The following is a 56,863-nucleotide window of genomic DNA, read 5'->3' as shown; positions in this document are numbered from 1 at the left end:
GAGGTGATGAAGGCGAACAGACCACCCGAAATCACACCCGGCAGGATCAGCGGCATCTGGATCTTGAAGAAGGTCCGCACCGGCCCTGCCCCCATGTTGGCAGCCGCACGCGTCAGTGAACGATCAAAGCTCACAAGCGTGGCGGTCACAGTGATGATCACGAACGGGATACCCAGAACGGCGTGCGCCAGGATGACTTTCAGATAACCCACAAAGTTCTTGTTCATGCCCAGCGTGCCTTCAAGGAACCGACCGATATCGCTGTAGAAAAAGAACATGCCAGTGGCCGAGATGATCAGCGGAACGATCATCGGCGAAATCAGGATACCCATGATAGCACGGCGGCCGGGGACGTGGCTCTGGCTGAGACCAATGGCCGCCAAGGTGCCAAGCGAGACCGAGATGATTGTGGCAATCGGGGCAATGATCAGCGAGTTCTTGAAGCTGCGTTGCCATTCATTGTTGGTAAAGAAATCGCGGTAGTGCTTCAGCGAATACCCTTCAGGGTCAAGCCGCAACATCTCGGGCGTGAAGGTAAAAAAGTCCTGTGCGTTGAACGACAGCGGCAAGACCACAAGGATCGGTGTGATCAGGAAGACGAAGATCGCACCGCAGATCACCCGGAACAGGTAGTGGTAAAACACCTGCTGCGCGGTCAGGTACGGCAACAGCTTGCGCCGGTATCGCCCTTCGTACAACCAATAAGTAAACCAGGCGAAGAACCAGCCGCCCAGCAGGCCAAGTACTCCGCCCATTGGGCCCGACATCAATAAGCCCGCGATGCCAAAACCAATGATGTTGATCCAGCGGGCCATCTTCTCGTTCTTCAAAACGGTGATGTAGACCCAAGCGAGCGCAGAAATCAGGACAGCGCCGCCAATGATGCCCAAAAGAACCGAGCCGTTACCCGCGCCGACAAAGACACCGGCGAAGGCGCCTGCCAGCGCGACACTTGGCAGAACCATGGACAAAGGTTTGCGGGATATCGGAGTAAGTGCGGCCATGTCGATTATCCCAGCTTCACGTTATCAATGCCCACGATCTTGTCGTAGACCCAGTAGAGCAGCAGAACGACCGCCAGAAGTATCGTTCCCAGCGCCGCCGCCAGTCCCCAGTTCAGTGAGGACGAGATGTGATAGGCGATCCGGTTCGAGATGAAGACACCTTTGGTACCGCCCACGATTTCAGGCGTGATGTAGTAGCCAATCGCCAAAATGAACACGAGGATTGAACCCGCGCCGATACCCGGAATAGATTGAGGGAAGTAGATGCGCCAGAACGTCGTCCAGTTGGTCGCACCCATGGATTTCGCGGCACGCGTGTAGGATTCCGGAATGGTCTGCATCACCGAATACATGGGCAGAATCATGAACGGCAGCAGGATATGCGTCATTGCGGTGATCGTACCGATCTGGTTATTGATGATCACCAGTCGCGCATCGTCAGCCACCAACCCCAGCCAGACCAGCGTTTCGTTGATCACGCCCTGTTGTTGCAGCATCACCTTCCACGCCGACGTCCGCACCAACAGTGACGTCCAGAACGGCAGAAGCACAAGGATCATCAGCAGATTTGAGACACGCATCGGCAACGTCGCCAGCAAATAGCTGACCGGATAAGCCAGCAGGATACAGGCACCCGTTATTACCAGAGACATAAACAGCGTTCGACCGAACAGCTTAACAAGGATTTGCTTGTCTTCGGGTTGTGCCTGCGCGCCGTCGGGGGTTCTGCGCATATCTACCGCATTCAGAAAATACCCGTTGGTGATCTTCGGCGAATGGGTTTTGATCACGCGCCACGTTTGTGTATCGCCCCATCCGTCGTGAATATCTATTAGTTGCTCTTTAAACGGACCATCCGTTTCAGGATCCAGTTTCTTGATCTGACGACCTGACTTGCGGAACATCGAAGACATACCGGTTTCTTCGTAGTTCAAACGCGAACCAAGCCGTGTGTGCTCTTTATTGTCAATCGCAACAATCATGTCCCGCACAAAGGCATCATACACGCCCTCGCCCGGCAATTCTCCAGACTGTTCATCCCAGTTTTGAAGCGCCTCGACGGTAAGAGGCAGAGTGTCAGAGACGATGTTGTTTTCTACTGAACGAAATAGCATCGCAGCTATTGGAACAATAAAGGAAAACAGAACGAACAGAAGTAAAGGAGCGATCAACAGCAAGGCACGCAGCTTTTGCCGCCGCAACGAGCGTGCCAGCGATAGCTTGAGCGGTGTTCCATCCGCTGCCAGCATGGGTCCGGCATTTTGGCTTGCGTCAGTCATTGGAGCCCCTTGGATCTGTCTTGGTTCAGGGGCGGCGCACCGCCCCCGACTGTGTCATGAAATCAGACGCTCATTGCGCCAGCCACGCCTGGAATTTGGCGTCGATGTCATCACGGTAATCCGCCCAGAACTCGTAGTTATACAAGAACGTGTTCTTGGCGTTTTCCGGATCGGTCGGCATATGCGGGGCCATGTCGATCCCCAGATCGGCGTGCTGACCAACCAGCGGAGCCGACGAGGCGCGGGCCGGACCGTACGAGATGTACTTGGCCTGATCCGCCAGACGCTGAGTGTCGGTTGCGAACATGATATAGTCCAGCGCGCGCTGCTTGCGCTCATCACTCAGACCGGCAGGAATGATCCAGCCATCCAGATCGAACACCTGCGCGTCCCACAGCATTGCAACCGGCTGTTTCTGCTCTTCAATCACGCTGAACAGACGGCCGTTATAGGTCGAACCCATGATGACTTCGCCGTCAGCCAGCAGTTGTGGCGTGTCCGCACCAGCAGACCACCAGACAACGCTGTCTTTGATGGTGCCCAGCTTGGCCAAGGCCTGATCCTGACCTTCCGAAGTCGCCAGAACGTCATAGACATCATCCTTGGCGACACCATCACATAGCAGCGCCCATTCCATGTTGTTGATCGGACGCTTCTCCAGCGAACGTTTGCCCGGATAGGTTTCCAGATCGAACACTGCACAGATGTCGGTCGGCGGGGTGTCACCGACCAGATCAGTGCGGTAGCCGAATGTGGTCGAATAGACGATCTGCGGGATAAAGCAGTCGCTGACCAGCAGGTCGCCGAAATCCTCAGAGGCGGGCGTGCCATCCGGAGCTGCGGCCAACTGGCTGTCGAAATCGATCTCGAGGGCCAGACCTTCGTCGCACAGGCGGATCGCGTCAGCTGCCACAACATCTACCACGTCCCATGTGATGTTGCCCGCTTCGTTCATTGCGCGCAGTTTGGCAACGGCTTCGGCCGAGCTGTCATCGTTCAGAATGGTGATACCGGTCTTTTCCGAATAGGGCTCGTGATACGCCTTCAACTGCGACTTTGAATAGGCACCGCCCCAGGAAACGATGGTCATCTCCTCGGCTGAAACAGTGCCCGCAGCCGTCGCAATTGCAGCCGCAGTGAGCATGATCTTGGTTGGTTTCATGTGTTACTCCCAGTTCATCCCGTTTTATGTGGTGGTCAGCCGATGCACGGGTTTTCACCGGCCGGTCCCTCAGCTTAACCGCACTTGTCCCGCGCGGTTTGGTCTATGCGTCGAGCGCACGACAATCCTGTGCCAGCCAGCCAATATCGATCTCTTGACCGGGGGTCAGGCGTACGGCATCAGGCGCATTTCGAGTTTTGGCGATGAATTCGTTGTTTCCGGCTACGGACATGCGGAACCGGAATACGTCGCCCATGTAAATGAACTCTTCGACCCTTGCTTTCAAAGTATGCGCGTCAGCGCGCAGGCGGTCTTTGTTGAACTCCACACGTTCGGGGCGGATCGAGACTTTGGTCCGGTCGCCTGCCTTGTGGACGTTGATCGGAACCGCGTCGATTTCCGAGCCATCATCCAGGCGTACGACGCAAGTGTTGCCATCGATTGATTTAACAACACCTTCCAACGTATTGTTTTCACCGATGAATTGCGCGACGAAACTGTTTTCTGGCTCTTCGTAAAGCTGATCAGGCGGCGCCAGCTGTTGAATGCGGCCGTCATCAAATACAGCCACCCGATCTGACATGGTCAGCGCTTCGGTCTGGTCGTGGGTCACGTAGACTGTCGTGATCCCAAGCTCATGGGCCAGACGCGTGATTTCGAACTGCATATGTTCACGCAGCTGCTTGTCCAATGCCCCCAATGGCTCGTCCATCAAGACCAGTTCGGGTTCGAATACCAAGGCACGAGCCAGAGCTATCCGCTGTTGTTGCCCGCCCGACAGCTGAGCAGGACGTCGGCCACCAAAGGCGCCCATCTGAACCATATCCAGCGCGCGCTTGACCTTTTCATCCCGCTCCGACTTGCCCAGTTTACGGACTTCCAGTGGAAACGACAGGTTTTCGGCCACCGTCATATGCGGGAACAACGCGTAGTTCTGAAAAACCATGCCAATACCGCGCTTGTGCGGCGGGATATTGTTGATGGGCTTGCCGCCCAAGAGGATTTCACCGTGCGTAGCGGTTTCAAATCCGGCGAGCATCATAAGGCAAGTCGTCTTGCCCGAGCCTGACGGCCCAAGCATTGTCAGAAACTCACCTTTGGGCATTGCAAGGTTTAAGTCTTTTACGACGAGGTTCTCGCCGTCATAAGACTTCTGTACGCGTTGGAATTCGACAAACGCGGCGTCGTTCATTGTATCGGCCACAAGACCCCCTGTTACGTCAAATGATTATCCGTCTTCTGCGGATTTCATTGATCTGTAGCCGTTAGTTAAGACCAAGCGATGTTCACATTGCAACAGTGAATCCTGATTTTGTTACACAATATCGGGATTTAACAGCTCACCCGGCTTCGTTCAGAGCACGCATATGCCACGCAAGACTTTGATTACTGGACAGAACCGGCTTGCCGATACGCGCGCAAATCTCGGGAATAGCCTGTTGCGTGCGAAGGTTTGTGCAACTTAGAAAAACCGCATCAACCGACGGGTCCGAGCCCAGTTTTGTGGCAGCGTCAATGACGGATTGCACCGAAATCCGAACAACTTTGGCCTCTTCTGATTCCCCGAATGTCCCAAAAACATCCATCTCCACTCCGCCTTGGGCAAAGGCCCGGCGCAGGGGAAGGTTTACCTCTTCAATATAGGGCGACAGCAGCGCGAATTTCGAAACGCCCAAGTGTCGCGCACAGGCCGTTGCCGCACGCAAAGGGTTTGTAACCTCGGCGGTCTGGCATGTCTGTTTGACAAGTTCTGCCACGCGGTCGGACCCGATAACCGAGCTTGCAGACGTGCACCCGTACCCGACAACGCGATAAGGTCGCGCACTGGGTAGCAATGCGGCGGCGGCTGGCAGCGCCTTCTCCATTTCCGCAAGGCTTTCCGTCGTCACCTCGATCCCGCTGGGAATTCGCGTCACGTAGATTGGATACTTGTGGTCCGAAAAATACGAACTGAACTCAGGCTCCAACGTTTCATCTGTCTGCAACACGATCAGACCAAGCGGGGTGGACTTGGGATCGTCTTCATCAAGGGCGTAATGGATCCGGGTCATATCTCGATCACCTCTGGCCCGATGCGTGGGCTTAGAAAACGTGGGGTGCCTTCGGTGATGACAATGTTTTCTTCATGGACAAGTATTTTTGTACCAACGGCGATGCCCGGCTCCAACGTCAAAACCATGCCGGGTTCCAGCACGGTCTGGTCTGCCGGGATAAGGGACGGCCACTCTGTCAGTGACATCCCCAACCCATGACCCAACCGCCCCGCATCTGTGCCTTCGGCCTCTTTGGTCAGAACCGTGTTCATGGCATGAAACAAATCCGAGGCAGTAGCACCGGGCCGTGCGATCTCGAGCGCGGCATCCGAGGCTTCTACCAGTCTGGCGTGCGCTGATTTCACCTCGGGCCGGGCTGGGCCGACGGACCAATTGCGATCAAAATCACAGAAGTAGCCATCCCAAACCAGACCTGTATCCAGCATAAGCACGTCGCCAGGTTCCAACGGCGCCGAAGTTGCAGGTGATATTACATCACTGTAACCGCCCTGCTCTGCCCCGCCTGCAAGATACGGCACCCAATCGGCCCCTTCCTCAAGGCAGAGCATCTGGAACCGGCGAAAAACCATGTCCAAAGGCACTCCTGCGCGGGCAACCTCGGGAACGCGGGCGAACGCGCGTCCAGCGATATCGCAGGCTGTTTGGATCTTCGCAATTTCAGCCTCGGATTTGATCATGCGCAACCGGCGCAGGATACTCTGATCACCGGTAATGCGACGCGAACCGAGAGCGCCGCGCAAGCGTTCAATGTCCGCCATGGGCATCCGCACATGTGTCTCATGACCATCCGGCACCCCGATATTGCCCGAAACGGGCGTCAGTTCGGCCAAGACGTCGGCCAGAAGCGAGATACCGTCGTCCTGCAAGTCGGGCGCACTCCAGGTTCGGATGTCATCGATCCAGGTCTGCCCCATGAGCGCGGCCCCGATCGAAGGGATCACGGCCACCGGTTTGCCCGCGGCAGGCACGACCAGAAACCATGGCCGGGTTGGGCTTTCCCAAAATCGGGTGAGATAGCCGGTAAAGTAGCGCACATCAGTTTCTGTCGTCAGCAGCAGCGCCGATAAATCCGCGACTCGCATCAACTCCTGCGCGCGTTTGGTACGCGCCTCGAATTCTGCCTGATCGAACCCCCTCATTCCGCGATCTCCGACAGAAAGCACAAAACGCGTGAGTATTCGTCGATCCCTATGGCTTTCCGCGCGGTTTCGTTCATCACTGCCGCAAGGCCTGCCCCGCCGGACGCCGTGGTGGCCAGCCCGGCCTTTGCCATTGCGTCAAGCTTTGCCGCCACATCGTCGTCTGACAGGGTCAGGAACAGGTCTGCGTCGCGAGCCAATCCGTTTAACGCGATCAACGATGGTTCCTTGCAGTCCAGACGCCCCATAATGCTGTCAGGGCCATCCGCGAAAACACATTTTCCGGCGGCTATGCTGGCCTGCAACGCGGGTGCCGCTTCGGGTTCAACCACAACGATCTTCGGTGCGTCGCCCCAGATGTTTCGTGCATAGGCAGCAACGGCACCGGCCAGCCCGCCCACGCCTGCCTGCAACAGAATATGCGTCGGAACCTCGGGACACTGCCTGACAGCCTCTGCCGCCATTTGCAGATAGCCTTCCATAAGCGTCCATGGCAGGTCATAATATCCTTCCCACGAACTGTCCGACAGCAATATCCAACCGTTTTCGTCGGCAGCCATTCTCGCGGCCTCCATGCTGGCGGCATAGTCAGCACCACTTCGAACAACTTCGGCTTTTTGGCCTTTGAGACGTTCCGCAAAGGTTTCGGGCACAGTTTCAGCAATGTAAACAACAGCTTTCGCACCGAAAATTCTGGCACCCGCCGCAACACTCATGCCGTGGTTCCCGGCGCTGGCGGTCACATAGGTTGCGCCTGCCAGAGTTTGTTCACCCGGCTCACCTGTCCTCTCGGCCGCATGACGCGCAATTACATAGGCCGCCCCTAAAGCTTTGAACGAACCAAGGTTCATCCGCGCCCGCTCATCCTTCACCCAAAGCTGGGCTACAGGGGCCAGTTTCCCAACATCCACCAATGGCGTTTCTTTCGCGACAGGGCACTGAGAAAGCAAATCTTCAACACGGGCAGCATTTGTAGAAGGATACGGCGCAGACGGTGCAAGCTTTTGGCCCGCCCGATGTGGATTGGTGATGACCTGCATACTTCTCCCCTGAGTTTAGGCCCGTTGACGTGATCCCATCGGTGGAACACTGTCAACCAACGTCTGACGTCAATCAGGGACGTTGACGGTATTCGAGGCCTGTTCTGCAACCAACGCCAACAGCCAGTCGTGAAACAGCCGGGCAGCCGGATTGGCAGCGTTGGACGAAAGGTAGTACCCTTCGTTGCTGTCCACCGAACATTCATGCACGCGTACGACCAGACCCGCGGCAATCGCATGGGTCGTCAGTAATTCGCTGACCAAGGCGACACCGCTACCATGAACGGCCAGTTGCAGGGCCATCCCAAATGTATCGACAAAAACACCGGGTTGGCGGCGCAAGCCCTGTTTTTCAAACCATGTGCCCCACCCACTTGATGTCCCGACAGCCTCGATCAGCGGCAGGTCAAACACGTCTCCTGCGACTGCCGGGGATTTCACAGCAACCAGCCGGTCAGGTATCAGTCGGACAGCGCCATGCCCTACCTGTTTCTTTGACCCGAACCGAACCTGAACATCAGCGTGAGACGCGTGGAAATCATCGGGCCAGATCGCACTGAGAAGCCGAACGCGTACTTCAGGATGGCGTCTGGTAAAATCTGACAGGTATGGGGCAATAACCCAATGGGCGATGCTAACAGACGTGGCGACAGTCAGGATGTCTCCGGAGGCACTGGCGTCCACGCGCCCGGCAGCCGCGGCAAGCGCTTCAAGCGCGCTGCCAACCTCGGGCAATAGTTTACGCCCCGCATCCGTCAGCGCCAAGCTTCTGGGGTGCCTCACAAAAAGAGCTGTCCCCAAACGCATTTCGAGCGATTTCACCTGCTGACTGACCGCCGATTGCGTCAACCCAATCTCTTCGGCAGCCGCCGTAAAGCTAAGCGTTCGTGCAGCCGCCTCGAAGGATCGGAACCAGGTCAGTGGTGGAAGAGATTTACCCATTTGGTCAAGCTGTCCATTAGTCTTTTTAATGGCAAAGCACATAATTCAATCATTTGTCAAAAACCCTGTCCGTTTTTAACGTTTGCGAGCGCGACAGGAGAGCTTTGATGCAACCGGAAATACGTAAGATTGTCACCTACGATGAGGAGGTCCTTGTCGAGGGCTTCCAAGCCGCCAAAACCCCATGGCGCATGTTTGCCGTGGCCGCAGTGGTTCACAACCCCTGGGCAGGACGGTTTGTGGAAGACCTTAAACCCGAGATACAAGCCTATGGCCCTGTTCTGGGTGAGATGATGACGAAACGCATGATCAAACTGGCCGGGAGTGGAGAGGCAATCGAAGCCTATGGCAAAGCCGCTGTGGTCGGGCTGAATGGTGAGGTCGAGCACGCTTCGGGCCTTATTCACACCTTGCGATTTGGTAATCACTACCGAGAGGCCGTCGGCGCGAAATCCTATCTGGCGTTCACCAACACACGTGGCCCGGCAAACGCACCGATCATGGTGCCGTTGATGGATAAAAACGATGCCGGGCGGAGGTCGCACTACCTGACAATTCAGTTCTCGATTTCTGACGCACCGCGCGATGACGAAGTTGTGGTCGTATTAGGCGCAGCAACCTCGGGCAGACCGCACCACCGTATCGGTGACCGCTATCAGGATCTTAAGGATTTGGGCCATGACCTGGACAACCCGGCCGCGGTCTGAGATCGGCGGGCTGGCGGCCATCCAGACCGGTTCGGGTCAGAATATCCTTCTGTTGCATGGTGTTGGCTTGCGGGCTGAAGCCTGGGGCGCGCAATTGGACGGGCTGGCTTCTGAAGGTTGCATGACCGCTCCGGACATGCCCGGACATGGAAACAGCCCTTTGGCTGACATGAGGTTGGGGTTGTCGGCGTACACCGAAGCGGCACGGGGTGTTCTGGACTGCCTGAGTGGTCCGGTCGTTTTGGTGGGCCACTCGATGGGGACCATGATCGCGCTGGATCTTGCCGCCAAAGCGTCAGACCGGGTATGTGGGATCGTCGCATTGAACGCGGTTTTTGAGAGAGACGCGAATGCGGCACAGACCGTGCGCGACCGTGCGGCGCAGCTGGATGGCAAGACGATCGCTGATCCCACCAGCACATTGCATCGATGGTTCGGAGACGTCGCCTCGGCCGAGCGCGATGCCTGCCGTAGTTGGCTGACGGCGATGGACCCGGCTGCGTATAAAACGGCCTATTCCGTCTTCGCCCACAGTCAGAGCCCTCAGCGCGACGCGTTGGAGAAACTAAGCTGCCCGGCGCTTTTTCTAACCGGCAGTCTTGAACCCAATTCGACCCCGGAGATGTCACGCGCCATGGCGGACACCGCAATGAACGGACGCGCGCAAATCATTGAAGGCGCTGCACATATGATGCCAATGACGCATGCACCTCAGGTCAACGCCGCCATTTCCAGCTTTCTGAGTGAGCTGCGCCAATGACCGCGCTTGATCCTCGTGACCTTCGTCGTGCTTTTGGACGGTTCATGACCGGTGTGACGGTTGTGACGACGCGCGATGACACAGGCAATCCACTCGGCTTCACGGCCAATTCCTTCACTTCGGTTTCTCTCGACCCGCCGCTGCTTTTGGTTTGTCCGGGAAAAAACCTGTCTTCTTATCACGAATTCGCAACCTGCGCCCGTTTCGCGGTGAACATTCTGGCCGAGGGGCAGGAAGATGTATCCAATACGTTTGCCGGGTTCAAAGGTGATCGATTTGCCAAAGTCGATCACTGCTTTGATACGCACGACGTCCCTTTGATCAGAGGGGCAGTCGCAACGTTTTCCTGCCGTACTCATCAGGTTGTCGAAGCCGGGGACCATTGCGTTTTGATCGGTCAGGTCGAAACGTATTCTCAGGACGATGCCCCCGGGCTTGGCTATGCGAACGGGCAGTATTTCAGCCTCGGGCTGGAACGTGGCGCGCTGGAACCATCCGGGCGAAACGTGGTCTGCGGCGCAATCATCGAACAGGACGGGCACGTCTTGCTGGAGAGAACAGAAGCCGGTTTCCGTCCGCCGCAAGTCACGCTGTCAGATCGGCAAGATTTGCGAAACAGCCTTGTGCAAGACCTGACGGCTAAAGGTGTCGATGCACGCCTTGGGGTTGCGTATTCCGTCTATGACGATGCCAACACGCATCATGTTTACATTCTTGCGTCTGCGCCGTCCCTGCCCCGGCATGGCACGCTTCAGGAGATCGCAATCAAAGAACTGGCGACCCTGCCATACGCGTCAGCACCCATCGCCACAATGATGGCTCGTTTTGCGCTGGAAAGCCGAACCCGCAATTTCTCGCTTTATCTGGGTGACGCCCAGCGGGGCGATGTGCACAGCCTGTCGGAAAGGACCTGAAGAATGGAGTTTTCCCTTTTTGCCCATATGGAACGGCTGGGCCCCGAAGAGTCGCATGAGAAGTTGTATGAAGAGTTCATCGAGCTGTGCAAGATGGCTGATCAGGCAGGGATGCGTGCGGTCTGGACCGGTGAACACCACGGGATGGATTTCACCATCGCACCCAACCCGCTGATGTCGCTGGTGGACATCGCGCATCATACCAAAAACGTGCGCCTTGGCACCGGCACTGTGATCGCACCGTTCTGGCATCCGATCAAACTGGCGGGAGAGGCAGCCGCGGCGGATATCATGACCGGTGGCCGGATCGAACTGGGCATAGCGCGCGGTGCCTACTCTTATGAATATGAGCGGCTTATGCCCGGTCTGGACGCATGGGCCGCCGGTCAGCGAATGCGAGAGATCGCTCCTCTGCTGCCCAAATTATGGGAAGGCGACTGCGCGCATGACGGAGAGTTCTTTCAGTTTCCCGCCACCAGTTCGGCCCCAAAGCCGGTGCAACCCGGCGGCCCGCCCATCTGGATTGCCGCGCGGGATCCGAACAGCCACGAATTCGGCGTTCAGAACGGGTTCAACATTCAGGTCACCCCGCTGTGGCAAGGTATCGAAGAAATTGAGACACTGATGACTCGCTTTGAGACCGCCTGCGCCAATCACGGCGGAGCGCGCCCGAAGATCATGCTGCTTCACCACACCTATGTCGGGCGCGATGACACTGAACTGGATCAGGCTGCGCGGGATTTGTCCCGGTTTTACAACTATTTCGGCGCGTGGTTCCAAAACAAGCGACCAGTCCAACAGGGATTGATTCAGGCGCTAACCGAAGAAGAAATGGCAGCCAACGCAATGATGGCACCCGAAAATCTGGCGCGCGATCTGACAATCGGCACGGCGGACGGGGTAACAGAACGTCTGAAACGCTATGAAGACCTTGGATATGATGAATACTCGTTTTGGATTGACAGCGGCATGAGCTTCGAACGCAAACGCGCATCGCTTGCCCGTTTCATCGACGATGTAATGCCAAAGTTTCAGTGAGGGGCCGCAATGCACCAGAAGCCACATTACCAGCTATTTATCGACGGCACTTGGACCGAAGGCGCACGTGGGCAAGTGATGGCCTCGTTGAATCCGGCAACGGGCGAGGAATGGGCCAGTTTCGCCTGTGCCGCAGCCGAAGACGTAGAGCGCGCCGTTTCCGCGGCGCGCCGGTCACTTGATGATCCGGCGTGGCGGGACATGACGCAAACTGCACGCGGCAAACTGTTGTTCCGGCTTGCAGAACTGATCGAACAGAACGCAGGACACCTTGGCGAGATCGAGACGAAGGACAGTGGTAAGCTACTGGCGGAAACCGCGACCCAAACGGCATATGTCGGCGATTACTACCGCTACTATGCGGGGTTGGCGGACAAAATCGAAGGCGCGGTCCTGCCGATCGACAAACCGGACATGCATGTCTTTACGCGGCGCGAGCCCATTGGCGTGGTGGTCGCAATTGTCCCCTGGAACGCGCAGATGTTTCTCACGGCTACCAAGCTTGGGCCAGCTCTGGCCGCGGGGTGCTCTGTTGTGCTGAAGGCGTCAGAGGTTGCGCCCGCCCCAATGCTGGAATTTGCCCGCTTGATCGACAAAGCGGGATTCCCACCCGGCGTCGTTTCCGTCATTACCGGGGACGCAGAAAACTGTGCGATCCCTCTCACCCGACATCCTGACGTAGACCGGATCGCATTCACTGGCGGCCCGGAAACGGCGCGTCATGTGGTGCGCAACTCGGCTGAGAACTTTGCCGTAACCACGTTGGAATTGGGTGGAAAATCCCCGATCATAGTATTCGATGATGCCAATCTGGATGGTGCGGCCAACGGACTGATCGCGGGCAATTTCGGCGCCTCAGGTCAAAGCTGCGTCGCAGGATCGCGCGGGCTGATCCATCGTCCTCTTATGGAATCTCTTATCGCCAAAATCGAAGAAAAGATGACGGGTATAGTCATCGGCGATCCATTGGAACCTGAAACCCATATTGGCCCGCTGTGCACCAATGCCCAGATTGTCAGAATTCAGGCGACACTGGCCAAGGCCAGCGAACAGGGTGCCCGTATTCGTTTCGGGGGCGCGCCACTGGATCGGTCAGGTCATTTCATGGCCCCAACGCTGGTGGAATGCGCCAGTGCCGAGACAGAGACTCTGAAAGTGGAAATGTTCGGCCCCGTCATGTCATTGCTGCCCTTCGACACCGAGGAAGAGGCAATCACACTGGCCAATGACACACCGTTCGGGCTTGGCTCGGGTATCTTCACCGAAAATGTCGCCCGTGCTCACCGTGTTTCATCCCGCCTGAAATCGGGCATCTGCTGGATCAACACCTACCGCGCGGTCTCGCCCATCGCGCCCTTTGGCGGCTTCAATCAATCCGGTTATGGCAGGGAAGCGGGAATAGAGGCCATTCACGATTACACGCGGACCAAGACCGTTTGGCTGAATACATCGGACAAACCGATGTCGAACCCCTTTGTTATGCGCTGAGGTGATCTGCACCACGATCAGCATAACCCAAGGGGCGCTTATCTGAATGCGGCGGCTCCTGTTACTCTGCCGCCGTTCTCACCCTCTCCGGCGCGATCAACCGCTGCCAAGCGTCGTACTGGGCCAGAAAGATCTGCCCGTTGAGGTCGTCGAGGAAATGCGATTGTTTCAAGCGGTCCATGACGGGGCCTTTGACTTCGGACAGGTGCAGACCAACGCCCATGTCACGCAGGCGATGGTTAATGGCCTCAAGGCTTTCGAGGGCTGAAAAGTCGACCTCGTTCACCGCCGAGAACATCAAAACCACGTTGCGGATTTCGCAGCCTTCGGTCACTCGCGCCTGGATCAGGTCTTCGAGGAAACGGGCGTTCACGAAATACAGGCTTTCATCCACCCGCAGCGTCACCAGTGACGGCTCGGTGGCGACCTTGTGGCGATTGATGTTGCGGAAGTGTTGCGTACCCGGCACAAGCCCGACCTCGGCCACATGTGGGCGCGAGGTTTTGTAGAGATGCAGAAGGATCGAAATTGCCACGCCGCTGGCCACGCCGGTTTCGACCCCGGCCAACAAAGTCAGGACGATGGTGGCGGCCACCGCTGTAAAATCGGCGCGCGAATATCCCCAGGTCTTTTTCAGGATTGACAGGTCCACAAGGCTCAGCACCGCAACAATGATCGTCGCGGCCAGCGTGGCCTTGGGCAAAAAGTACACCAGCGGTGTCAGGAACAGTGCGGCGATCGCCAGACCACCAGCGGTATAGATGCCTGCCGCTGGAGTTTCCGCCCCCGCATCGAAGTTCACCACCGAGCGTGAGAACCCGCCGGTGACCGGAAAGCCGCCGGTAAACGCCGCGCCCAGGTTTGCTGCACCCAGACCGATCAACTCCTGATCGGGGTCCACGCGCTGGCGTTTCTTGGCAGCCAGCGTCTGCGCAACCGAGATGCTTTCGACAAAACCGATGATCGAGATCAGGATCGCTGGCACCAGCAATGCACCGATGAGGTCCGAGGACAGCCCCGGCAAAGTCAGCGGCGGAAGGTTCTGGGGCACGTCGCCAACAATCTTGACGCCTCGCACATCCAGCCCGAACCCCCAGACGACCACTGTGGTCACCACCACGGCAGCCACTGGTCCGGCCTTGGTCAGCACGTCAGCCAGCAGGGGCGGCACCCCCATGCGCCGCAACGCGGGCTTGAGGTTCTTGCGCACCCAGAACAGAAACGCAGTGGCCAGCACGCCGATGATTACCGTCAGCCAACTGATTTGCCCGAGGTTTTCGAAGATTGAACCCAACATCCCCGGCAGGGTATGCCCATGGGCGTCGACACCCAGAATATGCTTCAACTGGCTGGTCGCGATCAGGAGACCCGATGCGGTAATAAAGCCTGCGATGACAGGATGGCTGAGGAAATTGGCCAGAAAGCCCAGTCGAAAAACGCCCAACAGCACCAGAAACCCACCCGACAGGAAAGCCAGCGTCAGTGCCGCCACCATGTATCCGGCCGTGCCCTGCTCGGCCACCTGCCCCACGGCGCTGGCTGTCAGCAGCGACACAACCGCGACAGGCCCCACCGCCAACGCCCGACTGGTGCCAAAAACCGCATAAAGGATTATCGGCAATATCGAAGCATAGATCCCGGCCTCGGGCGGCAGCCCTGCCAGCAAGGCATAGGCCAAGGACTGTGGGATCAGCATTATCGTGACGATCACAGCGGCGATCAGATCATTCGACAGCGACGCACGGCTATACCGGCGACCCCAGTCAAGAATAGGAAGGAAACGTAAAAGGCTCTGCATGGGTTCACGTCCTGAGAAAGCGGCGGCCAGAGCGTGGGAGGCTCTGACCGCCATACCTTGGCCGGTCGCACTTTTGGTGAAGGCGGGACAGGCCAGAACTTACGCCGGTTCTTCCGGTGTCAGTTTCGAAAGGAGTTAATCGGTCGCCACCTTCAATGGTTCGGGCTTGGCCAACCACTCTTTGCCCTTCAGCATCGCAGACCAGTAGATCGGCGGCAGCAACTTCTCCTTCAACAGCCACGCCAACCGGCTGGGTTTGGTTCCATCGATCAGGAATTTCGGGAAACTGGGCGTCATCACCCCACCATAGGCGAACTCGGCCAGAACGATCTTGCCGCGCTCGACCGTCAACGGGCACGAACCGTAGCCGTCATAGGCGGCAACCGGGCCACGGCCCTGAATGTCTGCTACGATATTATCGGCCACGGTCGGTGCCTGTTTACGCGCCGCCGCCGCGGTTTTGGCGTTGGGCGCGTTCATCACGTCGCCCAGCGACCAGATATTGTCAAAGCTCTTGTGGCGCAGCGTCGCCTGATCAACATCGACCCAGCCACCCGCATCCGCCAGCGGCGACACGCGAATAAAGTCCGGCGCGACCTGTGGTGGGCAGACATGCATCATGTCAAACTCGACTGTGACCAACTCGGGCTCGGCATCCGGCATTGCAACCTTAAAGGTCGCTTTTTTCGCCGCCCCATCTACCGACACCAGATTGTGAAAGAAATTCAGTGAGGCGTCGTATTTTGTGACGTATTCCATCAGCGCCGGGACATAGTCCTTGACCCCGAACAGCACGCCGCCCGCGTTCATGAACTGGATGTCGATATCCTTCAGAACGCCGCGCCGGAACCATGCATCACCCGACAGGTACAGCGCTTTTTGTGGCGCGCCCGCGCATTTGATTGGCATCGGCGGCTGCGTGAACAGCGCCCGGCCTTCCTTAAGCCCTTCGACAAGCTGCCATGTGTAGGGCGCCAGATCATAGCGGTAGTTCGAGGTCACCCCGTTACGGCCCAAGGTTTCTTCCAGCCCTTCGACCGCGCCCCAATCCAGCTTGAGCCCCGGAGACACGACAAGACGGTCGTATTTCACCACGCGACAGCCGTCCAGAATAACTGCATTGTTTTGCGGCTCGAAGGCCGCAACTGCCGCCTTGATCCACTTAACACCACGCGGGATCAGGGATCCCATCGTCTTGGCGGTCTGTTCTGCCGAGAAGACACCCCCGCCCACCAACGTCCAGCCGGGCTGATAATAATGCACGTCAGACGGATCAATGATGGCGATCGACAGGTCGGATTTGCGCGCGTGCAGGCTGGCCGCAGTGGCAATACCGCCAGCCCCACCGCCCACGATAACCACGTCGAAGGATGCGTCGCCCGTGTCGGTCGGCGTTTTCCCACCATTGGCAATGCGGCGGGCAACGCCGCTCATGTCATAACCGGCGACCTTGGTGGCTGACAGGATCTCGGACACCGGACGCTTGTGCGCCGCCTCGTTCAGCGACCACAGAGTGGCCGAACGCGTGCCGGTCCGGCAATAGGCCAGAACCGGCCCCGGCAACTCGGTCAGCGCGCGGCCAAAGGCATCGGCGTCTTCGTCCCTGACGATCCCGGTTTGCACTGGAACATAGCGTACCTCGAGACCCAGTTTCTCCGCTGCTACCTCGATTTCCTCGAATGTCGGCTGATCGGCACCTTCGCCATCGGGGCGGTTGCAAATGATGGCACGAAAGCCCGCGCCTTTTATCGCCTCGATGTCATTTGGCGTAACCTGCGGCGACACCGAAACTGAGCCTGATATCTTTCTGATGTCCATGGGTGCCTCTTGCGTTCAGAGCTTGTTGACTGGAACTTTGAGCATCTGGTTCCCATCCTGGTCCGTTGGAATGCCGCCCGCCCGGATGTTGACCTGAATCGAAGGTACGATCAGCGTCGGCATCGCCAGCGTCGCGTCGCGCTCGGACCGCATCTTGATGAACTCGTCCCTAGTCTTGCCACCGCCCACGTGAATGTTGTGGGCCTTCTCCTCGGCCACCGTGGTTTCCCACTGGATGTCACGCCCGTTGGGACCATAATCGTGACACATGAACAGCCGGGTTTCGTCCGGCAGGCTGAGCACCTTGTGGATCGAGTCAAATAATGTCCCCGCGTCGCCACCGGGGAAATCGGCCCGCGCCGAGCCACCATCAGGCATGAACAACGTGTCGCCCACAAAGGCTGCATCCCCGACAACATGAACCATGCAGGCGGGTGTGTGGCCCGGTGTATGCATGGTAAAGGCGGTCATGTTGCCGATCTTATAGGTCATGCCATCGACGAACAGGGCATCAAACTGGCTGCCATCCCGCTGAAATTCGGTGCCTTCATTGAAGATTTTGCCAAACACGTCTTGCACGATCTTGATGTTTTCACCGATGCCGATCTTACCGCCCAGCTTTTGCTGGATGTAAGGCGCGGCTGACAGGTGGTCGGCATGGGCGTGGGTCTCAATGATCCATTCCAGCTTGAGCCCCCTCTTTTCAACCTCGGCAATCAGCATGTCGGCATGGCCAAACGTAATGCGGCCAGCGGCATAATCGATGTCCATGACACTGTCGATAATCGCACAGGAATTCGAGGTCGGGTCCGCAACGATATAACTGATTGTCGCCGTTGCCTCGTCGTAAAAACCCTGAACATCGGGTTTCACGCTCAGATCCACTGGGTAGCTTCCAATCGGCGTCGCTATCGCGTCGGCCATCTTTTGGTTGTGTATCTCGATAGACTTCTGATCATTCATGATCTTGCCTCCTAACTGGCGCGGATCCGTTACCCGTTTCCGCCGCGTGTCATCATCATTTCGTGGACGGCGTCCATGCCGCGATCCGCCATCGCGCTCACTTCGGCCGCATGGATATGCATGGCTTTGGCTATTTCCGGATCGTCGGATGTTTGCACCACTACGATCCCTTCAGAGGTCACTTCGATATCCGAGGTGATCTTGTCGCCATGTTCAAAAATATGTCGAGGGTCGGGCTCTGAATGATGATCATCGGATCATCCTTGCGGCCCACCCGATCGATCATCCCGGCAACATGGGAGACCAGAGCATCCATGACATCCGGGTCGGAAGATCTCGTGACAGTGCGAATACCATTGGGAAGGTTTTCAACCTCGCGCGTGATCGTATCGAAATTGCGGAACATCACAGCCAGCTCGGCGCTTTCCTCGGGCGTTGCGTTCTCGCCCCGCAGCCCCGGCATGTTGACCTCGTCGTGGCCTTGCCCGTCTGCACCATGACGATGCTCTGCCCGATCACCGGCCATGCCCTGGCGATGCCCGTGCCCGAACGTCAGAAAGATGTAACTGCCAGCCGCGCCGACCAAAGCAGCAACAAGCAACGCAATGGCGATGCCGCCGAACGTCCGGGCGGGATTGCGGTCCTTCATCTTCGTCTCCTCCGTTTCTGCCAACCCACATCCGGCCTTCGCGTGAGACCTGCAATCACCGTGGCGGCATGAAAAGTTGAGGAGTAAATATAACTTTGAAACCCCGACTTCAGTGACAAAGTCACGAAACCGGAAAATTTCCCGAATTGGTCAGGTGCTTTGCGCCAACTGTTCCAAAGCCGCCTTGTCGGTTATCGCAATGCGCCCCCGCGATTGGGTAATCATCTCGCGCTTTTGAAAGTCCTGCAATATCCGCGAGACAACTTCACGCGCGGTGCCCAGTTCGCTGGCGAGTTGCTGATGCGTTGCCTGAATGTCTTCCCGCCCCCCGGCCAGAACCAGAAGACGTTCAGCAAGGCGAATATCCAAGTGCCCGAATGCCACGTCATCCACCACCCGCAACAGATCAATCAGCCGGCGTGAGTAGGCCTCAAACACAAACTCGCGAAATGCGTCTTCTTCCGAGACCAGACGATCGAAAGCATGTTTCGGCAAGGTCACCGCCGTTACGTCGGTTTCGGCAATACCTTCAGCGTTATATGCTTCTTCTGCCAGCATGCAGGCCGTCGTCAGCACACAGCTTTCCCCCGCCTCGACCCGATAGAGCACGATCTCGCGGCCCGAATCCGAACTTTGAGAAACGCGTATCCGTCCGTCATACAAGAATAACAGGCTGTCGGGGACGTTGTCTGGTCCGAAAACCTGGCCACCTTTAGGACACCGCACGATACGGGCCGCCGTACGCAACCTATCCCGCACAGCTTTCGGAAGGCGACTTGTCCCGTGAAATCGCTCAGTCCAGTCCAAAATTGTCATCTTGCGTTGCGCATGGGTGCCACGATGCCCTCCTCAATCGGCGCGATACGGTTCAACAACTCGTTTCTGTTTGAGGCGATGTCAGCCAGCGTCAGATCATCAAGCACAGCCATGAATGCCCGTGTTGCCTTTTGGATCGCTTGAGACAGTTTACATATCCCGATCAAAGGGCAGGTGTTTTTTTCAGGGTTAAAGCATTCGACCACATCCAGGGGCCCTTCAGTCAGGCGAATTACATCGCCGATTTTGATCTGTTCCGCTGGTTTGGCCAACCGGAAACCACCGCCTCTGCCGCGTGCTGTTTCCAGATACCCGGCCCGACCCAACTCGTGCACGATTTTTACAATATGCGGCCGGGCAAGGCCATGCACCCGCACGACATCGTCAACGCGAATGCGATCCGGGGACTTGAGCGCAGCCAGTTGCAAAGACCGCAGCGCATAGTTGGAATAGGATGTCAGTTTCATACGTGCCTCCGGCAAAAGCTGTAGGCGCAATATAACTTATTTGCAATTTCTGTGTGTTTTCACGGACCATGTGGTTCGCTGAAGGTGAAGTCAGGCCAACTTACCTAACCTGCGCAGCGACTGGGTGGCTGACTGGGGCGCAACGAACAACACGGCATCTTTGATCGGGAAGCTGTTGGCGTCCGGCCGACGCGGCAGTTCAACTCTCTGCAAAAAAGCTGAACAAAGACGGTATGAGTGGCGGTGCTGTCAGACGAATTCGAACCAGTCTCAGTTTGCCGCGGAAACCGCGAACCTATCCGGAACAAAGTTGACGCCACTCGGCGAGAGCGGCGGTGCGGGTCAGCTTGAAGGTGTCTCGACTGGCTAGCGATCTTTCCTGGTTGAAGTGATTGTAGACAGAGGAATGGACGGAGGCGAATTTCTGCAAACTTCGCATTCGCCTGAAACGCTGCATCGCGCGTTCGCGTCGTCGAAACGGCAGGTGCGAATTCTCGACGCGGTTGTTGAGCCACCTTCCCGTCTGTTGTTTTTCGAGCGCGCCCATTTCTCTGAGCGCAGCCATGTAGGAAGCGAATCGATCTGTGACGATCTCTTCAGCGCGACCGTGCCGCTTCACCAATTTCCTGAGGAATTTCAGTGCTGCAGCCTTGTTTCGACGTTTGGTGACAACGGCTTCCAGCACCTCGCCTTCATGATCCACAGCCCGCCAAAGATAGTGCCGCTTGCCATTCACCTTCACGAAAACCTCGTCCACGTGCCACTTCGATTTTGATAAGGCTCTGAGTTGCTGAACACGCTTTCTTCGGATCTCAGCGGCAAACACCGGCCCAAACCTATTCCACCAATACCGGACAGTTTCGTGACTCACGTCGATGCCTCGCTCGTGCAGCAGATCTTCGACATTTCGAAGCGAGAGTGGAAACCGAATATACAGCATCACCGCAAGGCGGATGATCTCGGGGCTGGTTTTGAAGTATTTGAATGAGGCAGGTCTGGTCATGGGAAAAAGCTACGCAACCGCCCTGCTCCGCTCAAGCAAAGTTCTTCTGACAAGACCGCTGCAGGCATTGGTTTTGCTTTCATGCCTGAGTATTCGGTTACTCTGCCGGGCTTGTTGCAGCGCCCGCTTGTGGAGCCAGAAGTTTCAAGAACTATCGCGGCCTTTACAGTCCCTGGCCGAAAATACTCGCCGGCTCTCGATGCGCTGATGAGGTTTTCGCAGACTTTTGCATGGCCGGGATAAAAAACTTCGGTTTTGGGCCTGCTCTGAAACCCGATTTTCCTGCCGTTTGTAGTTAGAGTTTTTCGCTCGTATTTTCCTTTGGTCGTTCCAAGAGTTTGCGACACTTTCATCAAACGGCAAGTTAACGTGACAACCCCCGTCTGCCCTATGCCCACAACCAGATTCTAAGCTAAGTCGATCCAAGCCGCATTCCTTGAAGAGCTTTGCACGCACGCGGCCACAAATTTAACGCCATTGAGCCCGTCATAGACTGTTGGATAAACAACCGAAGCGTCAGGTGAAATACCATTTCGGAAAGCTTGGATCGCTTCAGCAGCCTCTCCATAGATATTCGCGAACCCCTCAAGATATCCCTCGGGATGTCCCGGAGGAACTCTACTCAACCGGTTGGCTGCATCAGCAGCACTAGCTCCATTTCGTGTGATTAGACGCTTTGGTTCGTTGTATGGCGTGAACCACAGGTAATTGGGATCTTCCTGAGCCCACTCCAACCCACCTTTTTCGCCATAGACGCGCAAACGAAGTGCGTTTTCGTTGCCGGGAGCCACCTGAGAAGACCACAGCATACCGCGCGCTCCGCCTTTGAAGCGAAGCAAGACGTGGGCGTTGTCATCGACTTTGCGCCCCAGCACAAAGGCCTGCAAGTCTGCCGCAAGGCTTTCCGCTTTTAGCCCGGTCACGAAGCAGGCAAGGTTGTATGCATGAGTTCCGATGTCACCGGTTGATCCACCCGCGCCCGAGCGTTCGGGATCGGTTCGCCATTCCGCCTGTTTGAAATCCTGCTGCTCGGTCAGCCAATCCTGTGGGTATTCAACCTGAACCACGCGGATCTTGCCAATGTCGCCGTTGGCAACCATTTCACGCGCCTGCCGAACCATTGGATAGCCTGTGTAATTGTGGGTCAAAATGAATAGGGCATTCGCACTTTCTGTTGCTTTGACCAGCTTTTTCGCATCGGCAAGGGTCGAGGTGAGTGGCTTGTCACAAATTACATGAATACCGCGTTTCAGGAACTCACGTGCGGCTGCATAATGAACGTGATTTGGCGTGACAATTGAGACTGCCTCGATCCCAGATTTCAGTCGGGCTTCCCTAATCGCCATTTGTTTGAAGTCTTCATAGACCCGTTCGAGCCCCAATGCCTGACCACTTTCAAGAGATTTCTCTGGCGTCGAAGACAAAGCACCGGCAACCAGCTCGAACTTGTCGTCCAATCGCGCGGCGATGCGATGAACACCCCCTATGAAGGCGTCGTTTCCGCCGCCAACCATGCCAAGCCGAATGCGTCCTGAGGTTTCTTCACTGCGTCCTGTGACCATCACTCAATCCCCAGCATTTTACGATTGGCGGCTTCGTCAGCGCCACCGTCGGCGAAATCATCAAAGGCTTTCTCGGTCACACGGATGATGTGATCTGACACAAATTGAGCACCTTCACGCGCTCCATCCTCGGGGTGTTTGAGGCAGCATTCCCATTCGACCACAGCCCAGCCATCAAAGTCATTCGCGGCCATTTTTGAGAAAACTGCACCGAAATCCACCTGACCATCGCCCAGTGAGCGGAACCGCCCGGCCCGATTGACCCAGCTTTGATACCCGGAATAAACACCTTGCCGCCCGGTCGGGTTGAACTCGGCATCTTTGACATGGAACATCCGAATTCGATCTTTGTAGATGTCGATGTTGTCCAGATAGTCGAGGCATTGTAGCACGTAGTGCGACGGGTCGTATAGCATGCAGGCCCGTGGGTGATTTCCCGTCCTTTCCAGAAACATCTCGTAGGTCACACCATCGTGGAGGTCCTCTCCGGGGTGAATTTCGTAGCAGACATCGACACCGCATTCATCGGCGTGATTCAGGATGGGCACCCAACGGCGCGCAAGCTCATCAAATGCCGTTTCAATCAAACCGGCAGGGCGCTGCGGCCAAGGATAGACATATGGCCATGCCAACGCGCCTGAGAATGTCGCATGTGCCGAAATGCCTAAATTTTTCGAAGCGGACAGCGCTTTGTTGACCTGGTCTACGGCCCATTCTTGACGGGCTTTAGGGTTTCCTCTGACGCTTTCCGCTGCAAAGCCATCAAACGCACTGTCATAGGCTGGGTGAACGGCAACAAGCTGACCCTGAAGATGCGTTGAAAGCTCGGTGACTTCGACGCCATTTTCTTGGGCCTTGCCTTTGAACTCATCGCAGTAACCGACGCTGGATGCGGCCTGTTCGAGGTCGAACAACCGGCCATCCCAACTGGGAACCTGAACGCCATTGTATCCACAGTCAGCCGCCCATTTAGTGATCGCGCCCCACGAATTGAACGGCGCTTCGTCCCCGGCAAATTGTGCAAGAAACAAAGCTGGACCTTTGATTGTCTTCATTGAATTTCCTCCCCAAAACCTGAGTCTCTATGGCGGTAAATTTTCCTTCAGATAGATGTCGATACGGATACGTTCCTGGGCTTTGTTGAATGGCACTTTGTCTGAAGTTGCACGCAGCAGACGGACGGCTGAACGAACAATGTGCCCAGTGTCTTGCGAGATAAGAGCGTCAAATGTACCGAGCGTAAGCGCCTCACGACTAAGCGGAGTAAGCTCATGAGCTATGATCACCAGATCTTTGCTGAGCTTGTTTTCTGAAAGAAATTGAATCAGTCCTGCATTGCCTGCTGCGGAGGAATAAATTCCAACCAGATCCGGGTAGGTTTCAAAGATCTCGGGCATCATCTTGTAAATCAGATCCGGGTCATCCCGGCCCTCGACAGACGCTACGACTTCGAGGTGTGGAAATTCCTCAGCTACAACTAGATCAAAGCCTTGACGGCGCTCTAGGTGGTCACGTGCCAAACGGGATCCTGTAAGTACCAAAACCTTGCCGTCACGATGCACAAATCGTCCCATCAGCTGAGCTGCGGTTCGCCCTGCCGAAACGTTATCAATTCCTACAAAGTGGTCTCGCTCAGAACTCGGCAAGTCAGACACCAACGCAACCACCGGAACGCCTTTGTCCCTGAGCCTTTTTACGGCGTCGCGGACAGAAGGCGTTTCAGGCCCGAAAACGGCAACGCCATCAACATCCGAACTGGCGACAGCATCCAGAATGTAGACGATTTCTTGCGGCTCGAACGGAGCGACCTTCTTTATCGCAATGCGGGTCCGCTCGATAAATTGGTCACGGGATTGTTCTGCGATCCGACTGCTGATTGCCTCAACAAACTCGTTGTCCGTGTCGGGTAAAACAAAGAGGAAGTTGTAAACTCGGTTTCGCGCTAGGTTGGCCGCGGCCGTATCGCGCACATACCCCAGCTCGTCAATCGCCTTTTGGACTTTCTGTACGGTAACGGCCCGCACACCGGGGCGTCTGTTCAAGACCCGGTCAACAGTCGCCAGACTGACACCGGCGACGCGCGCGAGGTCGTTGACGGTTGGCTTTTTCACCAATTCTAGTTTTTGTTTTTGGTCTTCCACGTGTTCTTCAGCCCTCAATCTCCCGCGCCAAGCCTTCAAACAACAAAGCAACAGCCTCGGCACCGGGATCGTTATGTCCAACTAGGTTTTCTTCGGGAACATAGGCCGCGCGGCCTGCCTTCGCACGACGAATATTCGCGGTGTTGTTCGCGCCTTCGCGGGCAGCCTCGGCCGCATCGGTCAGTCCAGACGGGAGGGCGGCAAGTGCAGGTGCCAGAGCGTCAATCATTGTCCGGTCACCGACCTTGGCACCCCCAACCTGGCTCACGCGATTCAGGCCTTCGACCAGAGACTTCGATACCGAAGCCCCGCTTGCACAGGCATCTCCGGCTGCATTGAAGAAGATTGCGAGTATCACACCGGACGACCCGCCCATTGTCTGGCTTAACTCATTGCCCAACGCCGGAAACAGTTGCGTCAGATCAGCAAGAGGCATGCGGTCAAGGCTACCTTGCAATGCTCTTGCGGCGGTGGCCAGTGTGCTTCCTGTATCGCCATCTCCGGACTTCGCGTCCAGCTCGTTCAGAGACTTCTCTGCGTTGATGAGCAGCTCAGATAAGCGGGTGATCGTTTCCCTCGTGGTGGGATTGTTCGAAGGGATTGGATCGATTGGTGTCAGGCCATCAGGCAACGGGGCTACTTTGATCGGGTCGATGGAATTGACGCCGGGCCATGCGGCCAGATCAACAGGTGCTTCAAGAGCTGACAATTCGTCCTGATCCACAGGCAGAATGGATACCGAAAACCCGTGCATATCCAGCGACGTCATCATCGGCGCCGGGCCAATGATATGGTGGGCAATACCAGTTTCGGACAACGCATGCGTGAGGACAGCCATTTCCAGAGGAGTTGTAGAGCCCAGGTTGTTGACCAACGCTACACAATGCCCGGCACCCACCCTTTGCTTCAGCTTCTCCACCACCGTGGACATGGCCGATACAGCATTTGAAAATTCGACTTGTTGTACACCGGGCTCGCCGTGGATGCCCAAGCCGAGTTCCGCTTTGCCAGGGGCAATCCGGTCTTCTTTTGGAGAGCCCGGAACAGTGCAGGTGTCCAAGCTCATTCCGATGCTGACAACCTTTGCTATGGTACTTCTTGCTGCTTTGGTAACGGTGTCCAGATCGGCACCCCCTTCAGCAAGCGCTCCGGCAATTTTGTGCACCAATAACGTACCTGCCACGCCACGTGGTTGCGGAAGGTCGGGCAAGGCGATGTCATCATCAACTACGACCATCTCTACTTTGCGGCCCAATGCACGGGCGCGTTCAGCCGCCAGTCCAAAATTCAATCGATCACCGGTGTAATTTTTGACGATAAGCAGGCACCCGGCCTCACCCGTGACCGCAAGAATGCCCGCCAGAACTGCCTCGACCGAGGGTGAGGCGAAAACTTCGCCGCAGACCGCGGCTGTCAACATACCGGCGCCAACGAAACCTGCATGGGCGGGCTCGTGACCAGACCCTCCGCCAGAAACCAAGGCGACTTTCGACTTGTCCCAATCCGACCGGTAGACAACCTTGATATGCGGGTATCCGTCCAGCCGTGTAAGCTGCCCGCCTGAGGAAGCCAAAAGGCCATCTATCGCCTCGGTTACCAGGGTTTCTTTTGTGTTGAGGAACTGGGCCATGCTTTTGCTCCTTAATTCACGCGCGCGCCAGACGCGTCAAAATACAACGGGTTATGGGGGCGAATTTTTATAATTTTTCCAGAGGGGTAATCCTGATGAACATCAATCAGGGTGACAACCGGGTGGCCATTCAGGTCCAGGTGCAGCCGTGTTTGGTCGCCCAGATGTTCGGCACGTATGACACGCGCTTCACTGCCCTCGCCTTCAATGATGTTTTCCGGGCGAAGACCAATCTGTGGTCCTTTGTGATCGCCTCCGAACAACTCGGACGGCAGGATGTTGATTCGCGGCAGACCCAACCTGCTGGCAACGTAAACACTGCCCGGGTTTTCGTAGATATCCCGGGGTGTCCCGTATTGAACCAACCGGCCGTTCTCTAAAACGCCGATATGCGTAGCCATTGTCATGGCTTCGACCTGATCGTGGGTCACATAAAGCAAGGTTGATCCCAGATCGGCCTGAATCCTTTTCAGTTCGACCCGCAAATCCGCCCGAAGCTTGGCGTCCAAAGAGCTGAGCGGTTCGTCCATCAGGAAAATCTGGGGATCGCGCACCAGTGCCCGTCCAATTGAAACGCGCTGCATTTCGCCGCCAGACAGTTCAGTGGCTTTGTTGTCCAGCTTGTGCGGGATCTGCAGGATCTCCGAGACTGCGTTGACCTTCCTGGCGATCTCATCCTCTGGCGTCTTCAGGATCGGTGACCTCAGAGGGAAGGACAGGTTCTCACGCACCGTCATATGGGGGTACAGCGAGTATTGCTGGAAGACCATCGCCACATCACGCTGGGCAGGTGTATCTATCCCAACGTCACGCCCGGCAATGCGCACCGTTCCGGAATCCAGTTTCTCAAGCCCGGATATCAATCTCAGCGTCGTTGTTTTTCCCGCGCCCGTCGGACCCAACAAAACCACAAAGGCACCGTTGGGGATCGTCATTGAGATATCATCCACCGCTTTGATTTCGCCGAATGACTTCGAAATGTTTTCCAGAACGACTTCAGCCATTGCTTAGTACCTCGTCGTTCAGAGCGGACCTCAACGCGCGTCCGGTAGAATTTTCGAAAAGGGTCACTGCGGATGAGCGGAACTTCAAGCCAACCGTCTCGCCGGGGTTAAGGGTTTCGCGCGCATCAATGCGGGCTTTCAGCTCTCCGTTCGGGCTTTGCAGCGTCACGATCTGGGTGGTTCCAAGATATTCTGCGGCCAGGACCTTGGCTCGGTAGGCGCTGGCATCCGACAGAAAAACATGCTCAGGGCGAACACCGAAAACCAAGTCACCTTCCGCCCCTTCCAACAGTGTGGGTACGGCTTCGTCGTGACCATTCAGTCGCACCGTTTCCGAGCCATGCGCGACCTTTCCCTGAAACGGCAGGAAGTTCATCGAAGGAGACCCGATAAAATCTGCAACGAACATCGTAGCTGGTTTGTCGTAGATTTCCTGAGGTGTGCCGAATTGCTCGATCACAGCGTTGTTCATCACCACGATCTTGTCCCCCATTTGCATGGCTTCCAGCTGATCATGTGTGACGTAAACAGTGGTCGCCCCCATGCGATCATGAAGCGCGCGCAGTTCTTCGGCCATGTGCTCACGAAATTCGGCATCCAGGGCACCAAGAGGTTCGTCCATCATGAACGCCTTGGGTTCGCGAACAATCGCGCGTCCAAGCGCCACGCGCTGCCTATCGCCGCCTGACAACCCACCTACCGGGCTATCGAGGATGTCCTTGATCCCCAGAATTCCCGCGACTTCTTCTACTTTGGCTTTGACAGCAGCACGCGGCATGCCCTGCGATATCAGGGGGTAGCTGATATTTTTTCGCACGTTCATGTGCGGATACAGCGCAAACATCTGGAACACGAAGGCAATGTCTCGCTCCGATGGGGGGCGCTGGCTGATCTCCTCGCCGTCCAGGTAGATTTCACCCGACGTCGGAAGTTCCAAGCCTGCGATCATCCGCAGCGTCGTCGTCTTTCCGCAGCCGGATGGCCCTAGCAACATGAAGAACTCACCGTCCTCAATCGTGAACGAGCTTTCGCGGACAGCCGTGAAATCGCCGAACATCTTCTTTACGTTTTTAACTACGATCTGGGCCATTTCTACTCCGGGAAATGGCTGACGATGATGAACATGACGGTTCCGATCAGCGTGACGATGAAAGAATATGTGAAGGCCCAAAGGACAAAGGGCTGCATAAGCATGAAGACACCCAGAGCGATGAGGATGGTCGCGATCATCTCCCATGGGCCCCGGCGAAAACGCATCAATCCGGTAAGAAACTCGCTCATTTGCGCACGGCTCCGAATGTGATCCCACGCAGCAGGTGTTTGCGCATCAGGATGGTGAAAATCATGACAGGGATCAGGAAGATCGTGGCACCTGCCGCCACTGCAGGCCAGTCCAGGCCGCCAATACCGATAATGGTTGGGATGAACGGTGGTGCAGTCTGCGCGTTCGCGGATGTCAGCAGCACGGCAAACGCGTACTCATTCCAGGCGAAGATCAGGCAAAAGATAGCTGTTGAGGCTATGCCGGTCGCGGCTTGCGGCAGCACCACTTTGTAAAACGCCTGAAACCTCGTGTAGCCATCTATGAGCGCGGCTTCTTCGTACTCTCTTGGGATTTCGTCGATGAAGCCTTTTAGCAACCAGACCGCCAAGGAAATATTCACGCCCGTATACAGCAGGATCATCCCCAGATGCGTGTCGCTTAATCCAAGGTTTCTGAACATCAGGAAGATTGGGATGGCGACAGCGACCGGTGGCATCATCCTTGTACTCAGGATAAAGAACAAAAGGTCGTCCTTGAGCGGGACCTTGAACCTACTGAACGCATAGGCGGCCAGCGTACCAAGGAAGATACTCAAGAACGTCGAGCCAAATCCGATGATAACCGAATTCATAAAACGCTCGCCAAACTTTGATGGCCCGACAATCACCATGTCGTATTGGCGGACGATCTCATCGGCCCAGTTCTGCGGCGGGTTCGCTTCCAAAAACTCCTGCGTCTGCCGCGTGCGCGTGGTGAAGAGATTTACATACCCTTCAAGCGTTGGGTCAAAGACCACTTTGGGTGGGTAGCTGATCGCATCGGCTGGAGACTTGAAACCTGTCAGTAAAATCCAAACCAGCGGGATCATTGTGATCAGCGCATAAGTGATGACCAGAAAACCGGCGATCCACTTGGAACGGTTCGAAGGTTCGGTTACGGAAAAACTGCTCATCTCTGTTTCACCTTGTTCAAGGCTTTGACGTAGATCGACGCAAGGCCGAACACGGTGACGAAAAGGATGATCGCATAGGCCGAGGCGTAGCCCGTACGCCACTTCTCAAACGCCTCCCGCTTGAGATTGATTGAGGTGAGTTCCGTTACAGAACCGGGCCCTCCGCCGGTTAGCTGAACCACCAGGTCGAACATCTTGAAGTTCTCGATCCCTCGAAACAGCACGGCAAGCATCAGGAACGGCAGGACCATCGGGATGGTGATCGTAAAGAACTGCCGCAGCTTGCTGGCCCTGTCGATCTCAGCCGCCTCGTAGATGTAATCGGGAATGCTGCGCAGCCCGGCCAGACAGATTAGCATCACGAAGGGGGTCCACATCCAGGTGTCGACAATAACGATCGCCCAAGGGGCCAAAGTAACGGATCCCAGCATTTCAAAGCTCGATGGATCTTTGCCTGTGAACCATGACACGATGTAGTTAAACAGCCCGATTTGAGGTTGATACAGGAACTTCCAGAAGTTCCCGACGACTGCAGGAGACAGCATCATCGGCAGCACGATGATCGTGGTCCAAAGATCGTTGCCCTTGAATTTCTTGTTGATCAACCAGGCCAAAGTAAACCCGATCAAGACCTGGAAAAAGATCGTCCAGAACAGGAAGTGCGCCGTCGCCTGCATATTTAGCCAGGTGTCCGAGTCTGTCAGAATACGCTCGTAATTCCTGAGCCCGACATCTTTGACTTCGCGCCCGATCCGGTTGGCCTTGTAGTTGGTAAAGCTCAGTTGGATGGTCCAGATCAACGGAAAGATGTTGATCGCCAGCAATAGAAAAATCGTCGGGGAGATGAATATCCAGGCGATCGCGCGGTCGGATAACCCTCGGATTTTTCGCGCAACTCGCTCGGGCGTTGCCTGGGCAACGCGATCTACGGTCCGGTCAGACATCTCTTTGCCAGTTCTTGTTGGTTTAGGACTCACGGGTGAAGGTGGAGCGGGATTGCGCCCGCTCCTGCCTGTGTCCGGACTACAGCTTGCCTTCGTCTTCGAAGACTTCAGTCCAATCTTCGATCAAAAGATTAAGAGCTTCTTGAGCTGTACCTTGATCAGCAACGACGTAGTCGTGGATGCGTTTCTGCATGGCCAGCAGGAGTTCTGCATAGGCAGGCTCTTGCCAGAAATCCTGAACCCCAGCCATTGCTTCCAGGAAGTCACCGGCAAACGGTTGGCTGTCCACGAAACCAGGATCTTCCAGCACTGAGTTATGCGCCGAGTAGCCGCCTAGCTCCCACCACTTGGCCTGCACTTCAGGCTGTGCGAACCACTTGATGTACTCAAGTGCAGCGTCCTGTTTGTCAGAGTAGCTGACAACAGAGATACCTTGTCCGCCCAGCGTCGAACCTGCCTGATTTTGCGGTGGGTTCACAAAGAAGTCGATCTTGTCACCGCCGGTATTGGGGTCAGCATAGAGACCTGGGAAGAACGCAAACCAGTTCATGGCCATGGCGACCTGACCGGACTTGAAGGCGTCCAAGCTCTCACCCATGTAAGAGTTGGTATATCCCGGAGGCGTCGCCGTTTCGTAGAATTCCTTATAGAATTCCAGCGCCTCTACCGCTTCGGGTGAGTTTACGGCGCCTTCCATGTCATATGAGCCCGGGGTGTTTTCGTATTTAAAGCCCCAAGGATACAGTGCTCCGGTCACACCCATGGTGATCCCTTCCGAGCCGCGCTCGGTAAAGATAGCTGCGCCGTAGACTGTCTTGCCGTCGATCTCACGACCCTGAAAGAACTGGGCGATCTGTAATAGTTCTTTCTGAGATTCAGGCTCACGTAAATCCTGACCAGTTGCTTCTTTGTATGCGGCTTGGATTTCAGGATTTTCGAACCAGTCCTTGCGATAGAACCAGCCATTCGCATCGCCCATCGCAGGCAGGGCATAGTAATTGGGTGTGCCCTTGGGCCAAGTTGAATAGGCGTAGACAGTGGCCGGCGCGAAATCGTCCATGCTGATGCCTTCAGCATCGAAGAAGTCGTTCAGTTTGACATAGTGGCCATTTTCAGCGCCACCGCCGATCCATTGGCTGTCACCAATAAGCAGATCGCAGAGCTTACCACCGGAATTCAGCTCATTCAGCATCCGGTCCGCAAAATTTGGCCAGGGAACAAATTCGAAGTTCATCGTGTGGCCGGATTCTGCTTCGAATTCTTTTGATAGTTCGACAAGCGCGTTGGCCGGGTCCCATGCAGCCCAACATAGCGTCAGATCTTCAGCATTTGCCTTGGTAGAAAGAGTAGTAGCGGCAAGGACTATTGCGCTGGCCGAGGCCAGTTTTGTGTAAGTCATCCATTCCTCCCTTTTTGCGCCGTCAATCGAGGATGTGCGAATCGCGGCATACTTCCAAGGCTATTTGAGGTACGCACCTCATGTCCAGATTTTTTTGAGGTTCGTACCTCAAACTGTCAGAAGAGGCCGTCAGATATTCTTTTAGCTGTTGATTGGCTTTGTTGCGCAAAGGTTGGGTGAGGGATTCATCTTGTGAATCCAGCGTGGTAGCTGGACTGCATGAGCAGACCTATCCCGCCGAGCTACAAGACCAAGAACTGGCCAGCCTACAATGAAGCCCTCAAGCAACGTGGCTCCCTGGCGATCTGATTTGATCCGGACATGGTTTGGGTACCACCGCCGACCGGTAAGCAAGGCCGGTAGCCGCAGTATAGCGGCGCTGCGATTCAGACATGCCTGACGACGATGAAGGTCCTCTTCGGCATGGCCCTCAGGCAGACCACGGACTTCGTGGAGAGCCTGCTGCGCCTGGTCGGCCTCGACTGGTCGGTGCCGGATTTCAGCACGCTGAGCAGGCGCCAGAAGACCCTGGCGGTTTCCATACCCTATCGCGGCTAGCAAGGTTCCCTGAACCTTCTGATCGACAGCGCCGGCTTCAAGGCGGAGGGCCAAGGCGAATGGCATGCCCGCAAGCATGGCCGCGCGAAACGCCGTCTCTGGCGCAAGATCCACATCGGCGTTGACGAACAGACGCTGGAGATCCGCGCCATCGAAATCACCGGTAACAACATCGGTGATGCGCCCATGCTGCCTGAACTACTCAGCCAGATCCCGGTCGATGTCGAGATCGCCTCGGTCACCGCAGACGGGGCGTATGACACGCGCAAATGCCACGATGCCATCGCAAACCGGGGTGCCCACGCCGTTATCCCGCCGCGCAAGAACGCAAAACCGCGAAAGCCATCGACAGCAGGCGCTATCGCCCGTAACGAGGCGCTGTGCGCCTCGAAATACCTTGGCCGTGCCATCCGGCGAAATTGGAGCGGATACCACCGCCGCAGTCGCGCCGAAACGAAGATGCACTGCGTGAAGCTGTTGGGGCAGAGCCTCATGGCGCGCGACTTCGAGCGTCCAGTCGCCGAACTCCCAATCCGTGCAGCCGTCCTGAACAGCTACACCGCGCTCGGCATACCGGTCACAGAGCCCACAGGATAAGTACGTCCGGGGAAAAGGGAAGTCCGGGCTTCAGGCTCTTCGCGCAACAAAGCCTAGCTGGAGTGCTAAATTGCGCCCCTTAAACCCTGAAGCTTCTCGCCGCTCAATAGGCTGGTTCCTTTATGAATGTCAAACCGTTACGCCTTGCAGAACCTGTTCCCGCGATAGCTCGTCCCGCGTGCCTTGCATCAGGACCGCGCCGCGCCGCAGGACGATGAACTTGTCGGCAAGATCATAGGCGAAATCGAAATACTGCTCGACCAGAACGATGGCCATCTCTCCTTTGGTTCGGAGGTGACGAATTACTTCGCCGATCTGCTGGATGATGTTGGGCTGAATGCCTTCGGTTGGTTCGTCCAGCAGCAAAAGTTGAGGCTTGGCGATCAGCGCCCGGGCGATGGCAAGTTGCTGTTGCTGGCCACCCGACAGATCACCCCCGCGCCGGTTCTGCATTTTCTTCAGCACCGGGAACATATCGAAGATCTCGTCCGGAACGAAATGTTCGCTTGCTGACAGGCAGGCAAAACCGGTTTCCAGATTTTCGCGCACAGTCAGCAACGGGAAAATCTCGCGCCCCTGCGGCACATAGGCCACGCCTTTCCACGCCATGCGATGGGCTGGCAGAGGCGGCAGGGCCTCGTCATTCAGCATCAGATCGCCGCCCGAGCGCGGATGCGTGCCCGAGATCGCCTTGATCAGGCTGGTCTTGCCCACACCATTGGTGCCCATCACGCAAGTCACCTCTCCTCGCGCGGCCTCCAACGAGATACAGTTGAGGATTTGCGAGTGCCCGTAATGCAGGGTCAGATCGGTCAGTTTCAGCATTGTTTAGCGCCCCAGATAAACGTCGATGACATCCTGATTTGATGTGACATGATCCAGCGAACCTTCGGCCAGAACCGAGCCTTCATGCAGAACCGTGACCCGACAATTCAGGCGGCGGACGAACTCCATGTCATGTTCCACAACCACGACGGCGCGGGTCTTGGCGGCCTGTACCAGCAGGTCGGTTGTGTGTTCGCGTTCTTGCGAGGTCATCCCGGCGGCGGGTTCGTCCACTAGCAACAGACGTGGTTCCTGCGCCAGTAGCATCCCGATTTCCAACCATTGCTTTTGTCCGTGGCTTAGTTCGCCGGATTTGCGGAGCAGTTCGCCATACAGGCCAATCTCAGCGGCCAGTTCCTCGACCTTCTCCAGATGATCCGTCGAAGGGCGATAGAACAGCACACCCAGCCAGCCCCGTTTATTCTTCAACGCCATCAGCAGGTTTTCCTGCACGGTCTGGTCCTCGAACACGGTGGGTTTCTGGAACTTACGCCCGATGCCGGCTTGCGCGATCTTGGCCTCGCTCATTCGCAGCAGGGAAACGGATTTCTCACCCCAGGTTACCCGGCCCTCGTCAGGCCGGGTCTTGCCGGTGACAATATCCATGAAGGTCGTTTTACCTGCCCCGTTCGGCCCGATAACCGCGCGAAGCTCGGCCTTGCCAATCTGGAAGGACAGGTTGTTGATGGCGCGGAACCCGTCGAAGGTGACTGAAACGCCGCTGACCTCCAGCAGAGTGCTCATTCCAAGGCCTCCATTTCGCGCAATGCGCTTTCATCGGGTCCAAGCGGGGCACCGTAGCGTTGCGGCGCGCGGTGGTTGGTCCAGAGGTCGAATAGCCCTCCAATACCCTTTGGTGCGAACAGGGTTACCAGCACGAATGAGACGCCCAGCAGCACCTGCCACCAGTCGACCCATTTGATCGTGTAGAACCCAAATGGGATGTCCGGCGCTTGTCCACCTGTGAACCATGTGCTGAGCAGGCTGACAAACGCCGCGCCGATGACCGCTCCATACAGGCGACCACGCCCGCCGATGGCGACCCAGACGGCAAGATATATCGAGGCAATGGGGGCCATCTCCTCGGGGTTGATGATCCCCGCCTGCGGATAATACAGCGCGCCCGCGATGGCGGCGATGCAGGCGGTCAATGTGAAGACAGCCAGCTTGTAATTCTCGACCGAATAGCCAAGGAACCGCACTCGCGCCTCATTATCGCGGATGCCGCGGATAACCGAGCCGAACTTGCCCGCCACGATCCATGCCGCCAGCATGTAGCCCAGCCCCAGGGCCAGCGCTGAGGCCCAGAGGAACCAGATTGACACCAAGTCCTGCGAGGCCGTGACGCCCGGCAGGTTCTGCAGGCCCGACAGGCCGTTGTTGCCACGCATACCGCTGTCGTTCTGGAACAGGTACAGCGCCAGTGCCAATGTCATGGCTTGGGTCAGGATCGACAGGTAGACACCCGTGACCCGGCTGCGGAACGCCAGCCAACCAAAGATCAGTGCCAGAAGGCCCGGCACCAGCACGACCAGCGCCAGTTGCAGGAACAGGCTGTCCGAAAAGGCCCAGATCAGCGGGAATTCGGACGATCCGACGACGCCGAAGATTTGCGTGCCGATGGCATCCACGACCTCGGCCGATGTTGGCGGAATGTCGGCTTGGGACAGCGACTCCACCACGATCAGGCGGGTACGTTCATACATCAGCCACATGCCGATCATGTAGCCGCCCAGCCCGAAGAACGCGAAATGGCCGAGGGACAGGATGCCCGTAAATCCCCAGACCAAATCCATGGCCACAGCGATCAGGCAAAGGCACAGGGTCTTGCCCAGCGTTTTGACAAAGCTGGTCGAGATCACGCCAATCCCGAACCCTTCGGACAGGACGGTGACGCCCAACGTGAACAGGGAGAGGATGGCCAGAAAGACCAGTACCGATGGGTTTTTGGCGACAAAGCTGCGTTCCATGGCTCAATCCCCCGCCGCACGACCTTTGAGGGCAATGATGCCCCTTGGCCGGAACTGGATGAAAATGATGATGAAGATGATCATGTATGTTTGCGCGGCGAGGGTGTTCGAGGGGTTCATCCACTCGATCCCCTTTTGCAGGAAGCCGATCATGCCCGCACCTGCCAGCGCGCCCCAGATGTTTCCGACGCCGCCAACAACCACGGTCATGAAGCTTTGCACGATATAGTCGCTGCCCAGATCGGACGTGACCTTTGCGAACAGACCAATCGCAACCCCGGCAATCCCGGCGATGCCCGAGCCCAAGCCGAAGGTCAGCATATTCACCCGCCCCGGATTGATACCCATCGACCCGGCCATGCGTGGGTTCTGTGTCACCGCGCGCATCTCAAGCCCAAGCCGCGTGCGCTTCATAATGTAGAGGAACAGTCCCAAAAAGATCGTCGCCAGCACAAAGATCGCGATGCGGATATAACTGATCGAAACCACATCGTTCAGCACCCACGCCCCATCCAGCCAGCCGGGCGCGGTCAGCGGGCGGGCCTGCGTGCCAAAAATGTTCTTGGCCAGCTGTTGCAGTGCGATTGAGATGCCAAAGGTCGCCAGCAGCGTCTCAAGCGGACGGGCATAGAGCCAGCGGATAACTAGCCGCTCCATCGCGACGCCCATCGCGAAGGTGACGGCAAAGGCCATCGGGATGGCGACGATTATCGACAGCGTGTGGTCGGGGATGAACTGCTGCACCACGTATCCGGTATAGGCGCCCATCATGATGAACTCACCATGAGCCATGTTGATCACACCCATCACGCCGAAGGTGATCGCCAGACCGATGGCTGCCAAGAAATAGATCGACGCCAATGAGATCGCGTCCAGTGTCAGGTCGAGCGTCTGGTTCAGGCCGACCTTCAGCTCGATCTGTTCAAGTGCCTGCACTGCAGCTGCGGTCACTTCGGGCGAGGGTTCCGTGTAGGTATCAATGAACACATGTTCAGCCAGCGCCGTGTTTATGTCGGCCTCGGTTACCAAGGCGGGAACGACCCTTGCCTCTGCCAAGGCTACATATGCCCGAGCGCGCGTTTCATCTGTATTCAGTTGCGCAAGCGGAATGTCACCAACGCGACCCCCGTCAATATTGGCCGCAAGAGCTGTCCGGATATCATCCCGTGACAAGCGTGGGGGCGCCAGATTGCCAGTGACCAGCAAGTCATAGGCCTCATCGCGCGTCAAATCACTCGAACCCGGTTCTAAAACGGCGGCGATATTCACATTAGACGGAAGTTCCGGTGCTGCTTGTCGCGTCGTCGCGATCAGTGGATTTAATGCGCCACGGACGTCCACGCCCAGATCGTCGGACATCTGCTCAATCGCAGCCACGCGCGCCGCGGTATCTTCGTCATATCCAATCGTCAGCAACCGTTCGAGCCGTTGTTTGTGAGCTTTCAGATCAGCATCAGCTTCATCGGCAATCGACGCGCGTAGGGGCTCCAGCAAAGCACGTTCGGGGTCACGTTGGATGGATTGCAAAGCGGCCAGCCGCCGAGCGCGGTCCGGATCTGTTAGCTGGTACTGCACCAGAGCCGTGCCAATCATCGCGCGGATGCCGCTATTGGGCTTCAACTGCTTCAGGTTGGATTTCTCGAAAATACCAACGACCTCGCCAGTATCGAAATCGGTAAGCTCATACGACCGGCCTTCGACCTTTTTGCCTGCAAAGAACAGGCCGTCCGACTTGCGCATCCACACGTCCTTGGCGGCCCATGTCTCAAGCATCACCTGCGCTTGCGGCAACCCGCTGCTGGCAATCGCATCAATCACGGGCCCGATTGTCTTGCGTGAGCTTTTGGCGATGATCTCCTGATGCTCTTGCAGGATCGGTTGCAGACCGGCCTCTTGCGCGTTGGCGGTCAGGTGGGCGCATAGAATTGCGAGGCCCGCAAGGAAAAGTCGTAACATGTGGTGAAACCCGAGTGTCTTTGGGGGCAAGGCGGGCATCACACCCACCTTGCGTGTCGGTTAGTAGTTCGACAGGGTCTGAACGCAGGTCTCGGTCTCGGTGTTGTACATACCGCAGCCCAGCTCTTTCCAATCCGATACCAGCACCGCCGATTCCGGTAGGAAGTCGGTCCAGGCGTCGCCCGGCACAACGTCGGTTTCGCTGATGATGTCGAACTGGCCGTCTTCCTGAATCTCACCGATCAGAACCGGCTTGGCCAAATGGTGGTTCGGCAGCATGACAGCGGTTCCACCGGTCAGGTTCGGGAATTCCTGCCCGTACATCGCGGCGCGCACGGCATCTACGTCGGTCGAACCGGCCTCGGTCGCGGCGTTAACCCACATGTTGAAACCGATGTAATGTGCCTCCATCGGGTCGTTGGTCACCCGGTCTTCGCCCATGGTAGCTTTCCATGTTTCAACAAATTCAGTGTTGGCGTCGGTATCCGCCGACTGAAAGTAATTCCAAGCAGCCAGATGGCCCACAAGGTTGGTTGTATCCAGGCCCGACAGTTCTTCCTCTCCGACCGAGAACGCAACGACCGGAATGTCATCCGCCGAGACGCCAGCCGCAGCCAGTTCCTTGTAGAAGCCGATGTTGGCGTCGCCATTGATGGTTGAGATCACTCCGACCTTCTTACCATCCGCACCCAGCGCAACCACATCCGCCACGATCTTGGACCAGTCGGAATGGCCAAAGGGCGTGTAGTTGACGAAGATATCACCGTCCGCGATGCCCTTTTGCTTCAGATAGCTTTCGAGGATATTGTTGGTGGTGCGGGGATAGACATAGTCTGTGCCAAGCAGCGCGAATTTCTCAACGCCAAGCTCGTCGAGGAAATAGTCGGTCGCCGGGATCGCTTGTTGGTTCGGCGCGGCACCGGTATAGAAGACGTTTTTCGAGCTTTCTTCACCCTCATACTGCACCGGATAAAACAGAAGGCCGTTCAGTTCCTCAATCACCGGCAGCACCGATTTGCGGCTGACGGACGTCCAATTGCCAAAGATCACATCCACCTCATGCACGGTCAGTAGCTCACGCGCTTTTTCCGCAAACAGCGGCCAGTCGGATGCAGGATCAACCACAACTGCCTCAAGCTGCTTGCCCAGCAGGCCGCCTTTGGCGTTCTGCTGGTCGATCAGCATCAACATCGTGTCTTTCAGCGTGGTTTCCGAAATCGCCATAGTGCCTGACAACGAGTGCAGTACGCCGACTTTGATCGTGTCTTCAGCAGACAGAGCGGCCGTTGCCATGGCGGCAAAGACAACCGATCCGAAGAGCGTGGATATGAGAGATGTCATGTAATTCTCCTGGCGGGGCGGGCACAGAAGCCTTGCGTTGACACGCTGTCTTCTACTACCTGATCCCCGCAACTGTATGTTGCGTTACGTGTGGCGGTTGTGTCCGAGGTCCAATTCGCGCAGCCGTCACACACCCCCGGCGGTCGTTAGCCCGGCAGGCCCCACATCGATTCTGCATTGCAGCGAAATAGGCAAATCTGGCCCCATAGCATTCTGGCAAAGTGGACTGATATGCCCGATTTTTGATCTACATGCTGCATGCGTGATTAAAAATTGCACTTATGGTACGGGACTTGGTCGAAAATCTGCACCTGTCGATAGAGTTTCGACATCCCAAAGGTGAAAAAGCGCCAAACGTTCATGACGCGAAAGCCGCTGCCATCACTCAATTCACGCCCATATCGTCGGCGTCACATGCGAGACCGCCACGCGCTGAAGGCCGGGTTACGCTGTCGGCCAAACTGTTCCACGGGCGCAGTGTGATTGATCGCTTGCGGCCGGCGGGTTCGTTCAAATGTCTCTTCCCACGCGGACACGGCAGCCAATTGGACGCCGTGCTTTTGAACACGGCTGGTGGTGTTACTGGCGGTGATGATTTCCGGTTTTCAGGCCGCGCAGGCCGGGGCACCGAACTGACAGTGACCACGCAGGCTTGTGAGCGGGCATACAAAGCACAACCCGGTCAGGCCGCACGCATCGTCAACACTTTAACCGCCGGTCCGCAGGCAAGGCTGAACTGGCTTCCGCAAGAGACGATCCTGTACAGTGGCAGCGCATTAAACCGGCGCTTGCGTATTGATTTGGCCGAGGATGCCTCGGCCCTTATGGTTGAACCTTTGATCTTTGGTCGTACCGCGATGGGTGAAACTCTGACGGATATCCGCCTCAGCGATCGGATCGAGATTCGGCGCAACGAAAGGATGGTGTTTCTGGACGCCACCCGGTTCACCGGCGACCTTAGCGCGCATCTGGCCCGTCAGCACATTGCAGATGGCGCGGGCGCGATGGCCTTAGTCGCATTTGCCTCGCCCAGGGCCGAAGGGCATCTGAAGGCAATCCGCCAGATGCTGCCCGATACCGCCGGGGCCAGCCTGTTTCAACCTGACCTGCTGGTCGTCCGACTGCTGGCCAAGAACGGGTATGCCCTGCGCCGAAGTCTGATGCCCGTGCTTCGGCGACTGAACAACGACTCGCTTCCAAGATGCTGGACAATCTGACATGAACCTGACTCCCCGTGAAAAAGACAAACTGCTGGTCGCCGTGGCCGCTGAAGTTGCCCGTAAACGACTGGCCCGTGGTGTCAAACTGAACCATCCCGAGGCGATTGCCCTTATCACCAGCGCCGTGGTTGAAGGCGCACGCGACGGGCGGTCGGTCGCCGATATGATGCAAGCCGGGGCCGAGGTGATCACCCGCGCGCAATGCATGGAAGGCGTCCCCGAGATGATTCACGAGGTTCAAGTTGAGGCCACCTTTCCCGACGGCACCAAGCTGGTGACCGTTCACAACCCTATTCGCTAAAAAAAGGAACACTGATATGACCCGCATGCTTTTCCCTGTTCTGATCCTAGCTGGCCCCGCCGCCGCGCATAACGGCACGCATATCCACGCGCATGGCACGGACTATGCCGCTCTGGCCGTGGGCCTCGCGATTGTCGCGTTGGCTGCTGTTGCCTTGATGGTGAAGCTAAACAAATGATCCCCGGCGAGCATTTCCCCGCTGAAGGCGAAATCACGTTCAACCTGGGCGCCGAGCCGTTGACGCTGATGGTCGCCAATACTGGCGACCGCCCGATTCAGGTCGGCTCGCACTATCATTTTGCCGAGACCAACCCGGCGCTGGAATTCGACCGCGCTGCCGCCCATGGCCTGCGTCTGGACATCGCCCCCGGCACCGCCGTGCGGTTCGAACCGGGACAGGAACGCGAGGTTTCGCTGATCCCGATCGGCGGCGCACGCAAGGTCTATGGGTTCAATCAAAAGGTCATGGGGGCGTTGTGATGCCAGCAAAAATCAAACGCTCCGACTATGCCGCCATGTTCGGCCCCACCACCGGCGATAAAATGCGGCTGGCCGATACCGACCTGATCATCGAGGTCGAACGCGATCTGACCATCTATGGCGAAGAGGTCAAGTTCGGCGGCGGGAAAGTGATCCGCGACGGGATGGGGCAGTCTCAGGTCACACGGGACAAGGGGGCGGTGGATACAGTCATCACCAATGCGCTGATCGTGGATCATTCGGGTGTCTACAAGGCGGATGTCGGTCTGAAAGACGGGCGTATCGCCAGGATCGGCAAGGCGGGGAACCCCGACACGCAGCCAGGTGTCGACATTATCATCGGCCCCGGCACCGAAGCCATCGCGGGCGAGGGGCGCATCCTGACCGCAGGCGGGTTCGACAGCCATATCCACTTCATTTGCCCTCAGCAGATCGAAGACGCGCTGCATTCCGGCCTGACCACCATGTTAGGCGGCGGCACGGGTCCGGCCCATGGCACGCTGGCCACCACCTGCACCCCCGGCCCCTGGCATATCGGACGGATGTTGCAGGCGGCGGATGCCTTCCCGATGAACCTCGCCTTTGCGGGCAAGGGCAACGCCTCATTGCCAGCTGCGCTCGAGGAACAGGTCAATGCCGGGGCCTGCGCTCTGAAACTGCATGAGGATTGGGGCACGACCCCTGCCGCCATCGACTGCTGCCTGTCGGTGGCCGATTCGATGGATGTACAGGTGATGATCCACACCGATACTCTGAACGAATCCGGTTTCGTCGAAAACACTGTCGCCGCCATGAAAGGACGCACCATCCACGCCTTCCACACCGAAGGCGCAGGTGGCGGCCATGCCCCTGACATCATCAAGATTTGTGGCGAGAATCACGTTCTTCCCTCCTCGACCAACCCGACGCGACCTTTCACTGTAAACACGGTCGAGGAACATCTGGATATGCTGATGGTCTGCCATCACCTCGACAAGTCCATCCCCGAGGACGTAGCCTTTGCCGAAAGCCGCATCCGGTGCGAGACCATCGCGGCCGAGGATATCCTGCACGACATGGGTGCGTTCTCGATCATCGCGTCTGACAGCCAGGCCATGGGCCGGGTCGGAGAGGTGCTGATCCGCACATGGCAAACCGCCGACAAGATGAAGAAACAGCGAGGGCGTCTGACCGAGGAAACCGGTGAAAACGACAACCTGCGGGTCCGCCGTTACATCGCCAAGTACACCATCAACCCGGCGATTGCCCACGGTCTGAGCCATGAAATCGGCAGCATCGAGGTAGGCAAGCGCGCCGATCTTGTCCTGTGGAACCCGGCCTTTTTCGGCGTGAAACCCGAGATGGTTCTGCTGGGCGGTACAATTGCCTGCGCGCAGATGGGCGACCCAAATGCCTCGATCCCGACACCGCAACCTGTTTACAGCCGTCCGATGTTCGGGGCTTATGGGCGGTCGGTGGAGCACTCGGCGATTACCTTTGTCTCGGCAGCAGCGCAGGCGGACGGGATCGGTGAAACTCTAGGCCTGGCCAAGAAAACAGTCGCCGTGCGGAACACACGCGAGATTGGCAAACGCAATTTGCCGCTAAACGATGCGACGCCCCATGTCGAAGTAGACCCGGAAACCTACGAGGTCCGCGCCGATGGTGAATTGCTGACCTGCCAACCTGCCGAGGTGCTGCCGATGGCGCAGCGATACTTTATGTTCTGAGATACAAGGAGCACCAAGATGACCACCGCGATCAAAACCGCTCGTATCTACCACGACCATGCGCATGCACCCGCTCATGCGCAGGTCTCGCTGGACTATGATGGCCGCTTCCTGCGCCGCAAGATGCTGGCCACGGATGATGGCGAGGCGTTTCTGGTTGATCTCTCCAACACCAAATCGCTGGATCATGGCGGGGTTCTGGTATTGGAAGACGGTCGTGAGATTGAAATCGTCGCGGCCCCCGAAGAGCTGCTGGAGGTAAAGGGTGACCACCTGCTGCGCCTTGCCTGGCATATCGGCAACCGGCACACACCCTGCCAAATCGAATCTGACAGGCTGCTGATCCAGCGCGATCACGTCATTCGCGACATGCTGATGAAACTGGGGGCCGATATTCGCGAAGTCGTCGAACCCTTCACCCCCGAAGGCGGGGCCTATGGCCACGGCAGGACCCATGGTCACGCCCACTAGCTCTGACATCCTGACACTGACCCAATGGTTGTCCCCCGCCTATCCGGTTGGGGGCTTCGCCTATTCCCACGGGCTGGAGGCAGCGATTGAACTGGGCCGGGTCGCCAGCGCAAACCAGACAGGCGACTGGGTCGCCACGATACTGCAACATGGCTCGGGCTGGAATGACGCGCTATTTCTTGTGGCCGCGTATAACGCCGATGACAGGGCCGCGTTGGCCCGAATCGATGCCTCCGCCCGCGCCTTTTGCGCCGGGTCGGAACGGCTGATGGAATCCGACCTTCTGGGTCAGGCTTTCGGATCCGTGACCGGAGATATCTGGGGGCTCGACCTGCGGCGCCTCACCTACCCGGTCGCGGTGGGCCGTGCCGCGCGGATGCAGAATCTGCCGCGCCCGCTGGTGTCGCAGATGTTCCTTCAGGCCTTCATGAGCAATCTTGTGGCCTGCGCAACCCGCCTTGTCCCTTTGGGACAGACCGATGCTCAGCGGCTGATTCGTGATCTGACCCCGCTCTGCACTTCGATTGCGGAAACAGCACAACACACGGGCCTTGATGAACTGGGTTCAACCGCATTCCTGTCCGATATCTTGTCGATGAAACATGAAACTCAATATTCAAGGATATTCCGAACATGAGCAGTATGAACGGCCCCCTGCGCGTTGGTATCGGCGGCCCGGTTGGCGCTGGTAAAACGACCCTGACTGCCGCTTTGGCAGAGGCCCTGGGCGAGGCCTTTTCGATTGGTGTCATCACCAACGACATTTATACGCAAGAGGATGCCGAAGCGTTGATGCGGATGCAGATTCTGCCCCGGGACCGGATTATCGGTGTCGAAACCGGCGGTTGCCCGCATACCGCGATCCGCGAGGATGCCTCGATCAATCTGGCCGCCGTGGCAGAGATGCAGGCCCGTCACCCCGGCTTGGATATAGTTCTGATCGAAAGCGGCGGCGACAATTTGTCGGCCACATTCAGCCCGGAACTGGCGGACCTGACACTCTACGTGATCGACGTTGCAGCGGGTGAGGAAATTCCGCGCAAGGGCGGTCCTGCGATAACGAAATCGGACATTCTGATCATCAACAAAACAGATCTCGCCCCCAATGTCGGCGCGTCGCTCGAAGTGATGGAGCGCGACGCCACGCAAATTCGAAAGGGCCGACCTTTCGTGTTTTCGGCCCTACGCCACCGAACGGGCGTTGACGCGATCGTCAGTTTGTTAGCGCAGATTGGGGGTCTGAAAATTGCAGATGGATGTGTTGCAGAGGCTTCTGGCGGTTGACGTGTGCCTTTGACGGCGGAATGACGACCGAACCATGTAGCTCGTAGTCCGCTCACAATTTCGTTCTTGGGCGCGGCGAACCGGCCCGATCGCCGATACAGTGCTCCACCGCAAGGTGTCGTGCCGACACCCCCCGAGGATGAACGCAATCGTCATCAATGGGTTATCTTCGGCAAGTCTCCGAAAGAGCTCGTTTGTCTCGTTGCTCGAAGGGTCCACCAGTACTTGCAACCAGTCTTCGCCTTGCCTCAGTTTTCCACTTCAAAATTTGTTGGCGTAACCTGACCATGTTGATCAGTTTATGGGATATGGCCAAAGTATAGAACCCGCCTGAGCATTGGACTTTAGACACTAGGCGACGTGTTTGGGCGGCCAAGGAACCTAGTCATTTGAAGCAGCTAAGTCTGAGTACCCGAGTCCTCAGAACGTCCGAACTTGTGGGCGAAATCGGCCCATAGCCGTCGTTCGACCTTGATCACCATCGCTGCGGTGCGGCTCATCAGAGGAGACATTCGCTGCGCGAGCAAAGCTCGAATACAGGCGGAGTTCAGAAGAGCGGACAATGCTGTCGATTGCAAAGAAGGTGAGAAAGTCGGGGAATCATCACGCGCCACAATTGCTTTGGAACGAGGCGGCGGACTTGAGCGCTCTTCCGCCCTGCGAGCTACGCTTGTTCCTTCAACCAATTCCTGACTGTTGCCACAACTTCAGGTTTCCTGGGGGCTCGAGGGGCCACCACGTAATATCCCTCTTCCGTCGTCACCGAGATATCGAACGGCTGGCAAAGCCGGCCAGATTGAAGATCAGCTTCGACAAATTCCCGGTTCGTCAGCGCCACGCCTTGTCGGGCAATTGCAGCATCAATCGCGAGCGACGTTTGGCTGAACGCCATTGTCTTGAGAGCCGAAACAGGCTGATCGCCAAGTGCGGCTTCGAGAAACAGGGGCCATTGGCCATGAGTGTCTTCCAGCAGTACCTGGGTCAACAGGTCTTGTGGGGAACGGATCGAGTTAGAGCCATCGGCAAGGTCCGGATGGCAGACCGCAATCAGCTCTGCATTGAACAGCGGCTCCGCCAGAAGGCCCGGCCCGAAGGGGGGCTTGCCCTGACGGATCGCAATGTCGACTCCATCTGTCTGGAAATTCGCAAGCGCGTTCGATGCGTCCATGCGAACGCGAATCTCGGGGTGATCCAAGGCAAGTGTCCCCAGTTTTGGCACCAGCCACTTTGTTGCAAAAGAGGGGGTTGAGCTGATTGTCACCACGGTGTCCTGAGGCGACAGATTGGCTGTTGCTTCGGCCATCATCTCGAAGGCGCGGCGGATCGGGGGAAGGTATTTCCGGCCTTCATCCGTCAATGACAATCCGCGGGCTTGTCGTTCAAACAGTTTGATTTTCAACAACTCTTCAAGCGCGCGCACCTGTTGCGCAACGGCACCCTGGGTGACACCAAGCTCTTCCGCGGCAAGCCGGAAATTTAGATGACGCCCCGAAGCCTCGAAAGCCTTCAAAGAGTTCAATGGTGGTAGCTTGCGCATGGTACTTGCTCCAAGGGAGTAGAATTTCTACAGCGTTAAGACAGAATTACTGATTGGTCAAATGCTGTGATAGGCCCGATGTTGGACCCAGACGGATACAACGAGGTTCACGGAGACGGAAAATGGCTGACAAGAAAGTAGCGATCATTATGGGCGGCGGCAGCGGCATGGGAGCAGACAGCGCCCGTCGGCTTGCGGCTGACGGCTTCAATGTCGCCATTCTGTCTTCGTCGGGCAAGGGCGAGGCTCTGGCACAGGAATTGGGCGGTATCGGCGTGACCGGCACCAACAAATCCAGCGCGGACATGCAGAAGCTCGTCGATGCGGCCATGGAGAAATGGGGTCGCGTCGATGTGCTGGTCAACTCGGCCGGTCACGGTCCGCGGGCGCCGGTGCTGGAAATCAGCGACGGCGACTGGCATGAGGGCATGGAGGTTTACTTCCTGAACTCTGTACGTGCCACGCGGATTGTAGCGCCGATTATGCTTGAACAGAAGTCGGGCACGATCATCAACATCTCGACCTTTGCCGCGTTTGAACCCGATGCGGTTTTCCCGACCTCGGGCGTGATGCGAGCGGGGCTTGCGGCCTATACCAAGCTGTTTGCGGACAAATACGCCGCCGACAACGTTCGTATGAACAACGTCTTGCCGGGCTTCATCGACAGCCTGCCGGAAAACCCGGATTTCCTGGCGAAGATCCCAATGGAGCGGTACGGCAAATCGTATGACGAAGTTGCCGCGACCGTGGCTTTCCTGGCCTCGGAAGGCGGCGCCTATATAACTGGCCAGAACATCCGCGTGGATGGCGGCATTACACGCTCGGTCTGATCCGAGTTCCAGCGCGAAAGACAAAATCATGAAACCGACTTCGAAAGACTCCTCTTGGGAGATGGATCTCCCTGTGTTTTCAGCAACCCCGAAGCATGATGCCTATGACGTCGTGATTATCGGCGGTGCCACGATGGGGGCCTGCACTGCGTGGTTTCTGGCCTCGAATCCTGACTTCAAGGGCAAGGTTCTTGTGGTTGAGCCCGACCCGACCTTCTCAAAGGCCCAGACCGGGGCCTCGAACAACTGCATGCGCCAGCAGTTTGCCAACCCAATCAACGTGAAGATTGGGCAGTACGCGGCAGAGTTCGTGCGCGATTTTCGCAAAAACCTGGGCGGTGACCCGAAGGTGCCCGAACTCAGCATCCGCAACTTCGGTTATCTCTATCTCTCTGACTCCCCGGATTTGACCAAGGTTCTGCAACGGGACCAAAGCGTTCAGGAGGAATGTGGTGCAGGCACCAAAATGGTGGCGCCCGAAGAGATTGCGGCAGCGTATCCGTTCTACAACCTCGATGACATCGAAGCGGGCAGCCTGAACACCGTCGACGAAGGCTATTACAACGCCCCTCTGATGATCGAATGGCTTATCAAAAAGTCGGTCGAAGGCGGTGTCGACTATGTTCAGAACACAGTCACCGCGATCACGCGCGACCGCAACAAGGTAACCGGCGTGACCCTCGCCACAGGCGAAGTCATTGCGGCGGGCGCCATCGTCAATGCCGCAGGAACCCGTGTCGGAACGATCGCCGGTATGGCCGGTGTCAAACTCGATATTCAAGCCAAGCGGCGCTATACGTTCATTTTCCGCGCCAAAAAACCGCTGGATCGCGACCTGCCCCTGACCATCGACCCGACAGGCGTGCATTTCCGACAATTCGGCGATGATTACCTGGTTGGCTGTCCGCCTCTGGGCGAGGATGCAACCGTCGACCCAGACGACTTTTCGGCAGAGGAAACCATCTGGGAAGACAAGGTTCACCCGATCATCCGCAACCGTATTCCACAGTTCAAGGATGTTGAAGTCATCGACTATTGGATTGGGCACTACGATTTCAACACGTTCGATTTCAACGTGGTGATAGGTCCGCATGACGAGGTGTCGAATTTCCATTTTACCAACGGATCATCAGGGCATGGATCGCAACAAGGCCCCGCAGTAGGTCGGGGTGTCGCCGAGCAAATCATCTATGGCGAATTTCGTTCGATGGACCTGTCACCGTTTCTCTATGAGCGCTTTGCCAAAGGCGAACGCGTCATCGAACGCGCCGTAATCTGAGGAAGTTGATATGAGCTACAATGTGAAACTCTCGGGTGTCATGCCCGCCTTGGTCACACCGTTTGATGCGGCGAACAAGATCGACTTTGACGCCTTCGAAACCCTCCTGACCCATTTCCGGGATGCGGGCGTGACGGGCTGGGTGCCAAATGGCTCGACCGGCGAATATTTCAGCCAGTCGACCGAGGAACGGCAGCAGGTTCTGCAATTCGTCAAGGAGTTCGCCAACGATGACGAGATTCTGATCGCCGGCACCAACGCGCCCGCTACACGGCAAGTGATCGAACAGACCGCCATGGCCAAGGAGATCGGCTATGACAACGTGCTGTTGCGCCGCCTTTCTACACCCGTCCGACGCAGGACGAACTGATCAGGCACTATGAAACTGTGCTGGCCGAGGTTGATGTGAATCTGGTGCTTTACAGTTACCCGGCCAAGGACGGCAGCGATATCAGTTTCGAGCTGATGGATCACTTCGCAGACAACCCGCGTGTCATCGGAATCAAGGAGAGCTCGGGTGTGTTGCAGCGCGCAATCGATATTGCCACTCGGTATGAAGGCAAGATCCAACTGATCTCAGGCTCGGACGACATCGCTTTGGACTTTATGTTCTGGGTGCAGGTCGAACTTGTCTTCACCAGCCAGTCCAGCATGGGGCCGGAACCGTAAGCGGTATCTGCGATTAACCGTTCTGGGTGCAGGTCGAACTTGTCTTTGACCCGGTTCAACATCGTCTTTGTTGAACCGACTTCTGCCTGTCGGATTGATCTGGTGGCTTCGACATCGACGATTACACCGTGATCCGTATCAATCAGATAATTGTCGGAATAGCTGAAGAATGCAGGGCCTTTGCGGGCTGCAGTCCATTGGCTGGCGGGGTCAGAATGTGAGGTGAACTTGGGCTGTACCTCGCTGGCCGCGCCGAATGCCGCCTCGTCCAGCGTGTCGAGATACTCGCGGACCGCTCGGGACGCATCTGCCGGGTCAATGCTTGCCGCGTCCCAGTCTTCCTTCGGTGTTGAGTTCCGTTTGTTAGCATCGGCTTCGATCAGGCTGGCATCAATCGCCATGCGCTGGCCGCTGACGAGACCTTCCTCAATGCAGCGTGCCACAGTTGTCTCAAACAGACGACGCAACAGTTCGCTTTCCCGGAAACGGCCGTGCCGGTTCTTGGAAAACGTGGAATGGTCTGGCACCCGGTCGTTCAAGTCGAGACGGCAGAACCAGCGGTATGCCAGGTTCAAATGCACCTCTTCGCAGAGCCGTCGCTCGGATCGAATACCGAAGCAATAGCCAACCAACAGCATGCGGATCAGCAGTTCGGGATCGACGGAGGGCCGGCCCGTGTGGCTTTAGAAATCCGTAAGGTGCGCGCGAATGCTGCCCAGATCGACGAACCGATCAATCGAGCGCAAAAGGTGGTCTTGCGGGACATGATCCTCCAGCGAGAACTCGTAAAACAGCGACGCTTGCGCTTCCTGTCTCGGTCCCATCATGGCTGATCCCTCCCTTTAGGAAGAATTGAATCAGCAACTTACCAACCGATCAAGCCCGAGTTTTTCAACAAAATACGCCCTTTCGGGCCCAATGGCCAAGGTTTCGCTGGGCGGTTCAAGGCCGACTACCGGCCTCGAACTTTGATTCCTGTTCTACCGCCGTCTGATCCGCTCGCGACGGCGCTCGCGACGTTCGATGTTTATCTGATGATCATGGCCTAGCGCCCGGTAGAAGCCCGGTCCCTTGGACCAGTTCACAAAGTGGGCAAAGCTGTCGACCTGATCGTCATTGCGACCGCGTGGAAAGGACTGCAATTCGCGTTTGAACGTCGCCAGCCAGGGCGCGTCTGCAGGCAGGTACACCTTGCCCTCTTCGACAGGACCGCACGCGGACTGGAACCGGGTTTCCTTGTCCTTGTCAGGTCTAATGCGTTCATAGCGCCGGCGGTCATCACGAAACAATTCGTCCAGAAGCGGTTTGCCAGAAGCGGCATCTTCGATCAGAACTCGATCCGGATCCCAATCGCGGACAAGCTGCAGTGCCTTGGCTTTCAGGCCTGGGTAGTCCACCTGCCCACGCCAGACGTCAAGAAGGTACCACGCGTTTTCGCGGAACCCCCAGGTTGTACAGACCGAGAAGTCGGACCTGGGATCCGCAGACATCCCCGTATCCCAGCTTTGAACGACAAGCTGATACCAGCGGCGATCTTCGATGGTCTCGTAAGTACGGAACCACTCCCAGCGCAGGGGTGACCCGTCGGGAGCAATGGGGTTCTGCTGATATTGGCAGTTGAACACGGCCGCGCCCATTTCGCGACGCTTCGTATCCAACGTTTGCTGATCCAGGCGCGACGGGCACAGGAGATCGCCAGGTTTGCGGCGCATAACCCTTCCAAGCCCAAGGGGCACCGTCTCATGGTCTTCGGCGATGGCAGGCAGATTCAGATGCCGATAAGTCCCGCGTTCCAGCAGATACCCCGGAGGATCCATCTCGTGCAGCCGTTGTGCAACCATAACCACGCGTCCCTCGGACGGGTTGTCAAAGCGCGACAGCAAAGTCCCCTCAATGAACTCCTGTGCTTTGACCAGCTCGGCTTCGGAGCCGGCATCACCCGCTTTCAGCAGATCATCGATGATGATGTAATCAGCACCATGACCAGTAACAGAACTTCCAATGGAGACAGCCTTACGGCTGCCTCCCTTTGTGGTGCGGATTTCTTCTGAGGTGTTGCCCTTTTTAGCCAAGACCGTTTCAGGGAACATTCCCCGGTACCAGCGCGCGGACATGATCCGTCGACAATCTTCGGAATGCTTGCGCGCCAGATCCAGCCCGTAGCTGGCAACAATGATTTTGGCGCTGGGGTTATGCCCGAGAAGATAGGCAACATACGCAACGGCCACTGTTACGGATTTCAGGCACCGCGGCGGAATGTTGATGATCAATCGTTTGTTCTCGCCGACGCGAACGTTGTCCAACTCATGGCACATGGCGCGCACATGCCAGGCTGGATCAAAGCTGCGGTCAGTCCCTTGATGCAGCGTGTCAAACACACGCCACACAAAGGGAAAGAAATTATCCCGGCAAACCTCGCGAGCAACTTGCCGGACCATTTTGGGATCAGGAGCTGACATCATTGGCCTCCTCATCTTCCGGACCGCCGTCACCATCCGGGTGACTGGAAAAGAAATCCCGGAGGATGTCGTAGTCGACAGCGTCCGGCTCAAACGCACGGACGCTTTCTTGCGCGCCCAATTCACTTGTGTTGAACAGATCTGTGTCCAGCTTCAGCAGCGCCATCAACAATTTCGTGTCGCCCTTCAACGCGCCTGCCGTGAGCCGCTTGGCAACTGCCTCCGCCTTGGAAATCCGGATTTCGTGGTTGCCTTCGCGGACTGTGATCTTGGTTTCCAGTTCGCGTTTCAAGCTGGCATTCACCCCTTTGGCACCTTTCGGCCGACCTTTCGGATTGCCAGATCGGCCTTTCTTGAATTGGGTCGCTTTGGGCGGTTTGCCGTAACCAACCTCGTAGTCTTTCGTATCGTCAGACATGGCCCACCTCTTGCTCTAGGGGGGCATCGGTTGCCGCAGAACGCGCATCGAACGTCTGGCCTTTTACCGCGTGCACGGCACTCTCACCGGTCATCTCCTGCCAGCGGCGGATGGCGACATCGACATAGGCCGGGTCGAGCTCAATCAGCCGCGCCCGGCGTCCTGTTTTCTCCGCTGCCAGCAAGGTCGCGCCAGAACCGCCAAAGGCGTCCAGCACAACATCGCCGCGATGACTCACATCCATGATGGCATCTGCCACCAAAGCTGTCGGCTTAACCGTGGGATGATCCGCAAGGTCCGCTTCGCGCCCTACCCCAAAGCTGTTCACGCCCGCATAATCCCAAACATTGGTCCGGTTGCGCCCGTGTTTGCCCAACTCGACATTGTTGATATGCGGTGCACCGGGCTTCTTGAAGATGCAAACCAGCTCGTGCTTGGACCGGTAAAGGCTGCCCATGCCTCCGTTTGTCTTGTTCCACGCGCAGAGGTTGATGAGATCAAAGCCTCCTGCCTTGCCCGTTGCAATCAGTTCTTCGATGTGACGCCAGTCCATGCAGATCATTGCGATGCCCCCATCCGGCAGACAGTCAAACAGCCGGTTGTTCACGTCCGAGAGAAAGCTGCGGAACTCGCTGTCCGACATTTCTCCCGACGCCATGGCAAAATCGCGATGATCGCCGCCGATGCCGCAACGGACATGCCCATTGACCGGTACGTTATAAGGAGGATCGGTGAACACCATCTGCGGACTCTCGCCTTCCAGCAAGGTGAGGTGGCTTTGCGCTTGCAGGGCATCTCCGCAGAAGATGCGGTGATCTCCAAGAATCCAGAGGTCGCCCGGCTGCGTGACTACAGGTGCCGCAGGGTCCGGAGTCTCAACAGTTTCCGCTCCAGTCTCCGTGGCCTCATCCGCGCCATCGATGATGATGTCGATCTCCGGTGTCTCAAAACCGGTGATGTCCAGATCAAAGTCCAGCTCGCCATCTAGGCTGAGATCCATCAGCTCGGCAAACTCAATTTGGAGCGCCGCTCCGTTCCAGTCGGACAATTCCGCCAGCTTGTTATCCGCAATGCGCAGAGCGCGCACTTCCGCGTCTGACAAGTGATCCGCGACAACAGTCGGCACGGACATCAACCCCAGAGCCTTAGCGGCTTCATAGTGGCCATGGCCCGCGATGATTGTGCCCGAACCATCCAACAGGATCGGAGTGACAAAGCCAAACTTGCCCACCGACGCTTTCAGCTTGTCGATATTCTTGGCCGCGTGCACGCGGTTGTTGTTGGCGTAGGGCTTGATTTGGCTGATCTGAGATTGGACGACTTTGTCCGCCATCCAGATCGGCGTGTTGGACGCCTTGGCGTCGCTCTGTGGTTTTTTGGCAGACATAGCCGCCTCCTTTCGTTTGACGCTTGTTAGCGTCGACAAGAAAGGATCGTGTTGGGAATTCGGAGAGAGCACGAGTAGCAACTCTCCGGACCAATCGATCCGGTTCGTTGCCCCTTCGAATGCTCTCGGTCTTATCCGCTTCAAGAAATGCGGCGCCGAATGCTGCCTGGGAGATGTATTCACCTCCCGGTGGGACCTTGTCCCTTGCAGGGCTGGCTAGAATCTATGCACGGGCTTTTGCAATTGCAACCCCCAAACAAAAAAGTAACCAATTAAGATTGTTGACGAATAATCGGGGGTACGGCAGCAACGCCCTGCAATACACACCCCTCCAGAGATCGCCCCAGAAAGAGCTGGACTGTTGCTGTGAACCACGCATCACTGAACCCACGCCCGAGCCATTCGGGCGCTCCTCGGTACCGGGGTTCGGCATTCCGCCAGCCCCAGATCAGAGGAGACGATACATGTCCAAATCCAAACAAACCAAAATTGACAAGGTGCAAGCTTTGTTGCATCGCCCGAACGGTGCCAGCCTTGAGGCGCTCTGCAAAGCAACGGGGTGGCAGCCTCATTCGGTCCGAGCGGCATTGAGTGGGTTTCGGAAGAAAGGCGCGACGATTGAACGGCGGACCTCCGACAAACCAAATGGAGCATCCACATATCATCTGGCGGCGGGAACTGGAGAAACGTCATGACCAAGACGAGCGATGTCGCCGATCTCGCCGCCATGGGTCGATCGGATCTGGTCACGCTCTGGCAGAAACTGTTTGATCAACCAGCCCCCGCCATGCTCAGCCAACCCTTCCTGCGCCGTTTTATCGCCTTTGAGATGCAGTCCCGCCGTCATGGCGGGCTACCCCGCCAGGTCAAAGCCACGCTGGAAAAGGGTTCCGAGAAAAAACCCCGGCCAGCCTGCCCTGCTCTTAAACCCGGCGGGCGCCTGCTGCGCGAGTGGAATGGCGTGACCCATGTAGTGGACGTTACAGAGGACGGCTTTGTCTGGAACAGTCGGTCCCATCACTCGCTCTCGGCCAACGCCCGAGAGATTACCGGTGCGCATTGGTCAGGGCCGCGTTTCTTCGGGCTCACCGGCAAGGCGGCCAAATGAGCCCGCGCCGTAAAATCCGATGCGCCATCTACACGCGCAAGTCCTCAGAAGATGGATTGGATCAGGACTTTAATTCGCTGGATGCGCAATATGAGGCCTGCGCAGCCTATGTCGCCAGCCAGCGACACGAAGGCTGGACCCTACTACCCGGGCGCTACGATGACGGCGGCCTGTCCGGCGGTACACTCGAACGCCCTGCCATTCAACGCCTTCTTGAAGAGATCGATGCCGGGCGTATTGACATGGTGGTGGTTTACAAGATTGACCGGCTGACCCGCTCGCTTGCCGATTTCTCGAAGCTGATCGAACGGCTGGAACAGGCAAACTGTTCCTTTGTGTCCGTCACACAAGCATTCAACACCTCCTCATCCATGGGTCGGTTGACCCTGAATGTGCTGTTATCCTTTGCTCAGTTTGAACGGGAAGTCACCGCCGAACGTATTCGCGACAAAATCGCGGCGTCCAAGAAAAAGGGGCTTTGGATGGGTGGCAACCTGCCCCTCGGCTATGACCGCCACCCCGATCCGAAGGCAAGAACGCTGGTCGTGAATGAAGAGGAAGCGAAAACGGTCCGGCATCTCTTTGGGCTTTATGACGAGCTGGGTTGCCTGCGCAAAGTAGAAGAACGGGCAACGGCAGAAGACCTGCGGTCGAAACGGGTTGTTCGGGCGGATGGAAGCATGAAAGGGGATTGTCCGCTGTCACGCGGTCAGATCTATTACCTGCTGCGCAACCCGGCTTATCTCGGAAAAATTCGCCACAAGAATAAGAACTGGGACGGACAACATACGGCGATCATCGACCAACGTGTTTGGGACCGGGTACAGGAAAAAATGCGACAGGCCTCCAATCGCTCCCGTGCACGCGGCGGCTCTGATACGCGCCAACACTCCAATGACCCCGGCGCCTGGCTCACCGGTCTGCTACAGGACGAAACAGGTGATCGGTTGACGCCGACCCACACCACACGCAAAGGCCGACGGTTGCGCTATTACGTCTCCAATCGACTGATCTCGGGTGGCAAGGATTTCTCCGGCTGGCGACTGCCCGGCCCGGCGCTGGAACACGCAGTCATTGATGTCATCGTCAGACATCTGCAAGACGCAGCCGCGGCGCACCAAGTACTGGCGCAACCGGAGGCCGGGTCAGCCGATGCAGTGCAGACTACAGTTGCAGATTTAGTAACCCGGCTTCTAGGCCAAGGCGGTCAGGTCGGCGCTGCTCTTATGGCCAAAGGCAAAATTGCACGAGGACAGATCGACCTCGAATTTAACCCCAAAACTCTGGCAAGCGCACTTGGCATCGCGGCCGATCATCTGCACCCGGATCTCACCCACGTCACCGCATCTTTCGATCTGCGCCGCCGCGGTGTCGAGGCCAAGATCATCGCTGGAGACATTTCACCCCAACCCGATCCTCACCTCCAGTCCATGCTGCTCCGCGCCCATGGCTGGGCGCGCGATCTGAATGCCGGGATTCAACTGATGGAAATTGCACGCCGTGAAAGCGTTCCCGGCGCATTCATCCGCACCCGCGCCCAGCTCGCGTTTCTCTCCCCGAAGATTCAGGCCGCGATTCTAGACGGGACCCAACCGCCCGAACTCACACTCAAGCGTCTGGTCAGCGTGACCCACCCACTTAATTGGTCCGAACAGGAACGCCAGTTCGGCTTTTGATAGCTTCAGATCCTGCGTCCCTGATACAGGGTTCGCCCTCCCTGATCCGCTGGAACAATTCCCTGTTCCCGCGAGAAAATTCCCTGTTCCGCTTTTTAGGGAATTTGCAACATAAACCTCTGAAAAACATGCAGTTCTGACAGGAGAAATGACCGAACTCAGACCCGTTTCACGAAAATTCCCTGTAAATTGCCGGGTATCAGGGAAATCCAGCCCAAAGCGACCCCGCCAAAATGCGGCACTGAGACTGCGGCCGGAATTGCGCTCTGAATGTACAGTCTGCTCCGTCTCTGATTGAAAGCGCACGCGCCAACTCGCGGAAATTGCGGCACAATTCCGGGTCAGAAAACACAACTGAAGTGAGACGGGTATGGGTGGCGGGGAGACAGGGATTCGAACCCTGGGGACGCTCTCACGCCCAACGGTTTTCAAGACCGCCGCATTCGACCACTCTGCCACCTCCCCGTCGAAGGCAGGGTCTAAGCGCAAGTTCGGCCAGAGGCAAGTCGAAATCGGGATTTCTTGCCGAAGCCCGCGCAGCGGTCTTTCCATGACTCTTCAGCCGCGTTATGATCCCCGAAATAGACCGAAACAGGCTGGCAAGCAGAACCAGCAGACCGGCAGCGGGGTTCCGAGGACGAGACCCCTTCAGGCAAGGGATAAGCAGATGAAGCGAGCGATCATGACACGCCCGGGACCGAAACGGTTGGCGTATCTGGCGTTGACTTTGACAGTTTTAAGCGGGTGTGAAGATATTCTTCAAGAGGCTGAAAAACCTGAAGAAAACTCAAACAAAACCGAACTCCTTCCCGAGGTAGCCTCGGGCTCGCAGCGTGACGTCGAAGCCCCC

56 protein-coding genes, 1 tRNA gene and 2 pseudogenes (2 of these 59 cut by a window edge) are annotated in these 56,863 nt (G+C 57.0%); 22 read left to right on the top strand and 37 right to left on the bottom strand.

All coding sequences use genetic code 11. The features are described from left to right. From ACR3E2_RS02285 to ACR3E2_RS02250, 8 genes are all read right to left on the bottom strand, one after another. Positions 1–1,004 carry the 5' portion of an ABC transporter permease gene (locus ACR3E2_RS02285; protein WP_209504363.1) on the bottom strand. 208 nt of this gene lie to the left of the window's left edge, so the window shows 1,004 of its 1,212 coding nt (coding positions 1–1,004); its start codon is at positions 1,002–1,004; the stop codon falls past the left edge of the window. Positions 1,005–1,009: 5 nt separating this feature from the next. After that, positions 1,010–2,284, bottom strand: a complete 1,275-nt coding sequence (locus ACR3E2_RS02280; protein ID WP_209504364.1) for an ABC transporter permease — start codon at positions 2,282–2,284, stop codon at positions 1,010–1,012. A gap of 70 nt (positions 2,285–2,354) precedes the next feature. Next, positions 2,355–3,446 (bottom strand): extracellular solute-binding protein, encoded by a 1,092-nt coding sequence (locus ACR3E2_RS02275; RefSeq protein ID WP_480481704.1) that lies wholly within the window; start codon positions 3,444–3,446, stop codon positions 2,355–2,357. Positions 3,447–3,549: 103 nt separating this feature from the next. Then, positions 3,550–4,650, bottom strand: coding sequence for an ABC transporter ATP-binding protein (locus ACR3E2_RS02270; protein WP_480481706.1), 1,101 nt, complete (start codon positions 4,648–4,650; stop codon positions 3,550–3,552). A 136-nt stretch (positions 4,651–4,786) separates the two neighbouring features. Next, complete coding sequence (locus ACR3E2_RS02265) at positions 4,787–5,497, bottom strand: maleate cis-trans isomerase family protein (protein ID WP_480481708.1); 711 nt, start codon at positions 5,495–5,497, stop codon at positions 4,787–4,789. Then, on the bottom strand, positions 5,494–6,639 hold the full coding sequence (locus ACR3E2_RS02260) for a M24 family metallopeptidase (protein ID WP_480481710.1): 1,146 nt from the start codon (positions 6,637–6,639) through the stop codon (positions 5,494–5,496). Before ACR3E2_RS02260 ends, ACR3E2_RS02265 begins: the two co-directional genes overlap by 4 nt. Then, positions 6,636–7,679 (bottom strand): pyridoxal-phosphate dependent enzyme, encoded by a 1,044-nt coding sequence (locus ACR3E2_RS02255; RefSeq protein WP_480481712.1) that lies wholly within the window; start codon positions 7,677–7,679, stop codon positions 6,636–6,638. The genes ACR3E2_RS02260 and ACR3E2_RS02255 overlap by 4 nt, the downstream gene beginning before the upstream one ends. 69 nt (positions 7,680–7,748) lie before the next feature. After that, entirely contained in the window at positions 7,749–8,621 is an 873-nt protein-coding gene (locus ACR3E2_RS02250) for a LysR family transcriptional regulator (RefSeq protein WP_480481714.1), read from the bottom strand. Positions 8,622–8,728: 107 nt separating this feature from the next. Between ACR3E2_RS02250 and ACR3E2_RS02245 the strand changes: the two genes are divergently transcribed. From ACR3E2_RS02245 to ACR3E2_RS02225, 5 genes are read left to right on the top strand one after another with little or no spacing between them, the layout of a single operon-like run. Beyond that, positions 8,729–9,328 (top strand): amino acid synthesis family protein, encoded by a 600-nt coding sequence (locus ACR3E2_RS02245; RefSeq protein ID WP_480481716.1) that lies wholly within the window; start codon positions 8,729–8,731, stop codon positions 9,326–9,328. After that, positions 9,300–10,088, top strand: a complete 789-nt coding sequence (locus ACR3E2_RS02240) for an alpha/beta fold hydrolase (RefSeq protein ID WP_480481718.1) — start codon at positions 9,300–9,302, stop codon at positions 10,086–10,088. The genes ACR3E2_RS02245 and ACR3E2_RS02240 overlap by 29 nt, the downstream gene beginning before the upstream one ends. Beyond that, entirely contained in the window at positions 10,085–11,002 is a 918-nt protein-coding gene (locus ACR3E2_RS02235) for a flavin reductase family protein (RefSeq protein WP_480481720.1), read from the top strand. The genes ACR3E2_RS02240 and ACR3E2_RS02235 overlap by 4 nt, the downstream gene beginning before the upstream one ends. A gap of 3 nt (positions 11,003–11,005) precedes the next feature. Continuing rightward, entirely contained in the window at positions 11,006–12,040 is a 1,035-nt protein-coding gene (locus ACR3E2_RS02230; RefSeq protein ID WP_480481722.1) for an LLM class flavin-dependent oxidoreductase, read from the top strand. A gap of 9 nt (positions 12,041–12,049) precedes the next feature. Next, positions 12,050–13,528: an aldehyde dehydrogenase gene (locus tag ACR3E2_RS02225; RefSeq protein ID WP_480481724.1), complete on the top strand. Its 1,479-nt coding sequence runs from the start codon at positions 12,050–12,052 to the stop codon at positions 13,526–13,528. A gap of 61 nt (positions 13,529–13,589) precedes the next feature. Here the strand turns inward: ACR3E2_RS02225 and ACR3E2_RS02220 are convergent, their stop codons facing one another. From ACR3E2_RS02220 to ACR3E2_RS02135, 18 genes are all read right to left on the bottom strand, one after another. Next, entirely contained in the window at positions 13,590–15,326 is a 1,737-nt protein-coding gene (locus tag ACR3E2_RS02220) for a SulP family inorganic anion transporter (protein WP_480481726.1), read from the bottom strand. A gap of 135 nt (positions 15,327–15,461) precedes the next feature. Then, positions 15,462–17,144, bottom strand: a complete 1,683-nt coding sequence (locus tag ACR3E2_RS02215; protein ID WP_480481728.1) for a bifunctional protein tyrosine phosphatase family protein/NAD(P)/FAD-dependent oxidoreductase — start codon at positions 17,142–17,144, stop codon at positions 15,462–15,464. Between the two features lie 15 nt (positions 17,145–17,159). After that, positions 17,160–18,044 carry an MBL fold metallo-hydrolase gene (locus ACR3E2_RS02210; RefSeq protein WP_209504912.1) on the bottom strand — a complete coding sequence of 295 codons (885 nt, stop codon included), beginning with the start codon at positions 18,042–18,044 and terminating at the stop codon, positions 17,160–17,162. 92 nt (positions 18,045–18,136) lie between these two features. After that, on the bottom strand, positions 18,137–18,289 hold the full coding sequence (locus tag ACR3E2_RS02205; protein WP_480481730.1) for a hypothetical protein: 153 nt from the start codon (positions 18,287–18,289) through the stop codon (positions 18,137–18,139). Next, positions 18,286–18,756, bottom strand: coding sequence for a hypothetical protein (locus tag ACR3E2_RS02200; protein WP_480481732.1), 471 nt, complete (start codon positions 18,754–18,756; stop codon positions 18,286–18,288). Before ACR3E2_RS02200 ends, ACR3E2_RS02205 begins: the two co-directional genes overlap by 4 nt. Before the next feature lie 150 nt (positions 18,757–18,906). Continuing rightward, entirely contained in the window at positions 18,907–19,572 is a 666-nt protein-coding gene (locus tag ACR3E2_RS02195; RefSeq protein ID WP_480481734.1) for a Crp/Fnr family transcriptional regulator, read from the bottom strand. Further along, positions 19,569–20,039, bottom strand: coding sequence for an Rrf2 family transcriptional regulator (locus tag ACR3E2_RS02190; protein ID WP_480481736.1), 471 nt, complete (start codon positions 20,037–20,039; stop codon positions 19,569–19,571). Before ACR3E2_RS02190 ends, ACR3E2_RS02195 begins: the two co-directional genes overlap by 4 nt. Before the next feature lie 295 nt (positions 20,040–20,334). Continuing rightward, positions 20,335–21,042: an IS6 family transposase gene (locus ACR3E2_RS02185; protein WP_480481738.1), complete on the bottom strand. Its 708-nt coding sequence runs from the start codon at positions 21,040–21,042 to the stop codon at positions 20,335–20,337. Positions 21,043–21,449: 407 nt separating this feature from the next. Next, positions 21,450–22,604 (bottom strand): Gfo/Idh/MocA family protein, encoded by a 1,155-nt coding sequence (locus tag ACR3E2_RS02180; RefSeq protein WP_209504393.1) that lies wholly within the window; start codon positions 22,602–22,604, stop codon positions 21,450–21,452. Then, a complete protein-coding gene (locus ACR3E2_RS02175; protein ID WP_480481740.1) occupies positions 22,604–23,659 on the bottom strand; it encodes a sugar phosphate isomerase/epimerase family protein in 1,056 nt (351 codons plus the stop codon). The genes ACR3E2_RS02180 and ACR3E2_RS02175 overlap by 1 nt, the downstream gene beginning before the upstream one ends. A gap of 27 nt (positions 23,660–23,686) precedes the next feature. Then, positions 23,687–24,745 (bottom strand): LacI family DNA-binding transcriptional regulator, encoded by a 1,059-nt coding sequence (locus ACR3E2_RS02170; protein ID WP_480481742.1) that lies wholly within the window; start codon positions 24,743–24,745, stop codon positions 23,687–23,689. A 7-nt stretch (positions 24,746–24,752) separates the two neighbouring features. Then, on the bottom strand, positions 24,753–26,375 hold the full coding sequence (locus ACR3E2_RS02165) for a dihydroxyacetone kinase subunit DhaK (protein ID WP_209504396.1): 1,623 nt from the start codon (positions 26,373–26,375) through the stop codon (positions 24,753–24,755). Positions 26,376–26,386: 11 nt separating this feature from the next. Continuing rightward, entirely contained in the window at positions 26,387–27,379 is a 993-nt protein-coding gene (locus ACR3E2_RS02160; protein WP_480481744.1) for an ABC transporter ATP-binding protein, read from the bottom strand. Then, on the bottom strand, positions 27,372–28,469 hold the full coding sequence (locus ACR3E2_RS02155; protein ID WP_209504398.1) for an ABC transporter ATP-binding protein: 1,098 nt from the start codon (positions 28,467–28,469) through the stop codon (positions 27,372–27,374). The genes ACR3E2_RS02160 and ACR3E2_RS02155 overlap by 8 nt, the downstream gene beginning before the upstream one ends. A 2-nt stretch (positions 28,470–28,471) precedes the next feature. After that, positions 28,472–28,660, bottom strand: coding sequence for a hypothetical protein (locus tag ACR3E2_RS02150; protein WP_209504399.1), 189 nt, complete (start codon positions 28,658–28,660; stop codon positions 28,472–28,474). Further along, on the bottom strand, positions 28,657–29,595 hold the full coding sequence (locus ACR3E2_RS02145; RefSeq protein ID WP_010442361.1) for a carbohydrate ABC transporter permease: 939 nt from the start codon (positions 29,593–29,595) through the stop codon (positions 28,657–28,659). The genes ACR3E2_RS02150 and ACR3E2_RS02145 overlap by 4 nt, the downstream gene beginning before the upstream one ends. Beyond that, complete coding sequence (locus ACR3E2_RS02140) at positions 29,592–30,539, bottom strand: carbohydrate ABC transporter permease (RefSeq protein ID WP_170332156.1); 948 nt, start codon at positions 30,537–30,539, stop codon at positions 29,592–29,594. The genes ACR3E2_RS02145 and ACR3E2_RS02140 overlap by 4 nt, the downstream gene beginning before the upstream one ends. A 79-nt stretch (positions 30,540–30,618) precedes the next feature. Further along, entirely contained in the window at positions 30,619–31,938 is a 1,320-nt protein-coding gene (locus tag ACR3E2_RS02135) for an ABC transporter substrate-binding protein (RefSeq protein ID WP_209504400.1), read from the bottom strand. 219 nt (positions 31,939–32,157) lie between these two features. Between ACR3E2_RS02135 and ACR3E2_RS02130 the strand changes: the two are divergent. Then, positions 32,158–33,093 (top strand): annotated as a pseudogene (locus tag ACR3E2_RS02130) (IS5 family transposase). Positions 33,094–33,222: 129 nt separating this feature from the next. Here the strand turns inward: ACR3E2_RS02130 and urtE are convergent. From urtE to urtA, 5 genes are read right to left on the bottom strand one after another with little or no spacing between them, the layout of a single operon-like run. After that, complete coding sequence (gene urtE, locus ACR3E2_RS02125; protein WP_480481745.1) at positions 33,223–33,918, bottom strand: urea ABC transporter ATP-binding subunit UrtE; 696 nt, start codon at positions 33,916–33,918, stop codon at positions 33,223–33,225. A 3-nt stretch (positions 33,919–33,921) separates the two neighbouring features. Next, on the bottom strand, positions 33,922–34,662 hold the full coding sequence (gene urtD / locus ACR3E2_RS02120) for an urea ABC transporter ATP-binding protein UrtD (RefSeq protein ID WP_209504402.1): 741 nt from the start codon (positions 34,660–34,662) through the stop codon (positions 33,922–33,924). Next, a complete protein-coding gene (gene urtC / locus ACR3E2_RS02115; RefSeq protein WP_480481746.1) occupies positions 34,659–35,888 on the bottom strand; it encodes an urea ABC transporter permease subunit UrtC in 1,230 nt (409 codons plus the stop codon). Before urtC ends, urtD begins: the two co-directional genes overlap by 4 nt. Positions 35,889–35,891: 3 nt before the next feature. After that, the gene (urtB, locus tag ACR3E2_RS02110; RefSeq protein WP_480481747.1) at positions 35,892–37,844 is read right to left on the bottom strand and encodes an urea ABC transporter permease subunit UrtB; all 1,953 of its coding nucleotides are present in this window, start codon (positions 37,842–37,844) and stop codon (positions 35,892–35,894) included. A gap of 60 nt (positions 37,845–37,904) precedes the next feature. Beyond that, positions 37,905–39,185 (bottom strand): urea ABC transporter substrate-binding protein, encoded by a 1,281-nt coding sequence (urtA, locus tag ACR3E2_RS02105; protein WP_480481748.1) that lies wholly within the window; start codon positions 39,183–39,185, stop codon positions 37,905–37,907. 281 nt (positions 39,186–39,466) lie between these two features. Here urtA and ACR3E2_RS02100 point away from each other — a divergent pair, with 281 nt between their 5' ends. Genes ACR3E2_RS02100 through ureG form a run of 8 tightly spaced genes read left to right on the top strand, consistent with a single transcriptional unit; the run spans position 39,467 to position 44,650 of the window. Next, positions 39,467–40,402, top strand: coding sequence for an urease accessory protein UreD (locus tag ACR3E2_RS02100; RefSeq protein ID WP_480481749.1), 936 nt, complete (start codon positions 39,467–39,469; stop codon positions 40,400–40,402). Between the two features lies 1 nt (position 40,403). Then, on the top strand, positions 40,404–40,706 hold the full coding sequence (locus ACR3E2_RS02095; RefSeq protein ID WP_480481750.1) for an urease subunit gamma: 303 nt from the start codon (positions 40,404–40,406) through the stop codon (positions 40,704–40,706). A 16-nt stretch (positions 40,707–40,722) separates the two neighbouring features. Next, on the top strand, positions 40,723–40,884 hold the full coding sequence (locus ACR3E2_RS02090; protein ID WP_209504407.1) for a peptidase M23: 162 nt from the start codon (positions 40,723–40,725) through the stop codon (positions 40,882–40,884). Beyond that, a complete protein-coding gene (locus ACR3E2_RS02085) occupies positions 40,881–41,186 on the top strand; it encodes an urease subunit beta (RefSeq protein ID WP_209597619.1) in 306 nt (101 codons plus the stop codon). Before ACR3E2_RS02090 ends, ACR3E2_RS02085 begins: the two co-directional genes overlap by 4 nt. Next, positions 41,186–42,895 carry an urease subunit alpha gene (gene ureC / locus ACR3E2_RS02080; protein WP_209504409.1) on the top strand — a complete coding sequence of 570 codons (1,710 nt, stop codon included), beginning with the start codon at positions 41,186–41,188 and terminating at the stop codon, positions 42,893–42,895. The genes ACR3E2_RS02085 and ureC overlap by 1 nt, the downstream gene beginning before the upstream one ends. Positions 42,896–42,913: 18 nt before the next feature. Then, entirely contained in the window at positions 42,914–43,366 is a 453-nt protein-coding gene (ureE, locus tag ACR3E2_RS02075; RefSeq protein WP_209504410.1) for an urease accessory protein UreE, read from the top strand. Then, positions 43,332–44,003, top strand: a complete 672-nt coding sequence (locus ACR3E2_RS02070; protein ID WP_245220424.1) for an urease accessory protein UreF — start codon at positions 43,332–43,334, stop codon at positions 44,001–44,003. The genes ureE and ACR3E2_RS02070 overlap by 35 nt, the downstream gene beginning before the upstream one ends. Then, complete coding sequence (gene ureG / locus ACR3E2_RS02065) at positions 44,000–44,650, top strand: urease accessory protein UreG (RefSeq protein ID WP_480481751.1); 651 nt, start codon at positions 44,000–44,002, stop codon at positions 44,648–44,650. The genes ACR3E2_RS02070 and ureG overlap by 4 nt, the downstream gene beginning before the upstream one ends. A gap of 664 nt (positions 44,651–45,314) precedes the next feature. Here the strand turns inward: ureG and gcvA are convergent. After that, positions 45,315–46,187 carry a transcriptional regulator GcvA gene (gene gcvA, locus ACR3E2_RS02060; RefSeq protein ID WP_480476256.1) on the bottom strand — a complete coding sequence of 291 codons (873 nt, stop codon included), beginning with the start codon at positions 46,185–46,187 and terminating at the stop codon, positions 45,315–45,317. Positions 46,188–46,309: 122 nt separating this feature from the next. Between gcvA and ACR3E2_RS02055 the strand changes: the two genes are divergently transcribed. From ACR3E2_RS02055 to ACR3E2_RS02040, 4 genes are read left to right on the top strand one after another with little or no spacing between them, the layout of a single operon-like run. Then, entirely contained in the window at positions 46,310–47,017 is a 708-nt protein-coding gene (locus tag ACR3E2_RS02055; protein ID WP_480476254.1) for an SDR family oxidoreductase, read from the top strand. A 28-nt stretch (positions 47,018–47,045) separates the two neighbouring features. Beyond that, on the top strand, positions 47,046–48,296 hold the full coding sequence (locus ACR3E2_RS02050; protein ID WP_480481752.1) for an NAD(P)/FAD-dependent oxidoreductase: 1,251 nt from the start codon (positions 47,046–47,048) through the stop codon (positions 48,294–48,296). A 10-nt stretch (positions 48,297–48,306) separates the two neighbouring features. After that, on the top strand, positions 48,307–48,666 hold the full coding sequence (locus ACR3E2_RS02045; protein ID WP_480481753.1) for a dihydrodipicolinate synthase family protein: 360 nt from the start codon (positions 48,307–48,309) through the stop codon (positions 48,664–48,666). A gap of 17 nt (positions 48,667–48,683) precedes the next feature. Next, positions 48,684–48,965 carry a dihydrodipicolinate synthase family protein gene (locus ACR3E2_RS02040; RefSeq protein ID WP_480481754.1) on the top strand — a complete coding sequence of 94 codons (282 nt, stop codon included), beginning with the start codon at positions 48,684–48,686 and terminating at the stop codon, positions 48,963–48,965. Here the strand turns inward: ACR3E2_RS02040 and ACR3E2_RS02035 are convergent. From ACR3E2_RS02035 to ACR3E2_RS02020, 4 genes and pseudogenes are all read right to left on the bottom strand, one after another. Further along, positions 48,932–49,792, bottom strand: a pseudogene (locus tag ACR3E2_RS02035) (transposase); the annotation flags it as partial. The gene ACR3E2_RS02040 and the pseudogene ACR3E2_RS02035 sit on opposite strands and share 34 nt — an antisense overlap. Positions 49,793–49,945: 153 nt before the next feature. After that, positions 49,946–51,424 carry a phage terminase large subunit gene (terL, locus tag ACR3E2_RS02030; protein ID WP_480481755.1) on the bottom strand — a complete coding sequence of 493 codons (1,479 nt, stop codon included), beginning with the start codon at positions 51,422–51,424 and terminating at the stop codon, positions 49,946–49,948. After that, positions 51,411–51,842 carry a DUF5681 domain-containing protein gene (locus tag ACR3E2_RS02025; RefSeq protein WP_480481756.1) on the bottom strand — a complete coding sequence of 144 codons (432 nt, stop codon included), beginning with the start codon at positions 51,840–51,842 and terminating at the stop codon, positions 51,411–51,413. Before ACR3E2_RS02025 ends, terL begins: the two co-directional genes overlap by 14 nt. Next, positions 51,835–53,229 (bottom strand): site-specific DNA-methyltransferase, encoded by a 1,395-nt coding sequence (locus tag ACR3E2_RS02020; protein WP_480481757.1) that lies wholly within the window; start codon positions 53,227–53,229, stop codon positions 51,835–51,837. The genes ACR3E2_RS02025 and ACR3E2_RS02020 overlap by 8 nt, the downstream gene beginning before the upstream one ends. A gap of 119 nt (positions 53,230–53,348) precedes the next feature. Here ACR3E2_RS02020 and ACR3E2_RS02015 point away from each other — a divergent pair, with 119 nt between their 5' ends. From ACR3E2_RS02015 to ACR3E2_RS02005, 3 genes are read left to right on the top strand one after another with little or no spacing between them, the layout of a single operon-like run. After that, the gene (locus ACR3E2_RS02015) at positions 53,349–53,924 is read left to right on the top strand and encodes a DUF3489 domain-containing protein (protein ID WP_480492678.1); all 576 of its coding nucleotides are present in this window, start codon (positions 53,349–53,351) and stop codon (positions 53,922–53,924) included. Continuing rightward, a complete protein-coding gene (locus tag ACR3E2_RS02010) occupies positions 53,921–54,337 on the top strand; it encodes a DUF2924 domain-containing protein (RefSeq protein WP_480481759.1) in 417 nt (138 codons plus the stop codon). Before ACR3E2_RS02015 ends, ACR3E2_RS02010 begins: the two co-directional genes overlap by 4 nt. Beyond that, positions 54,334–56,013 carry a recombinase family protein gene (locus ACR3E2_RS02005; protein WP_480481760.1) on the top strand — a complete coding sequence of 560 codons (1,680 nt, stop codon included), beginning with the start codon at positions 54,334–54,336 and terminating at the stop codon, positions 56,011–56,013. The genes ACR3E2_RS02010 and ACR3E2_RS02005 overlap by 4 nt, the downstream gene beginning before the upstream one ends. A 375-nt stretch (positions 56,014–56,388) precedes the next feature. Here ACR3E2_RS02005 and ACR3E2_RS02000 read toward each other — a convergent pair. Next, positions 56,389–56,478, bottom strand: a tRNA-Ser gene (locus ACR3E2_RS02000). A 202-nt stretch (positions 56,479–56,680) separates the two neighbouring features. On the opposite strand from ACR3E2_RS02000, the gene ACR3E2_RS01995 reads away from it, so the two are divergent. After that, positions 56,681–56,863: the 5' portion of an SPOR domain-containing protein gene (locus ACR3E2_RS01995; protein ID WP_480481761.1), read on the top strand. 1,101 nt of this gene lie beyond the right edge of the window; only the first 183 of its 1,284 coding nucleotides appear in the window; the start codon lies at positions 56,681–56,683; its stop codon lies off the right edge, out of view.

Source organism: Ruegeria sp. AL7 (genome assembly GCF_056536105.1).
This window is presented reverse-complemented; position numbering and strand designations above follow the sequence as displayed.

Coding starts and splice junctions, on each gene's coding strand:
- ACR3E2_RS02275 (WP_480481704.1), bottom strand. CDS start 3,446: ATGAAACCAACCAAGATCATGCTCACTGCGGCTGCAATTGCGACGGCT.
- ACR3E2_RS02055 (WP_480476254.1), top strand. CDS start 46,310: ATGGCTGACAAGAAAGTAGCGATCATTATGGGCGGCGGCAGCGGCATG.
- urtD (WP_209504402.1), bottom strand. CDS start 34,662: ATGAGCACTCTGCTGGAGGTCAGCGGCGTTTCAGTCACCTTCGACGGG.
- ACR3E2_RS02070 (WP_245220424.1), top strand. CDS start 43,332: ATGGCCACGGCAGGACCCATGGTCACGCCCACTAGCTCTGACATCCTG.
- gcvA (WP_480476256.1), bottom strand. CDS start 46,187: ATGCGCAAGCTACCACCATTGAACTCTTTGAAGGCTTTCGAGGCTTCG.
- ACR3E2_RS02230 (WP_480481722.1), top strand. CDS start 11,006: ATGGAGTTTTCCCTTTTTGCCCATATGGAACGGCTGGGCCCCGAAGAG.
- ACR3E2_RS02265 (WP_480481708.1), bottom strand. CDS start 5,497: ATGACCCGGATCCATTACGCCCTTGATGAAGACGATCCCAAGTCCACC.
- ACR3E2_RS02050 (WP_480481752.1), top strand. CDS start 47,046: ATGAAACCGACTTCGAAAGACTCCTCTTGGGAGATGGATCTCCCTGTG.
- ACR3E2_RS02160 (WP_480481744.1), bottom strand. CDS start 27,379: ATGGCTGAAGTCGTTCTGGAAAACATTTCGAAGTCATTCGGCGAAATC.
- ACR3E2_RS02085 (WP_209597619.1), top strand. CDS start 40,881: ATGATCCCCGGCGAGCATTTCCCCGCTGAAGGCGAAATCACGTTCAAC.
- ACR3E2_RS02150 (WP_209504399.1), bottom strand. CDS start 28,660: ATGAGCGAGTTTCTTACCGGATTGATGCGTTTTCGCCGGGGCCCATGG.
- ACR3E2_RS02090 (WP_209504407.1), top strand. CDS start 40,723: ATGACCCGCATGCTTTTCCCTGTTCTGATCCTAGCTGGCCCCGCCGCC.
- ACR3E2_RS02045 (WP_480481753.1), top strand. CDS start 48,307: ATGAGCTACAATGTGAAACTCTCGGGTGTCATGCCCGCCTTGGTCACA.
- ACR3E2_RS02190 (WP_480481736.1), bottom strand. CDS start 20,039: ATGAAACTGACATCCTATTCCAACTATGCGCTGCGGTCTTTGCAACTG.
- ACR3E2_RS02020 (WP_480481757.1), bottom strand. CDS start 53,229: ATGTCTGCCAAAAAACCACAGAGCGACGCCAAGGCGTCCAACACGCCG.
- ACR3E2_RS02180 (WP_209504393.1), bottom strand. CDS start 22,604: ATGGTCACAGGACGCAGTGAAGAAACCTCAGGACGCATTCGGCTTGGC.
- ACR3E2_RS02025 (WP_480481756.1), bottom strand. CDS start 51,842: ATGTCTGACGATACGAAAGACTACGAGGTTGGTTACGGCAAACCGCCC.
- urtA (WP_480481748.1), bottom strand. CDS start 39,185: ATGACATCTCTCATATCCACGCTCTTCGGATCGGTTGTCTTTGCCGCC.
- ACR3E2_RS02155 (WP_209504398.1), bottom strand. CDS start 28,469: ATGGCCCAGATCGTAGTTAAAAACGTAAAGAAGATGTTCGGCGATTTC.
- urtE (WP_480481745.1), bottom strand. CDS start 33,918: ATGCTGAAACTGACCGATCTGACCCTGCATTACGGGCACTCGCAAATC.
- ACR3E2_RS02095 (WP_480481750.1), top strand. CDS start 40,404: ATGAACCTGACTCCCCGTGAAAAAGACAAACTGCTGGTCGCCGTGGCC.
- ACR3E2_RS02005 (WP_480481760.1), top strand. CDS start 54,334: ATGAGCCCGCGCCGTAAAATCCGATGCGCCATCTACACGCGCAAGTCC.
- ACR3E2_RS02280 (WP_209504364.1), bottom strand. CDS start 2,284: ATGACTGACGCAAGCCAAAATGCCGGACCCATGCTGGCAGCGGATGGA.
- ureE (WP_209504410.1), top strand. CDS start 42,914: ATGACCACCGCGATCAAAACCGCTCGTATCTACCACGACCATGCGCAT.
- ACR3E2_RS02185 (WP_480481738.1), bottom strand. CDS start 21,042: ATGACCAGACCTGCCTCATTCAAATACTTCAAAACCAGCCCCGAGATC.
- ACR3E2_RS02225 (WP_480481724.1), top strand. CDS start 12,050: ATGCACCAGAAGCCACATTACCAGCTATTTATCGACGGCACTTGGACC.
- ureG (WP_480481751.1), top strand. CDS start 44,000: ATGAGCAGTATGAACGGCCCCCTGCGCGTTGGTATCGGCGGCCCGGTT.
- ACR3E2_RS02010 (WP_480481759.1), top strand. CDS start 53,921: ATGACCAAGACGAGCGATGTCGCCGATCTCGCCGCCATGGGTCGATCG.
- ACR3E2_RS02220 (WP_480481726.1), bottom strand. CDS start 15,326: ATGCAGAGCCTTTTACGTTTCCTTCCTATTCTTGACTGGGGTCGCCGG.
- ACR3E2_RS02195 (WP_480481734.1), bottom strand. CDS start 19,572: ATGACAATTTTGGACTGGACTGAGCGATTTCACGGGACAAGTCGCCTT.
- ACR3E2_RS02260 (WP_480481710.1), bottom strand. CDS start 6,639: ATGAGGGGGTTCGATCAGGCAGAATTCGAGGCGCGTACCAAACGCGCG.
- ACR3E2_RS02215 (WP_480481728.1), bottom strand. CDS start 17,144: ATGGACATCAGAAAGATATCAGGCTCAGTTTCGGTGTCGCCGCAGGTT.
- ACR3E2_RS02015 (WP_480492678.1), top strand. CDS start 53,349: ATGCTCTCGGTCTTATCCGCTTCAAGAAATGCGGCGCCGAATGCTGCC.
- ACR3E2_RS02135 (WP_209504400.1), bottom strand. CDS start 31,938: ATGACTTACACAAAACTGGCCTCGGCCAGCGCAATAGTCCTTGCCGCT.
- terL (WP_480481755.1), bottom strand. CDS start 51,424: ATGTCAGCTCCTGATCCCAAAATGGTCCGGCAAGTTGCTCGCGAGGTT.
- ACR3E2_RS02140 (WP_170332156.1), bottom strand. CDS start 30,539: ATGTCTGACCGGACCGTAGATCGCGTTGCCCAGGCAACGCCCGAGCGA.
- ACR3E2_RS02255 (WP_480481712.1), bottom strand. CDS start 7,679: ATGCAGGTCATCACCAATCCACATCGGGCGGGCCAAAAGCTTGCACCG.
- ureC (WP_209504409.1), top strand. CDS start 41,186: ATGCCAGCAAAAATCAAACGCTCCGACTATGCCGCCATGTTCGGCCCC.
- ACR3E2_RS02145 (WP_010442361.1), bottom strand. CDS start 29,595: ATGAGCAGTTTTTCCGTAACCGAACCTTCGAACCGTTCCAAGTGGATC.
- urtB (WP_480481747.1), bottom strand. CDS start 37,844: ATGTTACGACTTTTCCTTGCGGGCCTCGCAATTCTATGCGCCCACCTG.
- ACR3E2_RS02245 (WP_480481716.1), top strand. CDS start 8,729: ATGCAACCGGAAATACGTAAGATTGTCACCTACGATGAGGAGGTCCTT.
- ACR3E2_RS02240 (WP_480481718.1), top strand. CDS start 9,300: ATGACCTGGACAACCCGGCCGCGGTCTGAGATCGGCGGGCTGGCGGCC.
- ACR3E2_RS02175 (WP_480481740.1), bottom strand. CDS start 23,659: ATGAAGACAATCAAAGGTCCAGCTTTGTTTCTTGCACAATTTGCCGGG.
- ACR3E2_RS02165 (WP_209504396.1), bottom strand. CDS start 26,375: ATGGCCCAGTTCCTCAACACAAAAGAAACCCTGGTAACCGAGGCGATA.
- ACR3E2_RS02200 (WP_480481732.1), bottom strand. CDS start 18,756: ATGAAGGACCGCAATCCCGCCCGGACGTTCGGCGGCATCGCCATTGCG.
- ACR3E2_RS02250 (WP_480481714.1), bottom strand. CDS start 8,621: ATGGGTAAATCTCTTCCACCACTGACCTGGTTCCGATCCTTCGAGGCG.
- urtC (WP_480481746.1), bottom strand. CDS start 35,888: ATGGAACGCAGCTTTGTCGCCAAAAACCCATCGGTACTGGTCTTTCTG.
- ACR3E2_RS02235 (WP_480481720.1), top strand. CDS start 10,085: ATGACCGCGCTTGATCCTCGTGACCTTCGTCGTGCTTTTGGACGGTTC.
- ACR3E2_RS02100 (WP_480481749.1), top strand. CDS start 39,467: ATGGTACGGGACTTGGTCGAAAATCTGCACCTGTCGATAGAGTTTCGA.